General features: G+C 64.1%; 58 protein-coding genes and 1 pseudogene (1 of these 59 cut by a window edge). 36 read left to right on the top strand and 23 right to left on the bottom strand.

Annotation, left to right across the window (positions count from 1 at the left end):
- A protein-coding gene (gene urtB / locus ACFI9K_RS18345; RefSeq protein WP_222093926.1) for an urea ABC transporter permease subunit UrtB crosses the window boundary here: on the bottom strand, window positions 1-722 show its 5' portion. It extends 163 nt beyond the left edge of the window; only the first 722 of its 885 coding nucleotides appear in the window; the start codon lies at window positions 720-722; the stop codon falls past the left edge of the window.
- A gap of 75 nt (window positions 723-797) precedes the next feature.
- On the bottom strand, window positions 798-2,075 hold the full coding sequence (urtA, locus tag ACFI9K_RS18340) for an urea ABC transporter substrate-binding protein (protein WP_462664824.1): 1,278 nt from the start codon (window positions 2,073-2,075) through the stop codon (window positions 798-800).
- A gap of 207 nt (window positions 2,076-2,282) precedes the next feature.
- On the opposite strand from urtA, the gene ACFI9K_RS18335 reads away from it, so the two are divergent.
- The 4 genes from ACFI9K_RS18335 (at window position 2,283) to ACFI9K_RS18320 (ending at window position 4,726) form a co-directional block, all read left to right on the top strand.
- The gene (locus ACFI9K_RS18335) at window positions 2,283-2,804 is read left to right on the top strand and encodes a hypothetical protein (RefSeq protein WP_462664823.1); all 522 of its coding nucleotides are present in this window, start codon (window positions 2,283-2,285) and stop codon (window positions 2,802-2,804) included.
- A gap of 334 nt (window positions 2,805-3,138) precedes the next feature.
- Complete coding sequence (locus ACFI9K_RS18330; RefSeq protein WP_222093923.1) at window positions 3,139-3,465, top strand: hypothetical protein; 327 nt, start codon at window positions 3,139-3,141, stop codon at window positions 3,463-3,465.
- A gap of 567 nt (window positions 3,466-4,032) precedes the next feature.
- Window positions 4,033-4,242 (top strand): helix-turn-helix transcriptional regulator, encoded by a 210-nt coding sequence (locus ACFI9K_RS18325; protein ID WP_222093922.1) that lies wholly within the window; start codon window positions 4,033-4,035, stop codon window positions 4,240-4,242.
- 1 nt (window position 4,243) lies between these two features.
- A complete protein-coding gene (locus ACFI9K_RS18320) occupies window positions 4,244-4,726 on the top strand; it encodes a DUF2029 domain-containing protein (RefSeq protein WP_462664822.1) in 483 nt (160 codons plus the stop codon).
- A gap of 91 nt (window positions 4,727-4,817) precedes the next feature.
- On the opposite strand, the gene ACFI9K_RS18315 is transcribed toward ACFI9K_RS18320, so the two are convergent.
- Both ACFI9K_RS18315 and ACFI9K_RS18310 read right to left on the bottom strand, forming a co-directional pair.
- Entirely contained in the window at window positions 4,818-6,755 is a 1,938-nt protein-coding gene (locus tag ACFI9K_RS18315) for a primary-amine oxidase (protein WP_462664821.1), read from the bottom strand.
- Window positions 6,752-8,191, bottom strand: coding sequence for a gamma-aminobutyraldehyde dehydrogenase (locus ACFI9K_RS18310; RefSeq protein ID WP_462664820.1), 1,440 nt, complete (start codon window positions 8,189-8,191; stop codon window positions 6,752-6,754). The genes ACFI9K_RS18315 and ACFI9K_RS18310 overlap by 4 nt, the downstream gene beginning before the upstream one ends.
- Before the next feature lie 251 nt (window positions 8,192-8,442).
- Here ACFI9K_RS18310 and ACFI9K_RS18305 point away from each other — a divergent pair, with 251 nt between their 5' ends.
- The 3 genes and pseudogenes from ACFI9K_RS18305 to ACFI9K_RS18295 all read left to right on the top strand — a co-directional run.
- A complete protein-coding gene (locus tag ACFI9K_RS18305) occupies window positions 8,443-9,438 on the top strand; it encodes an MBL fold metallo-hydrolase (RefSeq protein ID WP_462664819.1) in 996 nt (331 codons plus the stop codon).
- 62 nt (window positions 9,439-9,500) lie between these two features.
- Window positions 9,501-10,316 carry an NADPH-dependent oxidoreductase gene (locus tag ACFI9K_RS18300; RefSeq protein ID WP_462664818.1) on the top strand — a complete coding sequence of 272 codons (816 nt, stop codon included), beginning with the start codon at window positions 9,501-9,503 and terminating at the stop codon, window positions 10,314-10,316.
- A 48-nt stretch (window positions 10,317-10,364) separates the two neighbouring features.
- Window positions 10,365-10,574: pseudogene (locus ACFI9K_RS18295) on the top strand (LLM class flavin-dependent oxidoreductase); the annotation flags it as partial.
- Here ACFI9K_RS18295 and ACFI9K_RS18290 read toward each other — a convergent pair.
- Window positions 10,561-11,334: an LLM class flavin-dependent oxidoreductase gene (locus ACFI9K_RS18290; RefSeq protein ID WP_462664817.1), complete on the bottom strand. Its 774-nt coding sequence runs from the start codon at window positions 11,332-11,334 to the stop codon at window positions 10,561-10,563. The pseudogene ACFI9K_RS18295 and the gene ACFI9K_RS18290 sit on opposite strands and share 14 nt — an antisense overlap.
- A gap of 18 nt (window positions 11,335-11,352) precedes the next feature.
- On the bottom strand, window positions 11,353-12,765 hold the full coding sequence (ramB, locus tag ACFI9K_RS18285; RefSeq protein WP_462664816.1) for an acetate metabolism transcriptional regulator RamB: 1,413 nt from the start codon (window positions 12,763-12,765) through the stop codon (window positions 11,353-11,355).
- A gap of 146 nt (window positions 12,766-12,911) precedes the next feature.
- Between ramB and ACFI9K_RS18280 the strand changes: the two genes are divergently transcribed.
- Complete coding sequence (locus ACFI9K_RS18280) at window positions 12,912-13,313, top strand: SPW repeat domain-containing protein (protein WP_462664815.1); 402 nt, start codon at window positions 12,912-12,914, stop codon at window positions 13,311-13,313.
- Between the two features lie 86 nt (window positions 13,314-13,399).
- Here ACFI9K_RS18280 and ACFI9K_RS18275 read toward each other — a convergent pair whose 3' ends face one another.
- Together ACFI9K_RS18275 and ACFI9K_RS18270 are read right to left on the bottom strand one after the other, a co-directional pair.
- A complete protein-coding gene (locus tag ACFI9K_RS18275) occupies window positions 13,400-13,747 on the bottom strand; it encodes an endonuclease domain-containing protein (RefSeq protein WP_462664814.1) in 348 nt (115 codons plus the stop codon).
- A gap of 39 nt (window positions 13,748-13,786) precedes the next feature.
- Complete coding sequence (locus tag ACFI9K_RS18270) at window positions 13,787-14,110, bottom strand: hypothetical protein (RefSeq protein WP_462664813.1); 324 nt, start codon at window positions 14,108-14,110, stop codon at window positions 13,787-13,789.
- 592 nt (window positions 14,111-14,702) lie between these two features.
- Between ACFI9K_RS18270 and aceA the strand changes: the two genes are divergently transcribed.
- From aceA to ACFI9K_RS18250, 4 genes are all read left to right on the top strand, one after another.
- On the top strand, window positions 14,703-15,992 hold the full coding sequence (aceA, locus tag ACFI9K_RS18265) for an isocitrate lyase (RefSeq protein WP_027498404.1): 1,290 nt from the start codon (window positions 14,703-14,705) through the stop codon (window positions 15,990-15,992).
- Between the two features lie 163 nt (window positions 15,993-16,155).
- Window positions 16,156-17,031, top strand: coding sequence for a 3-hydroxybutyryl-CoA dehydrogenase (locus ACFI9K_RS18260; RefSeq protein WP_462664812.1), 876 nt, complete (start codon window positions 16,156-16,158; stop codon window positions 17,029-17,031).
- A gap of 65 nt (window positions 17,032-17,096) precedes the next feature.
- A complete protein-coding gene (locus tag ACFI9K_RS18255) occupies window positions 17,097-17,372 on the top strand; it encodes a hypothetical protein (protein ID WP_462664811.1) in 276 nt (91 codons plus the stop codon).
- A 96-nt stretch (window positions 17,373-17,468) separates the two neighbouring features.
- The gene (locus tag ACFI9K_RS18250) at window positions 17,469-18,509 is read left to right on the top strand and encodes an NAD(P)-dependent alcohol dehydrogenase (RefSeq protein WP_462664810.1); all 1,041 of its coding nucleotides are present in this window, start codon (window positions 17,469-17,471) and stop codon (window positions 18,507-18,509) included.
- A gap of 58 nt (window positions 18,510-18,567) precedes the next feature.
- On the opposite strand, the gene ACFI9K_RS18245 is transcribed toward ACFI9K_RS18250, so the two are convergent.
- Window positions 18,568-19,425, bottom strand: coding sequence for a polyphosphate kinase 2 family protein (locus tag ACFI9K_RS18245; RefSeq protein ID WP_462664809.1), 858 nt, complete (start codon window positions 19,423-19,425; stop codon window positions 18,568-18,570).
- A gap of 32 nt (window positions 19,426-19,457) precedes the next feature.
- Here ACFI9K_RS18245 and ACFI9K_RS18240 point away from each other — a divergent pair, with 32 nt between their 5' ends.
- Window positions 19,458-19,919: a PPOX class F420-dependent oxidoreductase gene (locus ACFI9K_RS18240; RefSeq protein ID WP_462664808.1), complete on the top strand. Its 462-nt coding sequence runs from the start codon at window positions 19,458-19,460 to the stop codon at window positions 19,917-19,919.
- Window positions 19,920-19,966: 47 nt separating this feature from the next.
- On the opposite strand, the gene ACFI9K_RS18235 is transcribed toward ACFI9K_RS18240, so the two are convergent.
- Together ACFI9K_RS18235 and ACFI9K_RS18230 are read right to left on the bottom strand one after the other, a co-directional pair.
- Window positions 19,967-20,950 carry an iron-siderophore ABC transporter substrate-binding protein gene (locus ACFI9K_RS18235; RefSeq protein WP_462664807.1) on the bottom strand — a complete coding sequence of 328 codons (984 nt, stop codon included), beginning with the start codon at window positions 20,948-20,950 and terminating at the stop codon, window positions 19,967-19,969.
- 16 nt (window positions 20,951-20,966) lie between these two features.
- Window positions 20,967-21,512, bottom strand: coding sequence for a type 1 glutamine amidotransferase domain-containing protein (locus ACFI9K_RS18230; protein ID WP_462664806.1), 546 nt, complete (start codon window positions 21,510-21,512; stop codon window positions 20,967-20,969).
- Window positions 21,513-21,583: 71 nt separating this feature from the next.
- Here ACFI9K_RS18230 and ACFI9K_RS18225 point away from each other — a divergent pair, with 71 nt between their 5' ends.
- Window positions 21,584-21,757: a hypothetical protein gene (locus tag ACFI9K_RS18225; RefSeq protein WP_462664805.1), complete on the top strand. Its 174-nt coding sequence runs from the start codon at window positions 21,584-21,586 to the stop codon at window positions 21,755-21,757.
- Here the strand turns inward: ACFI9K_RS18225 and ACFI9K_RS18220 are convergent.
- Window positions 21,754-22,494, bottom strand: coding sequence for a TetR/AcrR family transcriptional regulator (locus ACFI9K_RS18220; protein ID WP_462664804.1), 741 nt, complete (start codon window positions 22,492-22,494; stop codon window positions 21,754-21,756). The two genes, ACFI9K_RS18225 and ACFI9K_RS18220, sit on opposite strands and share 4 nt — an antisense overlap.
- 73 nt (window positions 22,495-22,567) lie before the next feature.
- Here ACFI9K_RS18220 and ACFI9K_RS18215 point away from each other — a divergent pair, with 73 nt between their 5' ends.
- The 5 genes from ACFI9K_RS18215 to ACFI9K_RS18195 all read left to right on the top strand — a co-directional run bounded on the left by ACFI9K_RS18215 (window position 22,568) and on the right by ACFI9K_RS18195 (window position 26,630).
- The gene (locus tag ACFI9K_RS18215; protein WP_462664803.1) at window positions 22,568-23,842 is read left to right on the top strand and encodes a DUF445 domain-containing protein; all 1,275 of its coding nucleotides are present in this window, start codon (window positions 22,568-22,570) and stop codon (window positions 23,840-23,842) included.
- Between the two features lie 74 nt (window positions 23,843-23,916).
- Window positions 23,917-24,384 (top strand): helix-turn-helix domain-containing protein, encoded by a 468-nt coding sequence (locus ACFI9K_RS18210; protein ID WP_462664802.1) that lies wholly within the window; start codon window positions 23,917-23,919, stop codon window positions 24,382-24,384.
- Window positions 24,377-25,165, top strand: a complete 789-nt coding sequence (locus ACFI9K_RS18205) for a heparin-binding hemagglutinin (RefSeq protein ID WP_462664801.1) — start codon at window positions 24,377-24,379, stop codon at window positions 25,163-25,165. The genes ACFI9K_RS18210 and ACFI9K_RS18205 overlap by 8 nt, the downstream gene beginning before the upstream one ends.
- A gap of 67 nt (window positions 25,166-25,232) precedes the next feature.
- Complete coding sequence (locus ACFI9K_RS18200; RefSeq protein ID WP_462664800.1) at window positions 25,233-25,523, top strand: DUF2516 family protein; 291 nt, start codon at window positions 25,233-25,235, stop codon at window positions 25,521-25,523.
- Between the two features lie 81 nt (window positions 25,524-25,604).
- Entirely contained in the window at window positions 25,605-26,630 is a 1,026-nt protein-coding gene (locus tag ACFI9K_RS18195; RefSeq protein WP_462664799.1) for an alpha/beta fold hydrolase, read from the top strand.
- A 1-nt stretch (window position 26,631) separates the two neighbouring features.
- Here the strand turns inward: ACFI9K_RS18195 and purU are convergent, their stop codons facing one another.
- Window positions 26,632-27,516: a formyltetrahydrofolate deformylase gene (gene purU, locus ACFI9K_RS18190; protein ID WP_462664798.1), complete on the bottom strand. Its 885-nt coding sequence runs from the start codon at window positions 27,514-27,516 to the stop codon at window positions 26,632-26,634.
- Between the two features lie 13 nt (window positions 27,517-27,529).
- Window positions 27,530-28,372, bottom strand: a complete 843-nt coding sequence (locus ACFI9K_RS18185; protein ID WP_462664797.1) for a class I SAM-dependent methyltransferase — start codon at window positions 28,370-28,372, stop codon at window positions 27,530-27,532.
- 59 nt (window positions 28,373-28,431) lie between these two features.
- On the opposite strand from ACFI9K_RS18185, the gene deoC reads away from it, so the two are divergent.
- On the top strand, window positions 28,432-29,082 hold the full coding sequence (gene deoC / locus ACFI9K_RS18180; protein WP_462664796.1) for a deoxyribose-phosphate aldolase: 651 nt from the start codon (window positions 28,432-28,434) through the stop codon (window positions 29,080-29,082).
- A gap of 13 nt (window positions 29,083-29,095) precedes the next feature.
- Here the strand turns inward: deoC and ACFI9K_RS18175 are convergent, their stop codons facing one another.
- Window positions 29,096-29,842 carry an LmeA family phospholipid-binding protein gene (locus ACFI9K_RS18175; RefSeq protein ID WP_462664795.1) on the bottom strand — a complete coding sequence of 249 codons (747 nt, stop codon included), beginning with the start codon at window positions 29,840-29,842 and terminating at the stop codon, window positions 29,096-29,098.
- A gap of 110 nt (window positions 29,843-29,952) precedes the next feature.
- Between ACFI9K_RS18175 and ACFI9K_RS18170 the strand changes: the two genes are divergently transcribed.
- A complete protein-coding gene (locus ACFI9K_RS18170; protein ID WP_222093898.1) occupies window positions 29,953-30,540 on the top strand; it encodes a hypothetical protein in 588 nt (195 codons plus the stop codon).
- Window positions 30,541-30,543: 3 nt separating this feature from the next.
- Here ACFI9K_RS18170 and ACFI9K_RS18165 read toward each other — a convergent pair whose 3' ends face one another.
- From ACFI9K_RS18165 to ACFI9K_RS18145, 5 genes are all read right to left on the bottom strand, one after another.
- Entirely contained in the window at window positions 30,544-31,362 is an 819-nt protein-coding gene (locus ACFI9K_RS18165) for a GNAT family N-acetyltransferase (protein ID WP_462664794.1), read from the bottom strand.
- Between the two features lie 125 nt (window positions 31,363-31,487).
- Complete coding sequence (locus tag ACFI9K_RS18160) at window positions 31,488-31,949, bottom strand: HIT family protein (protein ID WP_462664793.1); 462 nt, start codon at window positions 31,947-31,949, stop codon at window positions 31,488-31,490.
- Window positions 31,950-31,988: 39 nt separating this feature from the next.
- Window positions 31,989-32,684 carry a class I SAM-dependent methyltransferase gene (locus tag ACFI9K_RS18155; RefSeq protein ID WP_462664792.1) on the bottom strand — a complete coding sequence of 232 codons (696 nt, stop codon included), beginning with the start codon at window positions 32,682-32,684 and terminating at the stop codon, window positions 31,989-31,991.
- Window positions 32,685-32,773: 89 nt separating this feature from the next.
- Window positions 32,774-33,277 (bottom strand): DUF2505 domain-containing protein, encoded by a 504-nt coding sequence (locus ACFI9K_RS18150; RefSeq protein ID WP_057475124.1) that lies wholly within the window; start codon window positions 33,275-33,277, stop codon window positions 32,774-32,776.
- Between the two features lie 45 nt (window positions 33,278-33,322).
- The gene (locus tag ACFI9K_RS18145; protein ID WP_462664791.1) at window positions 33,323-33,832 is read right to left on the bottom strand and encodes a DUF2505 domain-containing protein; all 510 of its coding nucleotides are present in this window, start codon (window positions 33,830-33,832) and stop codon (window positions 33,323-33,325) included.
- Window positions 33,833-33,890: 58 nt separating this feature from the next.
- On the opposite strand from ACFI9K_RS18145, the gene ACFI9K_RS18140 reads away from it, so the two are divergent.
- From ACFI9K_RS18140 to ACFI9K_RS18130, 3 genes are all read left to right on the top strand, one after another.
- Window positions 33,891-34,907: a UDP-N-acetylmuramate dehydrogenase gene (locus tag ACFI9K_RS18140; RefSeq protein ID WP_462664790.1), complete on the top strand. Its 1,017-nt coding sequence runs from the start codon at window positions 33,891-33,893 to the stop codon at window positions 34,905-34,907.
- A 62-nt stretch (window positions 34,908-34,969) separates the two neighbouring features.
- Window positions 34,970-36,520: a Rieske 2Fe-2S domain-containing protein gene (locus ACFI9K_RS18135; protein WP_462664789.1), complete on the top strand. Its 1,551-nt coding sequence runs from the start codon at window positions 34,970-34,972 to the stop codon at window positions 36,518-36,520.
- Window positions 36,521-36,582: 62 nt separating this feature from the next.
- Entirely contained in the window at window positions 36,583-37,857 is a 1,275-nt protein-coding gene (locus ACFI9K_RS18130; protein ID WP_462664788.1) for a L,D-transpeptidase, read from the top strand.
- Between the two features lie 93 nt (window positions 37,858-37,950).
- Here ACFI9K_RS18130 and ACFI9K_RS18125 read toward each other — a convergent pair whose 3' ends face one another.
- Window positions 37,951-38,706: an SDR family oxidoreductase gene (locus ACFI9K_RS18125; RefSeq protein ID WP_222093892.1), complete on the bottom strand. Its 756-nt coding sequence runs from the start codon at window positions 38,704-38,706 to the stop codon at window positions 37,951-37,953.
- A gap of 331 nt (window positions 38,707-39,037) precedes the next feature.
- Between ACFI9K_RS18125 and ACFI9K_RS18120 the strand changes: the two genes are divergently transcribed.
- From ACFI9K_RS18120 to ACFI9K_RS18075, 10 genes are all read left to right on the top strand, one after another.
- A complete protein-coding gene (locus ACFI9K_RS18120) occupies window positions 39,038-40,318 on the top strand; it encodes an ROK family protein (RefSeq protein WP_462664787.1) in 1,281 nt (426 codons plus the stop codon).
- Between the two features lie 11 nt (window positions 40,319-40,329).
- Window positions 40,330-41,178 carry an alpha/beta fold hydrolase gene (locus ACFI9K_RS18115; protein ID WP_462664786.1) on the top strand — a complete coding sequence of 283 codons (849 nt, stop codon included), beginning with the start codon at window positions 40,330-40,332 and terminating at the stop codon, window positions 41,176-41,178.
- 78 nt (window positions 41,179-41,256) lie between these two features.
- Window positions 41,257-42,585 carry a D-inositol-3-phosphate glycosyltransferase gene (gene mshA, locus ACFI9K_RS18110; protein WP_462664785.1) on the top strand — a complete coding sequence of 443 codons (1,329 nt, stop codon included), beginning with the start codon at window positions 41,257-41,259 and terminating at the stop codon, window positions 42,583-42,585.
- The gene (locus ACFI9K_RS18105) at window positions 42,582-43,079 is read left to right on the top strand and encodes a type III secretion system chaperone family protein (protein WP_222093889.1); all 498 of its coding nucleotides are present in this window, start codon (window positions 42,582-42,584) and stop codon (window positions 43,077-43,079) included. The genes mshA and ACFI9K_RS18105 overlap by 4 nt, the downstream gene beginning before the upstream one ends.
- Window positions 43,080-43,136: 57 nt before the next feature.
- A complete protein-coding gene (locus tag ACFI9K_RS18100) occupies window positions 43,137-44,567 on the top strand; it encodes a nucleobase:cation symporter-2 family protein (protein WP_462664784.1) in 1,431 nt (476 codons plus the stop codon).
- Between the two features lie 75 nt (window positions 44,568-44,642).
- A complete protein-coding gene (locus ACFI9K_RS18095) occupies window positions 44,643-45,734 on the top strand; it encodes a BMP family lipoprotein (RefSeq protein ID WP_462664783.1) in 1,092 nt (363 codons plus the stop codon).
- An 18-nt stretch (window positions 45,735-45,752) separates the two neighbouring features.
- A complete protein-coding gene (locus ACFI9K_RS18090) occupies window positions 45,753-47,255 on the top strand; it encodes an ABC transporter ATP-binding protein (RefSeq protein ID WP_462664782.1) in 1,503 nt (500 codons plus the stop codon).
- A 25-nt stretch (window positions 47,256-47,280) separates the two neighbouring features.
- Entirely contained in the window at window positions 47,281-48,468 is a 1,188-nt protein-coding gene (locus ACFI9K_RS18085; RefSeq protein ID WP_462664781.1) for an ABC transporter permease, read from the top strand.
- Window positions 48,465-49,733 (top strand): ABC transporter permease, encoded by a 1,269-nt coding sequence (locus ACFI9K_RS18080; RefSeq protein ID WP_462664780.1) that lies wholly within the window; start codon window positions 48,465-48,467, stop codon window positions 49,731-49,733. Before ACFI9K_RS18085 ends, ACFI9K_RS18080 begins: the two co-directional genes overlap by 4 nt.
- Window positions 49,734-49,834: 101 nt before the next feature.
- A complete protein-coding gene (locus tag ACFI9K_RS18075) occupies window positions 49,835-51,424 on the top strand; it encodes a 4-coumarate--CoA ligase family protein (protein WP_462664779.1) in 1,590 nt (529 codons plus the stop codon).
- A gap of 169 nt (window positions 51,425-51,593) precedes the next feature.
- On the opposite strand, the gene ACFI9K_RS18070 is transcribed toward ACFI9K_RS18075, so the two are convergent.
- Both ACFI9K_RS18070 and ACFI9K_RS18065 read right to left on the bottom strand, forming a co-directional pair.
- Window positions 51,594-52,556 (bottom strand): glucosyl-3-phosphoglycerate synthase, encoded by a 963-nt coding sequence (locus tag ACFI9K_RS18070; RefSeq protein WP_462664778.1) that lies wholly within the window; start codon window positions 52,554-52,556, stop codon window positions 51,594-51,596.
- Window positions 52,557-52,592: 36 nt separating this feature from the next.
- Window positions 52,593-53,612, bottom strand: coding sequence for an alpha/beta hydrolase (locus ACFI9K_RS18065; RefSeq protein ID WP_462664777.1), 1,020 nt, complete (start codon window positions 53,610-53,612; stop codon window positions 52,593-52,595).
- 262 nt (window positions 53,613-53,874) lie between these two features.
- On the opposite strand from ACFI9K_RS18065, the gene ACFI9K_RS18060 reads away from it, so the two are divergent.
- Both ACFI9K_RS18060 and ACFI9K_RS18055 read left to right on the top strand, forming a co-directional pair.
- Entirely contained in the window at window positions 53,875-55,329 is a 1,455-nt protein-coding gene (locus ACFI9K_RS18060; RefSeq protein ID WP_462664776.1) for a condensation domain-containing protein, read from the top strand.
- Window positions 55,326-56,416 (top strand): MFS transporter (locus tag ACFI9K_RS18055; protein WP_462664775.1); only part of this gene is annotated, 1,091 nt, incomplete at its 3' end. The genes ACFI9K_RS18060 and ACFI9K_RS18055, both read left to right, overlap by 4 nt.

The following is a 56,416-nucleotide window of genomic DNA, read 5'->3' as shown; positions in this document are numbered from 1 at the left end:
TTGATCTGGCCGAGTCCGCCGACGACGACCACTAGGAAGGCGTCGATCAGATAGCTCTGTCCCACAGTCGAACTGGTGGAGCCGATCAACGTCAGTGCCACACCCGCGACGCCGGCCAGGCCCGAACCGAGGAAGAACGTCGAGATGTCGGTCTTGCGGCTCGAGATGCCCGAGGTCTCCGCGAGGTCGCGGTTCTGCACCACCGCGCGGATGCGTCGACCCATTGCGGTCTTCTTCAGTGCGATCGACAGCGCGACGACGGCGACGACGGCGAGAACGAGTATGAAGATTCGGGTCTTGGGGACCACGGCACCGAGGATGTCGACACCGCCGCTCAGCCATGCCGGCGAGACGACGTTGACCGCCGGAGCGCCGAAGATGTCGCGGGCGAGCTGCTGCAGGATGAGCCCGACGCCGAACGTGACGAGCAGGGTGTCCAGCGGACGGTGGTACATGCGCTGAATCAGCGTCACCTCCAACAGCACACCCATCGCGCCGCCGACGAGGAAGCCGACGATCAGCGAGATGAACAGTGACGCGCCGCCGGTCGAGACGATCTGCTGCACCACGTAGGCCGTGTACGAGCCGGCCATGATGAACTCGCCGTGGGCCATGTTGATGACGCCCATCTGACCGAACGTCAGGGAGAGCCCGAGGGCGGCGAGCAAAAGAATGGATCCGATCGACAGGCCGGTGAACAACTGTCCGATCACGACGTCCATGGGGGAGCTCCTTCGGAGCATGTGAGTGGAACTTCGTAGCACGCTACGAAGTTCCACTCACATGGGTGGTGGTGGTCAGTTGAGGTCGGAGGCCCAGTCGTAGGTCTCGAGGAACGGGTCGGGTGCGATGGCCTCGGGGGACTCCCACACCGTGTAGATCAAGCCGTCGGGGCGGATCTCGCCGATGCGGGCCGTCTTGGAGATGTGGTGATTGTCGCCGTCGATGACGACCTCGCCCTCGGGAGCGGCGAAGCTGACGCCGTCCGCCGCGGCCTGAATGTCGGCCACCGCGAAGGAATCTGCCTTCTCGACGGTGTTCTTCCAGAGGTAGACCGAGGTATACGCGGCTTCCATGGGATCCGAGGTGGGCTTGTCGGCACCGTACTTCGCCTTGTAGTCGGCGACGAACGTGGTGTTCTCCGGGCTGTCGACGGTCTGGTAGTAGTTCCAGGCAGTCAGCTGGCCCTCGATGTTCGCGGCTCCGATGCCCGCCACCTCTTCTTCGGCGATGGATACCGAGATGACCGGCATGTCAGCAGCTTTGAGGCCGGCATTGGTGTACTCGCGGAAGAATGCGACGTTGGAATCTCCGTTGAGCGTGTTGAACACGGCATCGGCGTCGGCGGAGCGCACCTTGTTGACGATGGTGGAGAAGTCCGTCGAACCGAGCGGCGTGTAGTCCTCGCCCTTGATCTCGATTCCGTTGGCGGCCGCGTATGCCTTGATCTCGCGGTTGGCGGTCTGCGGGAACACGTAGTCGCTGCCCACCAGGTAAAGGGACTTGACGCCCTTCTCCTTCAGGTAGTCCAGGGCCGGGATGATTTGCTGATTGGTGGTGGCACCGGTGTAGAAGATGTTTCTCGATGCTTCGAGGCCCTCGTACTGCACGGGGTAGTAGAGGAGCGCGTCGTTGTCCTCGAAGACCGGCAGCATGGCCTTGCGCGACGACGACGTCCAGCCACCGAAAACCGCTGCGACACAGTCGCTGCTGATCAGCTTCTCCGCCTTCTCAGCGAAGACCGTCGGCTCGGATGCGCCGTCCTCCGCGACGACCTCGATCTGCTTACCGTTGACGCCACCTGCCGCGTTGATCTGTTCGACGGCCAGCGCGATTGAATCACGCACTGTCACTTCACTGATCGCCATCGTGCCGGACAGGGAGTTCAGCGATCCGACCTTGATGGTGTCACCGGAGGTATCCACACACGAGGTGGCAGTGCTGCCGCCGCCGTCGGCAGAGGCGGTGTCGGTCGCCTTGCTGCCGCAGGCGGTGGCGACCAGGCTCAAGGCAGCCAGAGCTGCGGGAACGACCATGACGCGCTTGATGGACACGCGCTTCGAGACAGCAGGCATCTACGGCCCTTTCGGAGTTTGTATACAGAGGTGTATTCGCGATTGCGAACAGTAAAGGGAAGTTATTGCGCCGGTATGTTGCGCGGTGACGAGTCTGTTTCCCGGGTTACGACGACGTAAATGCAGTCGAATGACAATGATCCTTGACATTTTCTGACAAGCAGAGTTGACTTTTCCTTTGTCCGTATCCCACAGGAAGGGTCGATCATGAGTGCGTTCGTCACAGCAGCCCGATTCGTCGGAGACCTCGATGGCGAGTTCTATGCCGACGAACTCAGGCGCGATGTCTGGAACGAGGCCTCGGCCGTCGGATTTCAGTCGTTCCTGTGGATCGGGTCGATCGCCGGGGCGGTTCTCCCGTTCGCGGCCGGCGTCCCCGGGGCTTGGGTGGCACTCGGGCTGTTCCTCGTGCTGACCACCGTGTCGTCCGTGGTGTTGGGATACGCCAAGGTGCGGGGGATCGATATGTATGCCTCGCAGAAACTGCAACGCGTACGGCTGATGCTCGCCGGACTGCTTCTCTTCATCGCCGGCGCGGGAGCGGCGCTTCGCCTACTCGCGCATTACGGCGGCGGCAATCCCGGACCGATGCTGATCGGCGCGGCGATCGCAGCACCGGTGGGCTTCGCGGCGGGAGTGATCGGTGTCAAGAATCGGCAGCGTCGAGTGCACGAGGCCGAGCGCGCTGCCGAGGAGGCCGAACTGCTCGGGTTCGACCCAAACAAATGACGGGCGTCCTGTGGATCGTTCCAGACCTGGTGTTTACAGGACGTAAAGATGCGTAAAGGTGCCAGTTTCGATCAGTCCGTTCGCAGATCTGCCGTCCGAGAGGTATGTTCTGTCCGATGACATCACGATTGTCCGGTGTCAGCGGCTGTTGCAGGGCTGGTCGGGCGCGGGTCGGTAACGCGGTCGGGCGTGCGCCCGATGACAAGAGAGGCTCGGTTCGAGGCCGATGACGATGTGCACTACCAATCCGCCCTTCGTCGCGCCACGAAGTACCAACGAGACCACATCGGACGTTCACCTCACGGTGGAGCACGCTAACAGGGAAGTCGAGGCCGTGCGCAGAGACAAGAGCTACCTCAGACTCGTTGGATCGAGCACGCCGGAACCCACCATCGAGGTTCTCGGCGGAGCCAAGACCATCACCGTCCACGTCGACAACGTGCTGCCAGGGCAGATGTGCGAAATCCTGCACAACGGCATGCTGTCGCTGAGCCACCGCGTCACCGTCGGTGACAACCTCTCCAGCATCGACATCACCACGTTCGCTCTCAAGCCGGGCGAGTACAACGTCTCCCTGCGTCTCGACGGACGCGTGGAGTGCGTCACCGAGGCTCAGACCGTCGTCGTCGGCGAGCACCTGGAAGTTCGCCGCAGCTCCTGACGTGCCCAGTCGGCCGAGATCGCGCGCCGACGGGCGTTCGACGGTTGATGCAATGGATGCCGCCCTCGAACGGGGGACCCGCGTCCACGCTCACCGCCCCGGGTAGGTGTCCCGCTGCATGTTCGCTGCCTGGGCGTCGCTGTTGCGGTCTGACATATCGTTCTCGACGCCAAGATCGTCTACGTTTCTGTCCTTCGCACCGATGCGCGGGGTGCCGAAGGCGAGTGTGCCGACCTCATCGTAGAAGTGAGTCCTGTCACGTGTCGCTGCGTTTCGACGTGACCCGAGGGTGACGCCGTTGCGGAAGATCTCAGTGCTCTGCGCTCGGCCGGAGCGGCGACGGTTGTCGATCGGTCACCACTAGGGCTTACCGCGGTCGCCGAGGGGGGTCGTCGCCGTCTCGTGCAGAGCTGCCAATCATGTTGCGCCTGTGGTCATTTCATACTCGCCGAGTAAGTCGATCCGCGGTGACGGAAGTCGGCGTTTCGAGACAAGCGGACTGGACTCGCGGCGCGACTCATGACAAGAGGGGTTGACATTTTCTGACAAGTCGGCTTGACTTTTGTCATGAACAACGCGCTGAGGACCAATGCGGTGCGTGAACATCGAAAGGCTGCGCGGCTTACCCAGGCCGAGCTCGGAAAGGCCTGCGGGGTGTCCCGGCAGAGCATCGTCTCCGTCGAAGGCGGCGACTACGCCCCGAGCGTCTACCTGGCGCTGAAGCTGGCCAGAGCGTTGGACACCACTGTCGAAACATTGTTCGGAGACGAGGAGTGACATGAGCGCATTCACCAAGACCATGCGGTTCGTCGGCGATCTGGACGACGAATTCTACGACGACGAACGCCAGCGGGATGTGTGGAACGAAGCCTCCGCCGTCGGCTTTCAGATGTTCTACTGGGCGGCGATCATCGGCGCTGCGATTCTGGCGTGGGTGGGGAACACGACCGGGGTGTGGATCGCGCTGGGGATTCTTCTCGTGGCCACACTCATCAGCTACGCAACCCTCGGATACTCGGCTGCACGTGGGGTGAACATGTACACCGCAGCCAAGCTCGGGCGGGTCAGAGGCGTCGTTGTGGCTGCCCTCATCGTGGTCGGCTTCTTCGGGGTCCTGATCAGACTGCAGCCGGACGTCTACTCGCAGGCGAGCTCGTGGGCAGGCGCGGTCGTGGGTGTGATCGCCGGGTGTGGCGTTGTCGCACTGATCATCTGGCAGATGCGCAAGCGCAACGCCCGCTTCGAGGCCGAGGAGATCTGAGCGGCCCTGGACGGCCTCGTACGCTCCCGAAGCGGAACCAGGCAGATGTCCAGCGGACGCATCGCTGGACATCTGCCTGGAGTCCTGCTGGCTAGTGGCAGGCGCTGCCCGGATCGGTGTGGCAATGCTTCGGCTCCGATGCCGCAACGTCCAGTGAAGGGTTGCGGTCGAAGAAGCCGAAAGGCTTGAGCCAGAACGAGACCGTGTCGGACGGCATCACCGGCCAGTCCTCGGGCCGGGTGATGTGATGGATGCCGAAGGTGTACCAGACCACCACATCGGTGTTCTCGATCGATCGGTTCTGCTCGGTCCACTCCGGCAGGCCATGATCGACGCCGCTCTGGTTGACGAATTCGCCACTGGGCCAACGCTCGTCGGGTGAATTGGGGGTTACCCACACGGTATGGCCGATCACCTGGGAACGCTGGAATATGGGCGACGCGGGATCGAACATCGCCGGAATCGCCGAGCCGGGAACCAGCTTGTACGCCGGCCGGGTACCGAGACCGTTGGTGACGTTGTCGTTCACCACCTTCCACGCCTTCTGCGTGTTCCAGTCGTAATCCTGCTTACCCTCGGACTCGGTGGTGAGCGGAGTGTTGACCTGCGTCAGGGCCAGGCCGTACGGATTGTCCGGCCCCATCGGAACCATCTGCGTCTGGCTGGAATAAACGGTGTTCTCGGTGCCGTCGATGTCCAGATCGAGCCGGGCGACGAGGAAGTGCTGGTGGTACGGCGCATAGGTACGGTTGTCGATCAACGTGCCGGACGGATGCGTGTCACCTTCGTCGAAATGCGTGACGACCATGATGCCCGTCGCGCGGACCTCGCATTCGATGTTGCCGTCCTGATAGAAGCGCCAGTAGACCAGGTATTCGTAATTGGCGACGGTCGCGTGGAAGCTGACGGTGAGACGGCGCATCCGGCGTACCTCGGCACCGGCGTCGTGATCGACGTGCTTCCACAGCACCGCGTTGTCTTCCTCGTGAATACAGATCGCATTGGTGATCGTGTACGGCTCGCCCTTGCTGTTGTGCAGCACGGCGTCGAGGTACCGGATCTCACCGAGGCAGTCGCAGCCGAGTTCGAGCGAGGTGGTCATGAAGCCCAGGCCCCACTCGCCGATGTCGAACGCGGTACGTCGGTAATGGTCCTCGGTGTGGTCACGATACGGAACGATCATTTCCGCGAACGACATTCGGTTCGCAACGGACCGAACATTTCCGTTGTCGTTGTAGCTGACCGCGTGCAGCGTCATGCCCTCGCGGTAGTTGAACCCCACTCGAAGCGACCAGTTCTGCCAGGTGAGCTTGTTACCGTCCAGCTCGAACGACGGGCCGTCGGGCTGGGTGATCTCCAGCGGCTTCAGCGGCGGACGCGTGCTGGCGTTCCTGATTCGCTCCGGGATATGGCGAGGGACGTACTCGCCCATGATCTCGGGGCGCTCGACGCGGTAGGTGTCCTCGATCTCGAGCAGTTCCATCGTGTTGACGTCGATGACGCAGTGGAAGCCGCCCACCGGCCCCGCGTACGGATTGGCACCCTCTGCGGCCTTGACCCACGTATCGGACCAGCCCAGGCGTCGACCCTTGTACTTCTCGGGCGTCACCGCCTCGCCGTACGTCCAGGTGTCCATGAACACCAGATCGAGGTCGGTGATCCCGCGATCGGCAAGTGCGGCAATCACATCGGGGTGCGCACGCAGCGCCGCGTCGGCCTCTTCCCACTCGTCGACGGTAAAGTTGGGCTGGACGTCCGGAATGTGTGTCCAGGATTCGGTGCTCCCGTCGTCCAACGACACCACGGCTTTGAACGTGGTGTTTTCGGTGCGGTTGAGCACCACCGAGACTGCTCGACGGGCCGGAACGGTACCCGACGCGTCGAACGCGGCGACCTCGGACTTGGTGGGTTCGATCATCTCGATCGAGGCGAATCGCCACCCGTCGCCGACGCCGTGATTACGGCCGAGAACCTCGGCGACGGTGGTGAATTCGTCGCTGGAGAGTGGGTCGAGGGGATGAAATGTCATGCGATGGTCTCGGTCGAGCTCATGACGTGCTTGATGCGGGTGTAGTCGTCCACGCCGTAGGCCGAGAGATCTTTGCCGTACCCGGAGTACTTGAAACCGCCGTGCGGCATTTCCGCCACCAGTGGGATGTGGCAGTTGACCCACACGGCACCGAAGTCCAGGGCTGCCGAGATGCGAAGCGTCCGTGCGTGATCGGAGGTCCAGACACTCGACGCGAGACCGAAATCGACATCGTTGGCAAGCTCGATCGCCTCTGCCTCGTCGGAGAACTTCTGCACCGTCAGGACCGGGCCGAACGTCTCCTCCTGCACGATGGGATCGGACTGCCGGACACCCGTGATGATCGTGGGCTCGTAGTAGAAGCCCTTGTCGCCGAGACGCTTTCCTCCGGTGACGATGGTGGCATGTGCGCCGATACCGTCGACCTTGGAGCTCACCTGGCCGAAATGGTTGACGTTGTTCAGCGGCCCGAGGAACGTGTCAGGGTCGTCGGGGAGGCCGACTTTGAGAGTCTTCGCCTTGGCCACGAGAGCGTCGACGAGGGTGTCGTGTACCGACTCGTGCACCAGAACGCGGGTGACGGCGGTGCAGTCCTGACCGGCGTTGAAGAATGCGGCCTCGGCGATACCGTCCGCCGCTTTGCTGATGTCGACGTCGTCGAACACGATGGCCGGTGCCTTGCCGCCCAGTTCGAGGTGCGCCCGCTTGAGCTGCTTGGCGGCGGCCACGGCGACGGCGATGCCGGCACGGACGGATCCGGTGATCGAGACCAGGCCGGGTGTCTTGTGCTCGACGATGGCTGCGCCGGTGCCGCCGTTGCCGAGAACGATGTTCAGGACCCCGTCCGGGACGATGCCCTTGGACAGTTTCGCCAGTACCAGGGTGCTCTCGGGGGTGGTGTCACTCGGCTTGAGGACGACGGTGTTACCGGCCGCCAGCGCGGGTCCGATCTTCCAGATCGCCATCATGAACGGGTAGTTCCACGGTGTCACCTGACCGACCACGCCGATCGGCTCGCGGCGAACGTACGAGGTGAAGCCGTCCATGTACTCGCCGGCCGACTTGCCTTCGAGCATCCGCGCGGCACCCGCGAAGAACCGAATCTGATCCGCTCCGACGGTGACTTCCTCGGCGGCGATGGTGGCCTTCGGCTGACCGGTGTTGCGGCTCTGCGCTTCGACGATCTCGTCGCTGTGGGCCTCGATCGCGTCGGCGAGCTTCAGCAGAACCTTCTGCCGTTCGCTGGGGGTCGTCTTGCCCCAGGTCTCGAATGCCTTGGTCGCGGCGGTCATTGCGGCATCGACATCGGCAGCATCGGAAATCGGGGCGTGAGCCACCACCGACTCGTCCACGGGAGAAACTACATCGAGCATCTCGGTACCCGACGGCGTCACGAAAGCCCCGTCGATGTAGTTCTGCAGGACAGGTACCGTCATCACAACCCCTAGCGTCGACTACTTCGGTTCTGCAAAGCCTGCACCCACGCGCGAGACTTTGCCACCCGACAAGATGTACACGACGCGACGAGAAATCAGGACGAAACGTCGGTCCGATCGGCCAGGTGCCTGACACCGGCAATGAAGGTGTCCAGACCGAGCTTCTCGAGCGACGCCCGCGCGCTGGCGTCGCTCAGATACGAGGCTGGGACTCGCGCCTGCACGAGTGGCTCAGCGGCTAGCCTGAGGCAGTGACGGACACAGCGACGGGATACCGGCAGATTGCCGACGGCACCTGGGCTTTCATGCGGCCGCCGGGTAGTTGGGGAGAGACGAACACCGGACTTCTCGTCGGGCCCGGTGGCGCGTCGATGCTGATCGACACCGTCTGGGACACCACGTGGGCGGCGCGCGTCGCCGCCGACACCGCCGAACTGATCGCCGATGCGCCGATCACCGAAGTGCTCAACACCCATTCCGATGGCGATCACTGGTGGGGAAACGACTCCGTTCCTGCCTCGGCCCGCATCACCACCAGTGCCGCCTCACTGCACGCGATGAAGGAGGAGACACCACCGAAAGGGGTGGACGCGTTCGCCTCCTTCGGCAGCAAGGTTGGGTGGGTGCCCGGGCCGCTCGGCGCAATGGGCTCCTACATGAATCGAATCCGCGGAGGTGCCACCTTCCCCCGTAAGGTGCCGCGGCTGCCCGACCACACGTTCGAGACCGCCGAAACCATCGATTTAGCAGGCAGATCCGTCCATCTGCGCTACCTCGGGCCGGCGCACACCGAAGGCGATCTCATTGCACACCTACCCGACGCTGGAGTGGTGTTCGCAGGCGACCTGCTGTTCATCGACGCCACCCCGGTGCTCTGGCACGGGCCGCTGGAGAACTGGATCGACGCCCTCGACCATCTGCTCGAGCTCGACGCAAACCTCTACGTTCCCGGTCACGGCCCGCTGTGCGGAGCCGAGGAAATTCGCGCCGTCCGCAGTTACTGGACCTGGGTGGCGGAGGCCGGCCGCAACTGCTTCGATGCCGGCCTCGGATCGACCGAGGCCGCCCTGAACGTAATGAAATCAGGCGAATTCGGGCAGTACGCCCACTGGGACTCACCGGAACGACTCATCCTGAGCATGAGCACCCTCTACCGCCTGTGGCGAGGCGAGCCGCCCGCGCCACCCACGCTGACGCGTCGAGCACGGGCGTTCGCGGATGCGGGACGGTTCCTGCGAGAGCAGTAGCTTTCGGATCATGCCGAGCGCAACTGTGGCGCGTTGGCGAGGACACGGGCACTCTGGAGTCCGTGACCTCCTCTTCGGACTCGTGGGTTCAGCAGCGCTACCGCGATCCTGCTCTGACTGCGTTGGCGCACACGAACGAGACCATCGACGTTCTGCTGTCGCATCATTCGGTGCGGATATTCACCGAGGATCCGATCGACAACGCGACGATCGAGACGATCGTCGCTGCAGCCCAATCCGCGCCGACGTCGTCGAACCTGCAGGCCTGGAGCGTGATCGCAGTACAGGACCCGGCGCGCAAGAAGCGCCTTGCGGCGCTGGCGGCGAATCAGGCGTTCATCGCCGATGCGGCGGTGTTCCTGGTGTTCGTGGCCGATCTCGGTCGTGCCCGACGCCTCGCCGCCGGGCACGACGCCGAACTCGGTGGTGCCGACTACTTCGACAGTACAATTCTCGGTGCCATCGATGCTGCACTCGCCGCGCAGAACGCCGTCGTCGCCGCGGAGTCGCTCGGATGGGGCACCGTGTACGTCGGGGCGGTGCGCAATGCACCCGACGAGATTGCTGCTGAGTTGGGGCTGGCCGAACAGTCGATTCCCGTAGTGGGCTTGGCCATCGGCCGAGCGGGCGACGAGACTGCCGGGGTGAAGCCGCGGTTGCCGATCTCCTCGGTTCTCCACCACGAACAGTACGACGCCCCGACAGCGGACGCGGCCGTGCCCGTCTACGAGCAACGACTGGCGGAATACTATGCAACACAGGGCCGTACGGCATCCTGGACCACGTCGGTGTTGTCCCGCTTGCGGAGCGGCGAGGCGATCGGCCCGCGCGTGACACTCAGAAAGTCGTTCGAATCCCTCGGCTGGAAGTCTCGGTAGCACACTGCGCTTTCAGATTCCTCGACATCGTATTCACCCCTCCTCCCGCGGGTCGCAGCAAAGATCCTCGAATACCACAATGCGTACGGCCATGACCTGCAGTCGGTTTCGATCAACCACGTCCTGGACTTCGAGCGTCAGAAGGACGCGTTACGACAGTTCGCCGAGGAAGTGATTCCGTTGGTGCGGGCCGAGGTGACGTCCACGCTGTGGACAACCGAGGACAAGGACCGCGCCCGTGGATTCACTGCACGCTGAACCGCGACGTCGCGGACGCGGCGTGCGCGAACACAGCGGACAGATCCGTTGCGTCCGCCGAGGGTTCGAGTACGACGGTGGTAGCTCCCGCGTCGATCCAATGTTGGATGTCGCTCGGGGACGCCGCCGGATCGGAATCGAACGAGACGTACACGATCACGTCGTGGCCGGGCGCCCCGGCGATGTGCTCGATGGCCGAGCGAAGCTGTTCCGGTGATGTCTCGCTCGTCAGTATTGTTCCAGCACTGCAGCGGCCACTCAGGGCGAGTGTTTTCGGCCCAGTGGCACCGACGAGCAGTTGCGGTGGTTGCACCGGCGGCCAATTCAGCTTCACTGCGTCGAGCGTGACGTATCGCCCTTCCACGGTGACCATCTCGCCTGCCAGCAGACTCGTGAGCGCGGCCATCTGCTCGCTCAACAGAGTCAGCGGAGACTGCACTCGCGCGCCGATCTGGCCCATCCACGACTGAACGCCGTGACCGAGTCCAACGCGGAGTCGTCCCGGATGAACCCGGGCAACGGTAGCGATCTCCATGGCCGTCGCCGCCACGTTCCGCATCGGGGTGGGCAACACTCCGATGCCGACGTTCACATGCTCCGTACTCGCGAGGATCAGTGCAGCAGTCGAAATTCCACCCGAGAAGAAGCAGTCTTCCCACAGCCACACCTCGTCAACGCCTGCGGCGTCGGCCGCGCGCGCCGCGTCGACGATTGCTTCCGGGGCGAGCTCGGGCCTGAGTACGACGCCTATTCGGGTCATGCTGGGCAATCCTCCCTGTCACCGAACGAGATACGGGGACACCGAACTTCGGTGCTCGTCTATGTCGAGATCCTTTCCCAAAGGAGGGAAGGCGCGTTGTGGGCAGTTCGAGCGTTCGCAGACCCGGCAACCGGCACCGATCGGCGTAGCAGCCGCCGAGCCCTGCACGTCCAGACCGTCGGCATACACCAACCTTCCGGCGTGGCGGAGCTCGCAACCGAGGCCGATGGCGAAGGTCTTGCCGGGCTGACCGTAGCGCGCCGCCCGACGCTCCACTGTGCGCGCGATCCACAGATAGCTACGGCCGTCGGGCATCTCGGCGATCTGCGTCATGATCTTGCCGGGATACGCGAACGTTTCGTACACATTCCACAGCGGGCACGTGCCGCCGCTCGAGGAGAAGTGAAAGCCGGTGGCGGACTGCCGTTTCGACATGTTTCCGGCTCGATCGACGCGGACGAAGGAGAACGGCACTCCTCGTAACTCGGGCCTCTGCAAGGTGGACAGTCGATGGCAGACGGTCTCGTAGCTGACCGAGAAGAAGGCCGAGAGCCGCTCGATGTCGTATCGGAAATCCTCGGCGACGTCGTGGAAATGGTGATACGGCAACACCGTCGCGGCAGCGAAGTAATTGGCGAAGCCGAGCACCGCCAGCTTCTTCGACGACTCGCTCGAGAAATTGCCTTCCTCGGCCATTTTGTTCAGTAAGTCTCCGCATTCGAGGTAGGCCAATTCGGCGGCGTACCGGAACACCTTCTGCCCGCCGGACAGATGCGGTGAAATCTCCAAGACCCGCGTCTGCGGGTCGAATCGGTGCAGTACGTTCTCGCCGAGATCGATGCGATTGACTATCTGTACGTCGTGCACCGTCCGGAGCCGTTTGGCGATCTCGCCGCCGACGTCGGCCCGATGGAATCGAATCCTCGACGTCAGTGCCTCCGCCGCAGTGTCCAAATCGTGCAGGTAGTTCTGCCGCTGATAGAAGTAGTCGCGCACTTCCTCGTGCGGCTTGCTGATCGACCCACTGCCACTGCCGTCGGAGAAGCGTTCCTCGGTGGCGGCCAATAGCTGAGCCGTCGTATTGCGGTATCGGCGGTGCATGTTGACCATTGCCCGCGCCAGCTGTGGGTGCGAGCTGACCATCTGGGCGATCTCGTGTGCATCGGCGTCGATTCCCATGTCCTGATCGAGCGCGACTTCACGGAGTTCGGCAACCAATCTGGTGTCGTCCTCGGAGGAGAAGAACGATGTGTCGACGCCGAACACCTCGGAAATGCGGAGCAGCACCGGCACCGTCAGCGGGCGCACATCGTGCTCGATCTGATTGAGGTAGCTCGCCGAGATGCCCAGCTTCTGCGCCAGCGACACCTGGCTCATGCTGCGTTCGCTGCGGAGCTGCCGTAGCCGCACGCCGACGAAAGTCTTGGACACATCGCCAGGCTACGCCTGCGAAGAATGGCGTTAACACTGTTCGCAACTGGCTGCTGGATCACAATTCGGTGTGGATCGGGAACATTAGCCGAAGTAAAGGCGTATACCGATATACGAGCCATTCACCACGCACCCGAGGAGCGGTCATGTCCAACCGTCAGCGCACATCGGAAATCATCAGGGACGTCGTCGTCTTCGTCACCGGAGCTGTTCTCGTCGCAGCCACGGTCTGGCTCCCGGTTCAGGGAGATCAAGAAGTCACCGGTGCCATTCTCGTACTCGGCATCCTCGCCGCGTCGTCAGCACTGTGGGCCATCGGATCTGCGTCGAGGCAGAGTCACTGGACCCACGTGGGCCTCGGTCTGCTGCTCGCGGTGTCTCCCGCATTGATGGTGTTCCCGTCCGGACTGTTGGCCGCGGACCTGTTCGCCATCGTCGGCGGACTCGTTATCGCCGCCATGGGTGCCCTCGGAGTAATTGCCTCGCGTCGTGCCCCCGTGTCCTCGCGTGTGGTGGCGTCCAGCGAGCGCCCTGGCGTTCGTATCTGACACCTGCCTACAACTGGTGCTCCACTCCCCGGGGCGTATGCGATGAAAGTCGTAGACAGCCCGGGGGAGTGGAGCACTGTGTGCTTTCAGCGGTTCGATCCCCGACGCCGCCTGACAACCGACGCGATTTCGGCAGCCACGACGTCCGGCGCGGCGAGCGCATCGAACGCCGAATAGCGCAGGACCAACCAGCCATCGAGCACGATGGCATTCTGTCTACGCCGATCTTTGCTGAACACTTCTGCTGCGCAGTGGAATTCGCGGCCGTCCACTTCGATGATGGTTCGGCTGCGGCGGTCGACGAGGTCGCAGACGTAAGGACCGACCGCCGCGTTCATCTCGAGGCGCAGTCCTGGTCGATGCAGCGCCCGGCCCAACGCCCGCTCAGGTTCCGAGGCGAATCTGGTTACTGCGAGCCGAACCTGACGAGCCAACTCTGCATTGCTGCGTCGACCCGGGAATCGCTCGAGCAGTCAGGTGAGAGACGCAGGGTCGAGACCGAACTTCAGGCGTTCGTCGATCAACAATTCGGCCTCCGGTCGGGGGAGTACCGCCAGGCAATCGAGCATTGTCTGCGCAGGAGTGGTGCAGGGCAGGGACTCGACCCCGTCGACCAGTCGGGAATCCAGGGCGCGGCGGTGCAGCCGAAGCCATGGTGGTGGCCGCAACCGGGCGGTGCGGGAGACCGTCGCGTCGAGCGTGGTCGGCTCGGTTGTCCAACCGCGTATGTAAGCGGCAGACCTGTGGCTGAGCACTGCGTCGGCTCGCCACAGGGTGATGGCCTGACACCGATCCATGGTGGACGGTTGCCCAGCGATGTAGACCTCCGGGAGAACGCGGGTGAAGTGTCGCGAGATAGTGCTCGGATGCAGTCCGGAGGCGAGAAGCTCCCGAAGATGGGTGGGAGTGGAGCCTGCGGAATGACTTGTTTGGGTGGGAGTGGAGCCAGTGCAACTTCTGCTCCACTCGGTGGCGTCGGTCGGGGGATTTCGGCGAGCGTGGTGTCGAGTGAAGCGACCAGTTCGGGTTCACATCGTGAGATAAGATGACTGTGATGTCGATCACATCATCCAAGATTTCTGACTCGATTCAGACGCCGTCGCCAAACCGTACGAGCGTCCTGTATGAGTTTTTGTTCATTCCGTTCATCAACTGGGGATTCGTCGCTACCGGCGAGTAACACGCCCGTCCGATCGGCGAGGTTTGTGGCACTCCAAAATTTGCAAACTTAGCAATGGTGCCGGGAAAGCTAGCCAAGATTGGCACTAACAACTGGTAGACGGCTGTTTTCGGTTGTGCCATTGTTTTGGAGTACACCAGAAGGGCCTGGCAACGATGTGAAGATTCGTCTCGAGGCAGGCCGAGAAGCAGAAGAGACTGGAGCTGAAGATGTCGACCACCGGCACCCCGAAGACCACCGCCGAGATCCAGCAGGATTGGGACACCAACCCCCGCTGGAAGGGCGTCACCCGTAACTTCACCGCGCAGCAGGTTTCCGACCTCCAGGGCACCGTCGTCGAAGAAGCGACACTCGCTCGCCGCGGCAGCGAAATCCTGTGGGACCTCGTGAACAACGAGGACTACATCAACTCGCTCGGTGCCCTCACCGGCAACCAGGCCGTGCAGCAGATCCGCGCCGGCCTCCAGGCGATCTACCTCTCGGGCTGGCAGGTCGCCGGCGACGCGAACCTCTCGGGCCACACCTACCCGGACCAGAGCCTCTACCCGGCCAACTCGGTGCCGTCGGTGGTTCGTCGTATCAACAACGCACTGCTGCGCGCCGACGAGATCGCCAAGATCGAGGGCGACACGTCCGTCAAGAACTGGGTTGCACCCATCGTGGCCGACGCCGAAGCCGGCTTCGGTGGCGCACTGAACGCCTACGAGCTGCAGAAGGCCATGATCGTGGCCGGCGCCGCAGGCGTGCACTGGGAAGATCAGCTCGCTTCGGAGAAGAAGTGCGGCCACCTCGGCGGCAAGGTGCTCATCCCCACCCAGCAGCACATCCGCACGCTGACCTCCGCACGTCTGGCCTCGGACGTCGCCGACGTGCCCTCGGTCATCATCGCCCGCACCGACGCCGAGGCAGCCACGCTGATCACCTCCGACGTCGACGAGCGCGACCGTGAGTTCCTCGACGGAACCCGCACCGCAGAAGGCTTCTTCGGCGTCAAGAACGGCATCGAGCCCTGCATCGCTCGCGCCAAGGCCTACGCACCGTACGCAGACCTCATCTGGATGGAGACCGGCGTGCCGGACCTCGAGGTCGCCAAGAAGTTCTCCGAGTCGGTTCGCAGCGAATTCCCGGACCAGCTCCTGGCCTACAACTGCTCGCCTTCGTTCAACTGGAAGGCGCACCTGGACGACGCCACCATCGCGAAGTTCCAGAAGGAACTCGGCGCCATGGGCTTCAAGTTCCAGTTCATCACCCTCGCAGGCTTCCACTCGCTCAACTACGGCATGTTCGACCTGGCACACGGCTACGCCCGCGAAGGCATGACCGCGTTCGTCGACCTGCAGGAGCGCGAGTTCAAGGCTGCCGAAGAGCGCGGCTTCACCGCCATCAAGCACCAGCGTGAGGTGGGCGCGGGCTACTTCGACCGCATCGCCACCACCGTCGACCCCAACACCTCGACGGCTGCACTGAAGGGCTCCACCGAAGAAGGCCAGTTCCACTGAGCTAGCCCGCCACTCCTCACCTTCAGCGCACTAGTCAGGCGGCCCCAGCGTTTCGTTGCGGGCCGCCTGACTCGTATCTGAGCACGTTTGCTGGTACCCCAGCAGAGTTACCCCCACCTCGCCTTTAGTTGTTGTTGTGCAATGCATTTCGAAGGAGTGTGCCTTGACGGTCGAGAGGGTGGGGATCGTCGGAGCCGGACAGATGGGTGCCGGAATCGCAGAGGTCTGCGCTCGCGCCCATGTCGACGTGTTGGTCTACGAACAGACTCGCGAACTGGCGACCGCCGGCCGCAGCCGCATCCTGCAATCGCTGGACCGCGGTGTCAGTAGCGGCAAGATCACCGAACGTGAGCGTGAGCAGGCAGCGTGCAAGCTGCGTTTCTCCTCCGATCTCGCCGACTTCGCCGATCGTCAGCTCGTCGTCGAGGCAGTGATCGAGGACGAGAAGATGAAGGCCGATATCTTCGCCGAGCTCGACGCCGTCGTGGTCGACCCCGGTGCCGTGCTCGCCTCGAACACCTCCTCCATCCCCATCACGACACTCGGATCTGCCACGACGGCCCCGAACCGAGTGGTGGGACTGCATTTCTTCAACCCGGTACCTGTGCTGCCACTCGTCGAGCTCGTCATCACCGATGCGACCTCCGAGGCGGTTGCCGATCGCGCCGAGAAATTCGCAGGCGACGTTCTCGGCAAGCAGGTGGTGCGCTCGGCCGACCGCTCGGGCTTTGTCGTCAATGCACTGCTCGTGCCGTATCTGCTGTCGGCCATTCGCATGGTCGAATCCGGATTCGCCACCAAGGAAGACGTCGACAAAGCAACCGTGTTAGGGCTGGCGCATCCGATGGGCCCGCTGGCGCTGGCCGATCTGATCGGCCTCGACACCGTCAAAGCCATTGCAGATTCCATGTACTCGGAGTTCGCGGAACCGTTGTTCGCCGCGCCCGCGCTGCTGCTGCGCATGGTCGATGCCGGGCAGGTGGGCAAGAAGACCGGAGCCGGGTTCTATCGCTACGAAAACGGCCGGGTCGCAAAGTAATCAACGTCTCGTAGCGCTATTGTCGTTTAGCCAGTTCCACCACGTCGATCGCAGGGAGCGCGTCAGTGAGCAAGTCCAAGAAGTCGAACGGTCTGGTCGCCAAGGGATTCGGAATCGGTTTGGCCGCCACCGGCGTCGCCCACTTCGTGGTCCCCGAGGCTTTCGAGGGAATTACCAAGCTCCCGTTCCCCAAGGACACGCGAACCTGGATCAGTCGCAACGGTGCCACCGAGTTGGCAGTCGGCGTGGCGATCGCGTACCCCAAGACCCGTAAGATCGGACTGGTCGGTCTGGTGGCGTATGTTGGGTGGTTGGGCGTCAACATCGCCAAGAACAGCTGACCTTACTGTTGCGAATGACTCGTTTAGAGCAGGAATAGCCTGGTCGAGGCGGTAGCTGTGTTGCGCTTACACAGATGCGTAGGTAGCAATGTAGTTATGACTTCAGCTACCGCTTACCAGGCCACCGCTCCGGACGCCCCGCTCGAGAAGGCGACGATCGAGCGACGCCCCGTCGGCCCTCACGACATTCTCATCGACGTCAAGTTCGCGGGCATCTGCCACTCCGACATTCACACCGCTCGAAACGAATGGGGCGGCACCACGTACCCCGTCGTTCCCGGACACGAGATCGCGGGCATCGTTGCCGAGGTCGGCTCCGAGGTGACCACCCGCAAGGTGGGCGACCGTGTGGGCGTCGGCTGCTTCGTCGACTCCTGTGGCAAGTGCGAGGCGTGCCTCGACGGCGACGAGCAGTACTGCACCAAGGGCGTCGTCCAGACGTACAACTCGACGACCTACGAGGGTGAGTTCACCAACGGCGGCTACTCCACTCAGATCGTCGTCACGGAGAAGTTCGTACTCGGGATCCCCGAGGGCGTCGAGCTCGACGTGGCCGCGCCGCTGCTGTGCGCAGGCATCACGCTGTACTCGCCGCTCAAGCACTGGGGAGCCGGCCCGGACAAGAAGGTCGCCATCATCGGTATGGGCGGCCTCGGCCACATCGGCGTCAAGATCGCTCACGCCATGGGCGCGCACGTCACCGTGCTGAGCCAGACGGACGCCAAGGAAGCCGACGGCAAGGCATACGGTGCCGACGAGTACTACGCCACCAAGGACACCACCGCCCTCAAGGATCTGCAGGGCAAGTTCGACCTGATCCTCAACACCGTTTCGGCCAACCTGCCCATGGGCAAGTACTTGGGACTGTTGGCACGCAACGGCACCCTGGTCGAGCTCGGCGTTCCCGAGAAGCCCCTCGAGGTGCCGGCGTTCAACCTGCTGGCCAACCGTCGTTCGTTCGCGGGCTCGATGGTCGGCGGCATCGCCGAGACCCAGGAAATGCTGGACTTCTGCGCCGAGCACCACATCGGTGCCGAGATCGAGGTCATCCCGGCCGAGAAGATCAACGAGGCATACGACCGCGTCGTCAAGTCCGACGTGCGCTACCGCTTCGTGATCGACGCAGCAACACTGTGATGTACAGCTGACAGACTCGAGGGGCCCGCGACACACCGTCGCGGGCCCTTAAAGTCTGTCAGCTTTCGGCAAGACGTTCCTTCTCGTGTTCTACATCGAAATCGGCTGCAGGCCAATCGAGATCGAGCTTTTCCAGCGCGTCGATCAGAATTTCTGTGACAGCCAATCTGCTGTACCACTTGCGGTCGGCAGGAATGACGAACCAGGGCGCATTGTCGACATCCGTGCGATCGAGAACCCGCTGGTATGCCGCGCGATACTGCGGCAGGAAACCCCGCTCGGTGACGTCACCCGGGTTGTACTTCCAATGTTTGTCCGGCCGATCGAGCCGTTCCTGAAGTCGCTTCTTCTGTTCCTCGGGCGAGACGAACAGAGCCACCTTCACTACTACCGTGCCGGAGTCGACCAGTTCCTTCTCGAAGGCATTGATCTCGTCGAATCGCTTCTCCCACACCTCCCGCGGCACCAGCTCGTGGACGGCGACGACGAGAACGTCCTCGTAGTGGGAACGATCGAAGACGCCGATCCGTCCGGCTCGCGGAAGTGCGTTGCGGATCCGCCACAGGTAATGGTGTTGCTTCTCTTCCTGGTTCGGAACGCCGAACGACGCCAGATCGACCCCCTGGGGATCGACCAACCCGATGACGTGTTTGACCATCCCGCCTTTGCCCGCGGTATCCATGCCCTGCAGCACCAGCAGAACCGATCTGCTGCCGCCGGTTCGGCCGTGGGCGTACAACTTCTCCTGCAGGGCGGCAAGGACTTCACCGCGCTCTTCGAGCAGCGCCTTGCCGTCGGATTTTCCGCCGTCGAAGCCCGGGGTGGCCGTGAAGTCGATGTCCTCCACTCGAGGTGAGGCACCGGCGCGCAGTACATCGACGGGAGACTGAGTCCACAGTTTCGAGTTGTCGGCCATGCGCGTCAGACTACGTCTCTACCATGGGGTTCATGGCCCCTACCATTGCAAAAGCCGAAACCGTGTCGCGTGAGCAACTGCTGGATTTCGTCCGTCCGCGTCACCACCACACGTTGATCACCCGCAAGCGCGACGACGGCCTTCAGGTCTCACCGGTCTCGGCCGGCGTGGACTCCGAGGGGCGAATCGTCATCGCCACCTACCCCGAGCGCGCGAAAGTGCTGAACATCCGCCGCAATTCGGCCGTCACGGTGCTGGTGCACAGTGACGATTGGAACGGCGACTACGTGCAGGTCGACGGCACCGCCGAAATCATCGATCTGCCCGACGCCGTCGAGCCTCTGGTCGAGTACTTCCGCAGCATCGCCGGCGAGCACTCGGACTGGGACGAGTACCGCGCGGCGATGGTGAAGCAGGGAAAGTCGTTGATACGCATCGTGATCGACACCTGGGGCCCGATCGCCGCGGGTGGATTTCCACCAGGAAGAGTGTGACAAGCCCGCCGGGAAGGGTGTGACAAGCCCGCCCGGGAGGGTGTGATTTAACCCTTCAGTGGTGCTGCGAACAGCGGCACTGCGTTCTCGAGTGCGTATCGGGTGCCGGCGACCGAGGCGGCCGAGAATGCGTTGGACAGGTTCAGGTCGCCGAGTACGACGAGGCGTCCGTCACGTGCCGACGGCAGCCCCTGGATCGACGGGTTGTCGGTGATGACCTCGGGTCCGCTGCCGATGGGGAACATGACCGTCAGGTCGGCGTCGAGTGCGGAGAGGTTCTCCTCGGACAGATCGATGCTGAACTTGCCGGGTTCGGCTCGGTCCTGGACGGCGGGGGTGTTCGTCATTCCGAGTGCTTCGAGGAAGTCGACGCGGGTGTCGCCTCGTACGTAGGCTCCGGCCTGCCCGCTGTAGAGCGTGCCGACGGCGACGGTCTTGCCTGCGAATTCCGGATTGGCGGCGACGGTTTCGGTGAATTGTGCCTCGGTGTCGTCGACGAGCTTCTTGCCCTCGTCGACTTTGCCGAGAGCCTGCGCCACGAGCTCGGTCTGTGCGTCCCACGTGGTGCCGTAGGCGATGTCGGTTCCCGGTGGGGCCGCGACGGTGGGTGCGATGTCGGACAGCTGGTCGTACACGGCCTTGTCGTTGGTGCTGCGAGTCCACAGAATCAGGTCCGGGGCCAGAGCCGCGACCGATTCCATGTCGACGTCGAAGGTGCCGACGATAGTGGGGTCGGTGTCGTAAGTTTCGTCGACCCACGGGCCGAGTCCGTTTCCGCCGACGCCGAGCCAGTCACTGGCACCGACGGGTTGAACGCCCAGAGCCAGTGCTGTTTCGGCATCGGACCAACCGAGTGCCACCACGCGCTGAGGATTTGCCGGTACTTCGACGTCGCCGAACATGTCGGTGACGACGACGCCACCGGCCTCGGAAGAATCGGCACCGTCACCGGCGTCGGAGCTGCATGCGGTCAGGGTCAAAGCGAAGGCGAGGGCTGCCGCAGGCAGAGCCAACGAACGGGAAATGCGCATAGGGCACGCTAACCTATCAAGCGGCGAAATGCTCCACGATCTTCGCGCAGAAGGCCGGCAAGTCGTCGGGATTTCGGCTCGACACCAGGTTGTTGTCCACCACGACCTCCTCGTCGACCACGGTGGCTCCGGCGTTGCGGAGGTCGGTCCGGATGCTCGGGTAGGACGTCAGTGTTCGGCCCTTCAGGACGTCCGCTTCTGCGAGTGTCCACGCGCCATGGCAGATGACGCCGATCGGTTTACGCGAATGCACGAACGCTCGGACGAACTCCACGGCGTCCGCGTCGACGCGAAGATGGTCTGGATTGGTGGTTCCACCGGGCAGGATCAGCGCATCGAAATCGTCCACCGAGACCTCACCGGCGATGCGGTCTACCGCGAAGGTGTCGGCGGCGTTCACATCACTGTTCATGGCTTGGATCTCGCCGTGATCGAGTGAGACCAATGTGACTGTGCCCCCGGCATTCTCGACGGCTTTACGTGGCTCGACCAGTTCGACCTGCTCGACGCCGTCGGCAGCGAGAATGGCGATGCGACGTCCGGACAATGTTTGTGTAGTCATACTTTTCGGATTACCGGCCCATTCGACTTTCAAACGAGAATCGGGTGCGCGGCGGTGGTACGAATGGACACATGAGCGAATCACCCATCGAATCCCCGACCGCGGATCGCGTCGAGCAAAACCAGCCGATCACCGACGAACCCGACGACATCGATGCGGGCGATCTACCCACCGAGGCGGATGCCCGGGACGTCATCGACCAACGCACCGAGGTTCCCCTCGACGACGAGTACGACGAGCGCTAGGACCGACCCGGCTCGCCGTCGACCAACGGATGCGGTTGCGACTTGAACTTGGCCGGTGAGCCGTCGGCCATCGCGACACCGTGGATTCCGCCCCACATCATCATGCACAGGTAATCGATCAGGTCGTCTGCCGACATGGATTTGTTGGAGATCCACCAGTGGGTGGCCAATTGGACCGCGCCCACGATGGCGAAGGCCCACGGCACCGATCCGCCGGAATCCATCTCGCGTTGACGGAGGCGCTCACCGAGGACGGTCGAGAGCAACTCGGCAATCATCCGCTCGGACTCGGCGACGACATCGCGGTTGTTGCCCGCGTTGTTCGCCATGACGTAGAGGTAGACCTCTGGATCGGTCGCAACGGTCTCGACGTAGGCGGTCACCACCACACGGGTGAGCTCGTACTCGTCGAGTTCGTGTGAGATGGCGGAGTAGATCCGCGGGGCAAGTGTCGTTTCGACATACCGCGACATGGTGGCGCTGGTCAGATCGTTCTTGTCGGTGAAGTACCGGTAGAGCACCGTCTTCGAGATACCGATCTCCGACGCGATCTCGTCCATTCCGATCTCGCGGCCACGCAACCGAATCGCGGCCAACGTGCCGTCGACCAGTTCCTCGCGTCGAGCGATCTTGTGCTCGCGCCACCGACGTTTGCGGCCGTCCGGCTTCTCGGCCTTGGGCTTGTCCTCGCTCGGCTCGGACTCGTCCAGCTTTGCCTCCGTCGTATTTCTCGCCACATCTCCACCCTATGCGCCTGCTCCGACACCATTGCAGGCTGCGTCCGGTTGATCCGTCACATTTCTGGGCACAATGTCGGTTGTGCAGCTCATGAACTTCGACGACGACACCAAGCGTCGCGACCTCCGCAAGATGAAAACGGTCGCGACGGGCTTCCTCGTCTTCGCATCGGTCGTCTACCTGTTCTGTCGGTGGCAGGAGTCGACCGGTGCGGGGGCCTGGGTGGGCTACGTACGCGCCGCGTCGGAGGCGGGCATGGTCGGCGCGCTCGCGGACTGGTTCGCGGTGACCGCGCTGTTCAAGCATCCGCTGGGTATTCCCATTCCGCACACGGCGCTGATCAAGAAGAAGAAGGACCAGCTGGGCGCAAGCCTGAGCTCGTTCGTCGGCAGTAACTTCCTCGCTCCCGAGGTGGTCTCGGACAAGGTCCGATCTGCGCAGGTTCCGTTGCGGTTGGGTACCTGGCTCGCCCAGCCCGAGAACGCCGAACGCGTTGCAGCCGAGGCCGCGACCGTGTTGCACGGTGTGGTCGATGTGCTCAACGACGAGGACATCACCGCGGTGATCGACAGCACCATCGTGCGTCGACTCGCCGATCCGCAGTGGGGGCCGCCCATCGGCCGGATCCTGGACGAGTTGCTCCGTGAGAACCGTCAACTGCCGCTCATCGACATGCTGGCCGAGCGGGCTCATCAGTGGGCGTTGGGTAGCCAGGAAATGATCGATCGGGTCGTGGCCCGCGACTCTCCGAATTGGTCGCCGAAATTCGTGGACACCTTGTTGGGCGAGAAGGTCTACAAGGAGCTCGTCGAGTTCACCTGGAAGATCAGGTCCAACCCCGAGCACGACGTACGGCTCGCCGCCAACAAATTTCTGATCGACTACGCCAACGATCTGCAGCACGATCCCACCACCATCGAGAAGGCCGAGAAGCTCAAGGCGCAGATCATGGGACGCGAGGAGATCACGGGCCTGGCTGCGGCCACCTGGAAGGTCGCCAAGCGTCTGATCACCGAATCGGTCGACGATCCGACGAGCACGCTGCGCACCAAGATCAAGGAGAACGCCGCCAACCTCGGGGTGCGGCTTCGCGACGACGAGGAACTGCGCGGCAAAGTGGACGGCTGGCTGCTCGGCGGAGCGACCTATATCGCTGCGAACTACGCCGACGAGATCACCACGATCATCGGCGACACCGTCGCTCGATGGGATGCCGAGGAAGCGAGCAAGAAGATCGAACTGCAGGTCGGACGGGATCTGCAGTTCATTCGAATCAATGGAACCGTCGTCGGTTCCATCGCCGGCCTGGCTATCTACACGGTCTCGGATCTGATCTTCGGGCACTAGTGCTAGCAGAGTGCTTGCAATAGTTAGCACCCACGGGTACCGTCGTTCTCGAACACCGAATCCAGGAGGCCGAGATGGCCGAGAACGAGGGAGATCTGGTCGCCAAAGCGACCGAAGCGACGCACGTCGTCGCCGAGGCAAGCGACATAGTCGCCGCAGTGGTGACAACGGCAGCCCAGGACATCGGAAGCTACATCCGGTCACAGCGAGAAGCCGCTCAGGTATCGATGCGGCAACTTGCGAGCCGTGCCGGCGTGAGCAACCCGTACCTGAGTCAGATCGAACGCGGACTGCGCAACCCGTCCGCAGAAGTACTAGCGCAGATTGCCAAGGGTCTGCGCGTGTCCTCCGAGGTGCTGTACGTCCGGGCCGGGATCTTGGAAGCGCGTCCCCACGGTCCGGTGCGCGAAGCTCTGCTCGGCGATGAGCACATCACCGAACGGCAGAAGCAAGTGCTGATCGAGATCTACGACTCGTTCTGTCGTGAGAACGAGTCGACGCAAGAGCCCGAACCCGACGAACAGGAGACACCCGATGTCTGATTCCAAGAACTTCGAAAACGTCAAGACCCCCATCTTCGCAGCCGTCGGTGCCGGCGACGCCGTAGTCCAGGCCGTTGCGGACGTCGTCGCTCAGGTGCGCTCGCGCGCCGAGAGCCGCACCAGCGAGGTCAACGCTCGCCTGGCCGACATCTCCGAAGAGGTCACCGAGGGCGTGGAGAACCTGCGCGAGCGCCTCGCCGCTCTGCCCGCAGAACTCCCCGACGAGATCGCCGAACTGCGTGAGCGTTTCACCCCCGAGGAGCTGCGCAAGGTGGCCGAGGCGTACCTCAAGGTTGCCTCCGACCTCTACACTTCCCTCGCCGAGCGCGGCGAAGAGGCCGTGGAGCGCATCCGCCGCACACCCGCGGTCGAAGAAGGCCTCGACCGCGCCAACTCCGCAGCCAACGACGTCGTCGACCTCACCGAGCAGGCCCTCGGAACCGTCGCTTCGCAGACTCGCGCCGTCGGCGAGCGCGCCGCAGCTCTCGCCGGCATCGCGTCGGACAAGGTTCGTGAGGGTGCCGAGGAGATCTCGGACGCAGCCGACGAGCTCGCCGAGAACATCGACGAGGCAGGCGACGAGGCCAAGGACAAGGCCGTCGAGGCTTCCGACAAGGTGAGCGGCGTGGCCGGCAAGGTCGAGTCCAAGACCCGTAGCAGCGCCAACTCGCCGATCAAGAAGACCCCGGCACCGGCGAAGAAGACCGCTCCGGCACCGGCTGCGAAGAAGACCGCACCGGCACCGGCCAAGAAGGCTCCGGCGAAGAAGACCACTCGCTAAAGCATTCGTAAAGAAAACGACCCCTGCGCCGCGCGGTGCGGGGGTCGTTTCTCGTACACTGGCGGGCGTGATTGCGAGCAGCTTCTCCCAGACGATCTTCTTGATCCTGCAAGTCATTTCGGTTGCCGGAGCGGCCTACGCAATTTTTCACGCGCTGCGCCAACGGCCGGACGCGTTTCCCGCGGCCGGCAAACTGACCAAGAATGCCTGGTTGGGCATCCTGGCGGTGGGACTGCTGCTGACGCTGATCGGACCGAACGTCATCATGTTCTGGATCATCGGCATCGTCGGAATTGCGGTGTACCTCGTCGACGTCCGACCCAAGATCGACAGCATTCAGCGCGGACCCCGCTGGTAGGCAGGCGCAGCGACGCTCACGAAAATCGTGGGCGTACCGTCTACCGCACCCGCCAGGGGGTCGAGGTAGAGGGGATTTTCTGTGGTTTCACGCAAGGTAGTCGAACGTGTGCTGTTCGGAATCGGCAGCGCGGCCGCGGCGGCATCGGTCGGTGCCTTCGTCGTTCGGCGTCGTCGCCTGCATTCGTTCACCAAGACGACGGACGTCCGGCCCGACGAGCTTCTGCAGCGCCCCGCGATCGAGCCTGTCGTCACCGAGGTGGTCACCGACGACGGAGCTCACCTGCACGTCCGTAGCTACGGAGATGCAGATGCCGAACCGATCGTCTTCAGCCACGGGTGGACCTGCTCGGCCGACTATTGGTTCCCGCAGATCAACGCCCTCGCCGACCGCTATCGCGTCATCACCTACGACCAGCGCGGCCACGGCCGCAGCGACGTCGGAACGCGGCCACTGAGCCCCGACGTGCTGGCCGACGACCTCGCTGCAGTGCTCGCCTCGACTGTCGTCGAGGACAACAAGGCCGTCCTGGTGGGGCACAGCATGGGCGGTATGTCCATCATGGCGTGGGCCGGAAGCTACCCCGAACAGGTCGATCGACTCGTCAGTGCCGTGCTCCTGGCCAGCACCGCGACCGACTCTCTCGTCCGCGAGACCACCGTCATCCCGCTGCCGCAGCGCTTCCCGCGCGTTCCGGCCCCGGTCGGTCGAGCCGTACTGAGCTCGGCGCTACCGCTGCGGCCGTCACCGGTGACGCGTCAAGCCATCAAGTACATCTCGATGGCTCCCGGCGCCACTCCAGCCGAGGTGGCCTTCTGCGAGAAGATCGTGCTCGAATGCGCCCCGCGCACCCGCGGCATCTGGGGCGCGGCCATCAGCGATCTCGACATCCGCGAGGCGCTGGCGAACATGTCCGTTCCCACCAGCGTCCTCGTCGGATCTGCCGACCGACTGACCCCGCCGGTGCACGCCCGCAAACTCGCCCGCGCCCTGGACGATCACGATCATCTGAGCCGATTGATCGTGATCCCCGGCATCGGTCACATGAGCTCGGTGGAAGCAATCGACGAATTCAACACAGAAGTGGTCCGTCTGCGAAATCTCTGAATCAGCTGAACACCACGGTCTTGCGGCCGTGGACCAGCACTCGATCTTCCAGGTGCCAGCGCAGGCCACGGGAGAGCACCAGCTTCTCGATGTCGCGGCCCTGGCGCACCATGTCGGTGATCTCGTCGGAATGGTCGACACGGATGACGTCCTGCTCGATGATCGGACCGGCGTCGAGCTCGGCAGTGACGTAGTGACAGGTTGCGCCGATCAGTTTGACGCCCCGCGCGAAGGCCTGGTGGTACGGGCGGGCACCGACGAACGACGGCAGGAAGCTGTGGTGAATGTTGATCGCCCGGCCCGCCCAGTGAGTGCACAGCGATTCCGGCAGAACCTGCATGAAGCGCGCCAGGACGACGGCGTGGGGGTCGTAGGAATCGACCAGCGAACGCACCTTCTCGAAGGCAGGCCCCCGCTCGGCCGGATCCTTCGCGAATTCGACGTGATGGAACGGTGTGCCGTGCGCGGCAGCGATCGGCTCGAGGGACGCGTGGTTACCGATCACCGCAGAAATCTGTGCGGGCAGTTCGCCGCCCGCGGCCCGTCCCAGCAGATCGTGCAGGCAGTGCGCTTCCTTGCTGACGAGCAGTACCACGCGCTTGGGTTCGCCCGAATCATGCAGTGCCCATTCGGTTTCCGGACCGAGCTCGGCCGCCACCTCGGCGAACCGGGCACGTAGGTCCTCGACGCTCATGCTGACCGACGACGCCCGAACGGCCTGCCGGGTGAAGAACCAACCGGTGTCGGGATCGGCGTGGTACGCAGCCTCGACGATCCATCCGCCGACCTCGGCGAGAAACGTGGAGATACGGGCGACGATGCCCGTCTTGTCGGGGCAACCGAGAGACAGAACGTAGCGGCGGTCCTCGGACACGGAAGAACTCATGGCAACGATTCTCTCAGGGCGTGCGGACCCCGGTTGCCACCAGTGTCCCGAGATCGATCGAATCGATCCCGCGTTCGGTCAGCAGAGCCGAGAACTCGGCTCGAATCTGCGCGCGAGTGGCGTCGTCGAACGGAGAGAGTGCACCGCGCAGGGCGCTGCCCAGTACGAAATCCCAGACGAACGACTGCGTCGCCGGAACATGATTGGAGAGCTCGACGACCCGGACGTCAAACGTACCGGCGTCGGTGAGCCAGGGGCCGAGCAGATCCGCTGTCTCCATTCTGCGGATCGGGTGATCGGCGGCACCGGCCGTCGGATCGGGCGCTGGGCCCGCGCTCGCCGGCCAATGACCGGCGATCACGTCGAAGAATGCGCCCGAGAAATCCCGGACCGACCCCTCGCGCCACACCGTCACTCCGACGCGCCCGCCCGGTCGCACCAACGAGACGAGTCGCGCGAAATCCTGCTCCGGGCGGGGAAGGAAGAAGATGCCGTACGAGCATGCCAGAGCGTCGTACCCGGCATCGGGAACGGTCGACGGCGGTTCCCACTCGGTGGCGTCGGCGACGACGAAGTCGATATTGCGCAGAGCCCGATCGGTGGCCTTCGTGCGGCCCACCTCCAACAGGTCGTCGGCGAGGTCGATGGCATGCACGATGCCGTCGGGTCCGACGGCGGCTGCCGCAGGAATCGCAGATGCCCCGGTGCCCGAACACACATCCAGGACGGCGTCGCCGGTTGCCAACCCGAGGGCGAAGGCGAGCGACTGCCCGGCCGGTCCCCAGACCTGCGGCGTCACCGCGTCGAACTCCCTGCTGGTGGCATTGAAGGTGGCGGCGAGCGAAGCTGCGGTCATGACCGAAAATCGTAGACCGACAGGGCTGCGAACGGCAGAGCTGTGAAAAGCTGGGCCGCATGACACTCACCCGCGCTGCCCTCGCCGGCATGGTCGACCACACTCTGCTCAAGCCCGAGGCCACCGCCGCCGACGTGGAAGCCCTCATCGCAGAAGGGCGCGAGCTGGGAGTGCTCGCAGTGTGCGTCTCGCCGTCGATGTTGCCGATCCGCGCCGAGGGAATGCTGACCGCCGTCGTCGCCGGATTCCCGTCGGGCAAGCATCATTCGTTGATCAAGGGATCCGAGGCGCGCCTCGCGGTGCAGCAGGGTGCCGACGAGATCGACATGGTGATCGACGTCGGAGCGGCCATCGCCGGTGACTACAACGCAGTGCTGGCTGACATCGTGACCGTCCGCGAAGGAATCGGCAACGCGGTACTCAAGGTGATCATCGAGTCCGCAGCGCTGTCCGACGAAGCGATCGTCGAAGTGTGCCGCGCCGCAGAAACCGCGGGCGCGAACTTCGTCAAAACGTCCACCGGGTTCCATCCCGCCGGCGGTGCGAGCGTCGAGGCGGTGCGATTGATGGCAGAGACCGTCGGCGGACGACTGGGCGTCAAGGCCAGCGGTGGCATCCGCACCACGGAGGCCGCCCTGGCGATGATCGACGCGGGTGCAACACGATTGGGGCTGTCGGGTACCCGCGCGGTGCTCGACGGATTGAGCTAGAGCGCCACATGGGCTAGGCGACCAGCGAGCAACCCTCGGGGGTCTGCTGATTCTGGTTCTGCTGGGTCGCGGGAATCGTGTACTGCCCGCCTTCGAGGGTGAGCTCGATGCCGGAGTCGGTGACGGTCAACGACGTCGGAGCCATGTCCAACGGGTAGGCCTGCAGGCTGTCGGTCAGCACTCCGACTACGGAATCGACCAGATCGGTGGGGATGCCCAGACCCAGGATCGACGCGTCGACGGTTTGGACATCGACCTTGCCACCGGTGACCTGTGGCTTCACGGTCAGTTTCGCGAGCGCGCCCACGGCGAACTCCAAGGTGCCTGCCGATGCGTCCGAGGTGACGCCCGAGACGATCGCACCGATGCCTTGGCTCTGCAGAGTGCGAGTGATGCCGTCGGTGGACCACGCGATGTCGGCACTCGAGCTGCCGATGGTGCCGCCGGAATCCGTGGTCTGGGTGAGGTTCAGATCCCGCGCCTCGGCGTGCACGACCATGCCCTCGGCCGGCCCGAATCGCGCGTCGTCGCTGTCGACGGTGACGGACGAGACCTTCTTGTCCACCAAGGAGAGCAGTACCGGCTTGAGGCCCAGACCGACCTCGACCTGGCTACCGAGCTCGGATTCGAGCTGCCCGGCAAGGCACGACTTGATCTGTTGACGCACGAAGAGCTCGCCACCGATGACGGCTACGAGAAGAACAACGACGACGGAGACGGCAATCAAGGGCACGCTGCTGCGCTTGGTTGAGGATGACATTCCCGGCAGTCTTCCCGATGATTCTGAGCAAGCTCTGTGAAACTCGCCGAACAGATGTATCCGATACCAAAGTTTGTGATCTGTAACACATTTTGACGTACGCTTGCGCCATGGGTACGACAGGACCGAGTGTGCAGGAACTGCACTCGCTCGCCACTCGTCAGGACGGCTATTTCACCGCCGAGCAAGCCGGGGAGCTCGGCTTCGATTCGGCAATGGTGCGAGTCAACCTGGCCACCAACACGTGGACCCGCGTCGAGCGCAATCTGTTCCGACTGGGCCAATGGCCGCACAGCGAGCTCGAGGTGTTCGCGATGTGGTGCGCCTGGTTCGGCGGCGAGGCAGTGATCTCTCACCAGAGCGCCGCCGAGTTGCACGGATTCGGGCATCTGCACCCGCAATTCGTGCACCTGTGTGCCTTCGGTGACCTACGCCTGAGCGACACCCGACTTGCCGTTCACCGGCTACGGCTCGAGCCCCGCGACGTCGAATCGGCCGGCACGTTCAACATCACCACGCCGGTGCGCACCGTGCTCGACCTCGCCGCCGGCGGAATCTCGCAACTGACCCTCGACGAAGTGGTGTGCGACGCAGTAGCGATCGGCCGTGTCGACGCGCAGGCGTTGTACTCCGAGGCCGGAAGCAGCACCGATCGAGTGGCCGAGCGCGTCGAACTGGCGCTGTCTGCCTGTTCGTGAGCGTTAGCCCGCGTGCACTGTCCGGGTACGAGTGACGGTAAATCCTGCGCGCTCGAAGGCGGCTTTCATGGGCAGGTTCGTCGAGTCGGTGGTACCCACGATCCTCTGTTCACCGGCCTCGTGATGGACCAGGACCATCTGTGCGAGTAGATCGTGGACGTAGCCGTGGCCTCGGTGTTCGGGAACCACACCGAGATAGCTGATGGCCGCGTCGTAGGCATTTCTCGTCGGCACGATGAACCCCACCGTGCCGCCGAGGCGCGTCGCAATCTGCCAGGCATCCCGTTGCCCCGGGAGGGAACTGTAAAAAGCGAGGTCGTCCGCAGCGAGTGCTGCGACTCCGTGTTCGGCGACCATGGCTTGGGTGTGGGAGTCGAGGCTGCCGGCTGCGACGGCCTCGAACACCTCGAGGAACTGTGCATCGGTGCCCGCTGAGAATTGCAGACGAGTGGACGCCTCGGGCATCGGATCGTGAGCGGTTCGAGCGAAAGAGACACGTTCGGTCGTGCGAGTGAAACCGCCCCGATGCGCGGCCGATTCACGCCACGCCAATGCGCGCGATAGGGAGTCGTCCATCGAGTTTCCCACCGGCACATCGACATTGAACTCGAGTGCTGCGCTGTGATCGAAGGCCGCACGAGCGGCACCGATCAAGGCGGCACCGACATCGTCCGGGCGCTTCTCGGCGGGCACGACCGACAAACAGTCGAGGGTGACGGGGCTGGTTGCGTCCGGACGGCCCCACCACACAGCACGCCCGACCGGACGCCCCGCGCGTTCGGCCAACCAAGTCCACTCGTAGCGGTAATTTCCTGACGCCATTTCCTCACGAAACCGAGTTCGATCGACCCAGGCAACGGGATCTGCAGTCGACCACCGTTCGAGCGTCGGCAGGTCCGCGGGCACGCACGGTCGAATCGTGAGAGGCCCAGCAATCCACGATCGCGTCATTCGGCGGCACGTTCGAGAGCCTCGAGTTGACGCTGTAACTCGGCTCGGTCGATCTCGGTCTCCACCAGTGGTAGTAGTGGTGCGCCCGGATTCGGATCGTCGAGATAACGCGGCACGACGTAGGTGTGGATGTGGGGAACACTGTTGCCGAAGGTGAGGTAGTTGATCTGGCACGGCTCGAACACCGTGTTGAGCAGCCGTGCAGCCCTGCGGAGGTCGTTCATGTACCCCGCTGCTTCTTCGTCGCTGAGATCTATCAGGTCGGATGCATGCCGACCTCGCCAGATGACCATCGATTGCCCCGGAAGGTGGGCACGTTTCCGAAGGTAGGCATCGGCGAATTCACCGGAATAGAAGCGAACTCCGCCCGCAGTCTCGACCGGGCGGCCCTGCGCACATATGTGGCACCCGACGCCTGCTTTGCGGTCGAACCAGTCCGCCGGCCACGTGTGCGTCATGATCCTTTGGTACCGCAGACTTCGGCATCGAGCAATCGTTCACCTCGGTGCAACTGCCGACCAGGGCACCGTGAGCACGTTGTCTCGCATGCGGCGGCGGGGGAGTGTAACCGGAAGACCCTGCTCAGCAAGGGTTTTCAGTGCCGCACGCCAGCGCAGTCGGGGGCCGTATGGGGCCAGTGGTGCCGAAACCGACCACGCCCGATCGGCGCGCCGCAGTAGGTCGTGCACAAGCTCGCCCTCGATGTTGCGGTGTATCAACACTTTCGGAAGTCGCTCGGCGATGTCCGAGGGCGTCTCGACATCGAACGGATCCCAGGCAAGAGTGAGCGACCGCGGCCCGTCGGCGTCGAGCAACACCCAGGCGCAGCGTCGGCCGAGTTCGTCGCAGGTCCCGTCCACCAGCAGGCCGCCGGGTGCCAGGCCGGACAGGATCCGTTGCCAGGCACCGGGTACCGCATCCTCGGGGTACTGACGCAACACGTTGAAGGCGCGCACCAGATTCGGTCGCAGTCCAGCCAACTCGAAGCCGCCGCGGGCGAATTCGACGCCGTCGCTGCCCTGGACCACGCGTGCGGGATCGATCTCGAGTCCGGTGACGCGGAGGTCCGGTCGAATCGTGCGCAGGCGTCCGGCGAGCTCCAGAGTGGTGTTCGGCATCGCCCCGTAGCCGAGGTCGACGACGAGGGGATCCGGTGACTCGAGCAGGACCTGTCGAACATCGGGATCGTGCATCAGCCACCGGTCACTGCGACGCAACCGGTTGATGCCGGTGGTGCCGCGGGTGATGACGCCTTCAGGCTTGTTCAGCGCCTTGTTCAGAGCTAAGCGTTCTTTTCGAGCCAGTCGGCGGTCACTTCGCCCTCACCGCGCCACAGGTCGATGAGGTTGACGAGCATGAGCTGTTCGAGCTTGCCGCCGATGAAGGGCAGGAACACCTTCGCCTCGGAGGAGGTGCGCAAGGTCGATCCGCCGTTGGTGGGGAACAGCGACGTGGTGCCCTTGAGTGAGCCGGGTCCGGCCGGAATCGACGCGTCGTAGTGGCCCGCGGTGGTTTCGCCGTACGCGTCGAAATGCACGTTGCGGGTGATGACCATGTCTTTCTTCATCACCGTCTGTGCGATGTCGGGCAACTCGGTACGGGGAATGACGTGATGCATCACGATGTCGATTCCGGCGTCGGACACCTCGAAGCTCTTCAGTTCATTCTCCGAGTACTTCCGCATCTCCTCGATGCGGGCGTCCCAGTGATCGCGACTGGACAACGCCGCATAGACCTGCTGCGTCGAGTGGGTGAACCGGGCGGAGTAGTTCATGCGGCGAGCCATAGTGCGCCAGGCTACCCAGGAGCGGAGCCTGCGGAGCGACCAGGCTCAGCTGTTCGCCTGTGCGGCGATCCAGTTGCCGGTGAAGTCCTGCTCGTTGTCGATGAGGGTGAGGACCTGCTCGCTGATCATCGATTCGATCTTTCCACCGAAGATGGGGACCTTGACCTCGGTGGTGCCGGCGAGTGCGACGGTCGTGACGTCGCCTGTGGCGTCGAGCGTGGTGGTGCCGGTGATGCGCGCGGGTGCCCCTTCGACGGTGGCTCCGAAGGTGCCGGCGGCGTGCTTGCCGTCGAACGGTCCCCAGCTTTCGGTGCGTTCGATGATGAGGTCGCCCTTCTTGAAGGCGGTCACCGCGGACGGCAGCTCTTCTTCCGGAACGGACTGGGTCAGCACGACGTCGATGGTGCCGTCGCCGACGGTGATGCTCTTCACGCTGGCGCCGGGACCGCCGATCTGTTCTATGCGGTCCTTCCAGTACTGCTCGGACGTCAGCGCTGCGTGGACCTTGTCGGCGGAGGCGGGCACAGTCGAGCTGTGCTCAATGGGGCGAGGCATCCACGCAGGTTACCGGGTGACTCTTCACGCTCGTGCGCGACCGGTAGCGTGGGATTCCGTGCCTACTGCAATTTCCGATCTCACCACCATTCGGGTGGGTGGCCCGGCCCGTGAATTCGGTGTCGCGACCAACGGCGACGAGTTGGTCTCTGCCGTGCGCGACGCGGACCGGTCCGGAACCGATGTGCTGGTCGTGGGCGGGGGATCGAACCTGGTCGTGGGCGACGAGGGCTTCGACGGCCGGGTGATTCAGGTGACCGGTTCTCGGCTGGACATCGACGGCGAGATGGTCACCGTGGACGCGGGTGTCGAGTGGGACGCCGTAGTGCAGGCGACGATCGATGCAGGTCTGTCCGGGATGGAAGCGCTCTCGGGGATTCCGGGCACCACCGGGGCGACGCCGATTCAGAACGTCGGGGCCTACGGTGCGTCGACGTCGGAGTTGCTGCACAGTCTCACCGTCTACGACCGGGAGACCCAGGAGACGGCGGTGTGGACGCCGGAGCAGTGCGGTTTCGGTACACACCGGTCGTCGGTGTTCAAACGATCCTCGCGGTACGTGATTCTGGACGTCACGTTCGCGCTGAAGAAGACGACGCAGTCGCTGCCCGTGCGCTATGCCGCGTTGTCGGAGCGACTGGACGTGCAGATCGGCGATGTCGTTCCGGTGCCGGATGTGCGCGCGGCAGTGCTGGCTCTGCGCGGTGAGCGCGGGATGGTGCTCGACGCAGCCGATCACGACACCTGGAGTGTGGGGTCCTTCTTCCTCAATCCGGTGTTGTCGAACGTGCCGGAGCAGGCCACCCATGCACCGAGCTTCCCCGACCCCGCCGGAACGAAGATCCCGGCCGCCTGGCTCATTCAGAACTCGGGATTTCCGCGCGGCTACGGCACCGAGTTCGGCCGCGGCACTGCGTCGCTGTCCACCAAGCATGTACTGGCCGTCACCAACCGGGGCGGGGCGACGGCGTCGGACATCCTGGCGCTCGCTGCGCACGTCCGCGACGGTGTTCAGGAGAAGTTCGGAGTCACGCTGACGCCCGAGTGTGACCTCGTCAACTGCGCGCTGGGTTAGAGCCGCTCGAAACGGCGCATACGATGGAGCTTTGCAAGTAGAAGCTCGTAGGAGGTAAATCAGTGCAGGTCACCAGCGTGGGGCATGCGGGATTCCATATCGATACCGACGCCGGAAGCATCCTGTGCGACCCGTGGGTGAATCCGTCGTTCTACGCATCGTGGTTCCCGTTCCCGGACAACTCGGGCCTGGACTGGGACGCACTCGGCGACTGTGACTACCTCTACGTCTCGCACCTGCACAAGGACCATTTCGACCCGAAGAACCTGGCCGAGCACGTCAACAAGGACGCCACGGTGCTGCTGCCGGACTACCCGGTGCTCGACTTGAAGCAGGAGCTCGAGAAGCTCGGTTTCCACAAGTTCTACGAGACGACGGACTCGGTCAAGCACACGATCTCCGGGCCCAAGGGTGATCTGGACATCATGATCATCGCGTTGCGAGCGCCTGCAGACGGTCCCATCGGAGATTCGGGCTTGGTCGTCTCCGACGGAAAGACCGTGGCGTTCAACATGAACGACGCGAGGCCGGTGGACCTGGACGTGATGACCGAGAATTTCGGTCCCGTCGACGTGCACATGCTGCAGTACTCGGGCGCGATCTGGTATCCGATGGTCTACGACATGGTCTCGCGGGCCAAGAAGAACTTCGGAATCCAGAAGCGGCAGCGCCAGATGGATCGAGCGCGTCAGTACATCGAACAGGTCGGGTCCACCTGGGTCGTTCCGTCGGCCGGCCCGCCGTGTTTCCTCGACGACGAGCTACGCACCCTCAACGACGTGTACGGCGACCCGGCCAACGTCTTCCCGGACCAGATGGTGTTTCTCGAGCAGATGCGCCTGCACGGGCACGACAAGGGTCTGTTGATGATGCCGGGGACCGCCGCGACATTCGACGGTTCCGAACTGCTCTCGCACGAGCACCCCATTGCCACCGCTGAAGCGGAGGCCATCTTCACCACCGGCAAGGCCGAGTACATCGAGGCGTACGCCCAGCGTCAGGCATCGGTCATCGCGGCGGAGAAAGCCCGCTGGGCTCCGGCCGAGGGCGAGCCGCTGCTCGAGCCGCTCCGGGGTCTGTTCGAGCCGATCATGGCGCAAACGGACCTGATCTGCGACGGCATCGGCTATCCCGTCGGTATCACGATGGGTGCCGAAACCGTAGTGCTGGACTTCCCGAAAAAAATTGTGCGAGAGCCGATCTCGGACGAGAAGTTCCGTTACAGCTTCACGATTCCGCCGGAACTGGTACGAACCGCAGTGCGAGATCAGGAACCCGACTGGGTGAACTCGATCTTCCTGTCCACCCGTTTCCGGGCCCGCCGCGTCGGCGGATACAACGAGTTCCTGTACACGTTCTTCAAGTGCCTCACCGACGAACGCATCGCCTACGCCGACGGCTGGTTCTCCGAGGCGCACGACGACACCGCCACGATCACGATGGGCGGCTACGAGATCCAACGCCGCTGCCCGCACCTCAAAGCGGACCTCACGAAGTTCGGCATCGTCGAGGGCAAGAAGCTCACCTGCAACCTGCACGGGTGGGATTGGAACCTCGACACCGGCCGCTGCCTGACGTCCAAGGGCCACGAGCTGCGCACGCGCAAGCTGTGAGACTGCCCCCAAAAAGTTCCGGGAAAGTGGGGTATCTCCACGACACAGGTACGTTGGATAACGTGCATGAGCAGGTAGAACAGACAAATCGGACGCGCACGGTGTGGTTTATCGCCGTGCTCGTCGCCTTGGTGGCGTTGGTGGCTGGTTGCACCGTCGGATCCGGCGACGGAGGTTCGGGAGCTGCTGCCCCCACTACCGAGGCCGCGCCCGTCGCGAAGGTCACCGCGAACCCGGCCGACGGCGCAGTCGACATCAGCCCCGTCGCGCCCATCTCGGTCTCGGTGGCCGATGGAACGCTCACCGAGGTTGCGCTGACGAACCCCGAGGGCAAGGTCGTTCAGGGTGCGCTCTCACCCGACAAGACGTCCTACGCAGTCACCGAGCCACTGGGCTACGGCGTCGAGTACACGTGGTCCGGCGCGGCTGTCGGCAGCGACAACAAGACCGTGCCCATCGAGGGTGCGTTCACCACTGTCGAACCGGACAGCCGGACCTCGGTCAGCACCAACATCGGCGACGGCCAGGAAGTGGGCATCGCCGCGCCGATCATCCTGCAGTTCGACTCGGCGATCGAGGACAAGGCAGCCGTCGAGAAAGCGTTGACGGTGACCACCAACCCGCCGACGCCCGGCGCCTGGGCCTGGTTCCCCGACGACAACGGCTCCCGCGTCCACTGGCGTCCTACCAACTACTGGGCTCCCGGTACGACGGTGTCGGTGGTCGCGAAGCTCTACGGCGTCGATTACGGCGACGGCGCGTACGGGGCCGACGACGTCACCCTGAACTTCAGCATCGGACGTAGCCAGGTCGTCGTCGCCGACGCGACCAGTCACCGCATGCAGGTGGTGCGCGACGGCGCGACGATCATGGACATCCCCGTCAGCTACGGCGAGGGCAACGAGGACCGCAACGTCACCCGTAGCGGCATCCACGTCGTCACCGAAAAGCACGAGGACTTCCTGATGTCCAACCCGCCGTTCTACGAGAACGTGCGTGAGCGATGGGCGGTGCGCATCTCCAACAACGGCGAGTTCATCCACGCCAACCCGCTGACCACCGGCGTGCAGGGCGCGTCCAACGTCACCAACGGGTGTATCAATCTCTCCACCGAGGACGCGCAGCAGTACTTCGGTACGGCGATGTACGGCGACCCGGTGGAGGTCACCGGCACCCGCATCGATCTCTCCGCAGCAGACGGCGACCTGTACGACTGGGCAATCGACTGGCCGACGTGGGAATCGATGTCGGAACTGCCTGCCGGCGGTGCAGCTGCGACGACGACACCCGCAACGACGGCACCTGCGACGACGACAGCACCAGCGCCCGTCGGGTAGAGCGGATGCGCCGCATGTGAGTGGAACCTCGTAGCCCACTACGAGGTTCCACTCACAAGGGTCGTTCCGCAGGCTCCACTCCCGCCACCTGGACTACTTACGGGAGAAGCGTCCCGCACCGGCCTGATCGCGCGGCCTGATGATGATCTGATCGAGGTTGACGTGCGACGGGCGTGACGCCACGAAGCCGATCACCTCGGCGATGTCGCTTGCCACCAACGGCGTGATGCCCTGATAGACCGCGTCGGCCTTGGCGGCGTCACCGTCGAAGCGCACGAGCGAGAACTCGGTCTCCACGGCACCCGGTGCCACCTCGGTCAACCGCACCGGCTTGCCCAGCAGCTCGCCGCGCAACGTCCGATGCAGCACGGCCTGAGCGTGTTTGGCCGAGGTGTAGCCCGAGCCGTTGTCGTAAGCCTCGAACGCCGCAACCGAGGTGATCGTGACGATCAGGCCGTCACCGGACTCGATCAGCTTGGGTAGTAACGACTTCGTCACCCGGAGCGTGCCGAGAACGTTGGTCTCCCACATCCACCGCCAGTCGTCGAGGTCGGCGTCGATCACCGGAGCCAATCCCTTTGCGCCGCCGGCATTGTTGATCAGAACGTCGACGCGGGGGATCACTGCGGTGAAGGCGGCCACCGAATCCTCGTCCGTGACATCGAGTTCCAACGCGGTGCCACCGATGTCCGATGCCAACTCCTCGAGCCGGTCGAGTCGGCGGGCACCGATGACGACGTGGAATCCGTCGGCGGCGAGTTGGCGGGCGGTGGCCGCGCCGATGCCGGAACTCGCTCCGGTGACGACGGCGATGCGGGTATCGGGTGCGATGTGTTCGGGCGAGGTCATGGGGAAATTCTAGGGCGGTCCGATAGGCGCGTGGGGACGGGCCCGATTGGACATTCGGGCGTCGAGTGCTAATTTTGGGTTCATGTCCGCCAGTGAGACCACCGCGATGCGGGTCACGTATGTGACCGCGTCCCTCGGTGCTCGCTTGCCGCGTCCTCGGGAACTGTGTTGTCTCGGCCAAGGAACCTGTCTCTAGCCTCTTCGAGCTACGGACAGTCGGTTCGCGTGTCGTGGTCTTCTCCGACCACTGCGCCCGCCCTTGACCTGCATCACTTCGCACCGCTCGTTTTCGATGACGACGACGGTTTCCACTGCTGAGGATTCACGACGGATGTCCGTAACCACACTGCACCACCACGCTCGTCCCGCTCTGCGCTCGCCCGGACGAATCGCCGCGTCCGCATCGCGCGTCCAGCTCGTCGCACCCGATCTGAGGGTGGTCGACAGTCCGATCGCGTCGGTGCTGCGGGTGGCTTGCGTCGAAGGTCCCATTTCACGCGACAGTGCCGCCCGCGCAACGGGATTGAGCATCGCGACGGTCAATCGTCAGGTATCGGCTCTGCTCGGAGTCGGGCTGTTGCGGGAGCGTGCGGACCTGACGGCATCGGGAGCGATCGGGCGACCCCGCGTGCCGTTCGAGGTCAACCACGAACCGTTCTCGACGATCGGCATTCACATCGGTGCCGTCGTCACCGGTATCACCGTCAGTGATGTGCGTGGACGAATCCTCGGTGCTGTCGAAATCCCCACGCCCGGTGGATCCTCCGACGTCGCGCTGGCTGCCGTCACGCGCAGTGCCGGTGCCTTCGCCGCACGCTGGCATCGCCGCACACCGCTGTGGGTCGGGGTGGCGATCGGCGGCCGCGTCGACACCGCGAACGGCACCGTGGACCACCCTCGACTGGGATGGGACAACGGACGCGTCGCCGGCATCATCGGCGGTGGGCTCGGACTTCCCATCTCGGTCTCCGGGCACGTCGAGGCGATGGCGGCCTCGGAATTGTTGCTCGCACCTCGACTGTCCGACGGCACGGCCGCGCCGAGTACGAGCGGCACCTCCCTCTACTTCTACGCTCGCGAGACCGCAGGCATGGCGCTGACGATCGACGGCCGCGTCCACACGCCGGCGAGCGGGCCCGGGTCCATCGCACATCTGCCCACCGGATCGTCGGCGGTGTGCGGATGCGGCAATCGAGGTTGCCTCGAGGCCTCGGTAAGTGACCGAGCGGTTCTCGCTGCGGCCGTCGACCGCAGAATCGTTGCGCCGCAACCGCGTCCGAGTATCGCCTCGGTCTACCAGGCGGCACAGGGAGGTTCGGAGGCAGCGCGCGAACTGTTGGCCGAACGCGCGCGGATACTGGGCCGGACGGTGGCCCTTCTGCGTGACATGTTCAATCCGGATCGCGTCGTACTCGGGGGTCAGGCGTTCACTGCATACCCGGCCGGAATCCCGCACGTGGGGGAGGCGTTCACCGCGAGTTCGACGCTGGAGCGCCGGGATATCCGTGTCACCGGATTCGGTGACCGGGTGCAGGAATACGCCGCGACGGTGGTTTCTCTGAGCTCCCTGTACTCCGATCCGCTCGCGTCGATGCGCCGGGCTGCCGCGTAAATTGACTGCCCATGAGCACCCCTGCAGCAGGACCGGTTCGCCAGGCCACCGGGATCGACGGAGCCAATATCGTCTACCGCGTCAGCGGTGACCCCGAGGCGAGACCACTGATTCTGCTGCACGGGTGGGCGCAGAGTTCGGCGTGCTGGGGCGAGGGATTGTTGGCGAATCTCGCCGATCGATACCGCGTCGTCGCCGTCGACCTGCGCGGTCACGGTTACTCCGACGCCCCGGCGGCGGGGTACGACGACTCGAAGATCTGGGCCGGGGACGTCGAGGCGGTGCTGGCGGCGGAGGGCATCACCGCCGATGCGGTGCTGCTCGGCTGGTCGTACGGCGGGCTGGTGATCTGTGACTACCTCGCAGAACACGGGTCCGGTGCGGTCGCCGGCATCGTGCTCGTCGGCGCGATCACCAGTATCGGCAGGGGAGAAGCGGGCGGACGCGTGGGAACAGCGATGCGGGCAGCGATTCCCGGGGCCATGGCCGAGGAGCCCCGCGTTGCCATCAAGGCGCTGGGCAGCTTCGGCCATGCGTTGACCGGGCCGACAGAAGGCAAGGGCACCGAGGCGCAGGCGTTGTTCGGACTCACGCTGTCCACGAGGCCACGGGTTCGCGCTGCACTGTTCGATCGTGCCGTCGGTCACGACGACCTGCTCCGCAGCCTCGAGATTCGCGCGTTGGTGCTGCACGGCACCGAAGACACCGTCGTCGATGTCTCCGCCGGCCGGCACGCCGCGGAGCTGATACCCGGGGCCACCGCGTCCTACTGGGAGGGCGTGGATCACGGGCCGTTCGTCGCCGATCCCGAGCGGTTCTTCGCCGAGGTGAGCGAGTTCGTCGACACCCTGCGGGTGTGATGACGTCGGCCACTCTGGTCCTCGTCGACGGACGGGGTAGTTATCGAGACGTAATGTGGAGGCGTGCACACTGAGGGAGTGACTGGACACCAGCTGAGCAGGGTCGCTGTGTTGTCCTTGCATACCTCCCCGCTGGCGCAGCCCGGAACGGGCGACGCCGGTGGCATGAACGTCTACGTGTTGCAGAGCGCGAAAGAGCTGGCCAAGCGGGGTGTGGAGGTCGAGATCTTCACCCGCGCGACGGCGTCGACCGACGCGCCCGTAGTCGAGGCCGCACCCGGCGTGCTGGTTCGCAACATCGTCGCAGGTCCGTTCGAGGGCCTCGACAAACACGACCTGCCCACTCAGTTGTGTGCCTTCGCAGCCGGGGTGTTGCGCGAGGAAGCTCGGCACGAACCCGGTTACTACGACTTGGTGCACTCGCACTACTGGCTTTCGGGGCAGGTGGGTTGGCTCGCGCGCGATCGCTGGGGAGTGCCGCTGGTACACACCGCGCACACTCTCGCCGCCGTCAAGAATGCGTCCCTGGCGCAGGGGGACGCACCCGAGCCCGCGGCGCGCCAGATCGGTGAACAGCAAGTGGTGGCCGAGGCGGATCGGCTGATCGCCAACACCACCGAAGAAGCGAAGTCACTCGTCGAGATCTACGGGGCTTCGCAGGACTCGATCGACGTGGTTGCGCCGGGAGCCGATCTGGCGCAATACAATCCGGGAGACAAGCTGGCGGCTCGCGCCGAGCTGGGTCTGAATCCCGACGAGTCGATCGTCGCATTCGTCGGACGCATCCAACCGCTCAAGGCACCCGACGTACTCGTTGCCGCGGCCGCCGAAGTGCTGCAACGAGATCCGACGTCGTCGCTCCGGGTGCTCATCGTCGGCGGGCCGTCGGGCAGTGGGTTGGATCGCCCGGACAGCCTCATCGATCTGGCCGAGAGCCTCGGGATCACCCCGCGGGTGACGTTCATGCCGCCGCAACCGTCGTCGCGGCTGGCCCAGATCTACCGCGCCGCCGATGTCGTTGCCGTACCGAGTTACAACGAATCGTTCGGCCTGGTCGCGATCGAGGCCCAGGCCTGCGGAACGCCGGTATTGGCAGCCGATGTCGGCGGTCTCGGCGTGGCCGTTCGATCCGGAGAGACCGGTCGGCTGGTACAGGGGCATCGCACCGAGGATTGGGCCGACGCGCTCGCGTCCATGCTCTCGGATCGAGCTGCCCTGGCAGCCATGGCGCATGCCGCGCCGCTGCACGCTCGCAATTTCTCGTGGGAGCACACCGCGGACGGTCTCATCGAGAGTTACCGTCAGGCCAAATTCCATTTCGACCGAGGCGAGGCACCGAGTGAGTTCTCGCCGCGCCGCGTCCGAGGATTGTCGAAACTACGCAGATCGGGAGCTGTGACTGCATGAGCGAGACCGCCGAACTGATCGACCAGGTCCTGAAGGATCGCGAACTGGACTACACGCGGCGGGGCGAGGTGTTCACCGTCGAACTGCCCGGAGAGCGCAAGCTGAAGACGACGACGATGCTGACCGTCGGAAACCACGGGGTGCGCATCGAGGCGTTCGTCTGCCGCAAGCCCGACGAGAACTTCGAAGGCGTCTACAAGTACCTGCTGCGTCGCAACCGTCGGCTGTACGGGGTGCATTACACGATCGACAAGGTCGGCGACATCTATCTCGTGGGCCGAATGTCGTTGCGCGCTGTCGACGGTGACGAACTCGATCGCATCTTCGGTCAGACCCTCGAGGCCGCCGACGGAGACTTCAACGTATTGCTCGAACTGGGATTCGCCGAGTCGATCAAGCGCGAATGGGCCTGGCGCGTCTCGCGGGGTGAATCGCTGGCGAATCTGAAGGCCTTCGAGCATCTGGTCGCAACAGACAAGGCCGAGCAAGCGTAACCCGCCGGAAACGGCTGGGTATTGCCCTCGGTAACGTCCGGTTCATAGCCTGAGGTCATGACCAGGCCCGAGGACTCTCGCCCACCGGTGCTGCAGATGTTCGGTTACGGCATGCAGCACATCCTGTCCATGTTCGGCGGTGTCATCGCCGTCCCGATCATCGTGGGCGGAGCCGCGGGTCTGTCCGGGGCCGATCAAGCGTTGCTCATCTCGTGCGCACTGTTCGTCAGTGGCGTGGCCACGGTGCTGCAGACCATCGGTGTTCCGTTCTTCGGCTCGCAACTGCCGCTGGTACAGGGCATTTCGTTCGCGTCGGTTTCGACGGTGCTGACCATTATCGGCAGCGCGGAGGACGGCCGAACCGGCTTGCGCACGGTCCTCGGCGCCGTACTGGTCGCCGCGCTGATCGGCTTGGCCATCGCGCCGTTCTTCTCGAAAATCATTCGCTTCTTTCCGCCGCTGGTGACCGGCAGCATCATCACCGTCATCGGCCTGTCGCTGATGCCGGTGGCCGCGCGCTGGATCACCGGCCAGGAGATGGTGGGCGGTGCGCCGAACCCCGATTACCTCGACCAGGGCAACATCGGGCTGGCGATGTTCACCCTGCTCGCGGTGCTGGTGATGACCAAGATCCCGGTGCTCTCGCGCCTGTCCATCCTGCTCGGTCTGGTCGTCGGCACCATCGCTGCACTGATCGTCGGCAAGACCGACTTCGACGGGGTCGGTGACGCGTCCGTGGTGGCCGTGCCGACGCCCTTCGCTTTCGGGTCACCGATCTTCGCCGTCGGCGCGATCGTGTCGATGACGATCGTGATCCTGGTGGTGATGGTCGAGACCACAGCCGACATCCTGGCGGTGGGCGAGGTCGTGGGAACCGACGTCGACTCCAGACGTGTCGGCGACGGCTTGCGCGCAGACATGGTGTCCTCCGCCGTCGCCCCCATCTTCAACACGTTCCCGGCGACGGCGTTCGCGCAGAACGTGGGTCTGGTGGCGATGACCGGTATCAAGAGCCGCTTCGTCGTGGCCCTGGGCGGCGGGGTGCTTGCGCTGCTGGGCCTTTCGCCGATTCTCGCGGCGGTCGTCGGTGTCGTGCCGATGCCGGTACTCGGAGGTGCCGGCATCGCGTTGTTCGGAACGGTTGCCGCCAGTGGAATCCGCACTCTCGGCAAGGTGAACTACGACAACAACTCCAACGTGGTGATCGTGGCGGTGACCTTGGCGTTCGGCCTGATTCCCGTTGTTGCGAGCGATTTCTGGGACGAATTCCCGGACTGGTTCGTCACCGTGTTCCACTCCGGAATCAGTGCCGCAAGCATTGTGGCAGTGGTGCTCAACGTATTCTTCAACGTATTCAAGCCCGGTACGCCGTCGAATCCATCGGTGGTGGCAGCGGGCCCAGCAGTGATGGTGCGCGAGGACGAGGCCCGGGTACTCGGCGACGGTGGGACCTTGCCCGGCAAGGCCGTGCCCGACGAGAACACCTGAGTGAAATCCTGCGCACCCAGGTTCGCGCGAGTACCGTCCCGAAACAGACGAAACACATCGATATTGGAGGACATCTTGTCATTCGTTACCCGCACGAGTACGCGGAAGGCAGCACTCGGCGGCGTCGCGTCGCTCGGTGCCATCGCCCTCATCGCAGGCTGTGGATCCGCACCCGAGAACGAAGGATCGGGCGGGAGCGGCTCGAGTGACTTCCTGCCCTGCATGGTCTCCGACAGTGGCGGATTCGACGACAAATCCTTCAACCAGCTCGGATTCGAGGGACTGACCGAGGCCGCAAGCGAGCTCGGCGTCGAGCCGCGCACCGTCGAGTCCGCGTCGCCCACCGACTACGCCCCCAACATCAACAATCTCGTCGATCAGGGCTGCAATCTGATCGTCACCGTCGGATTCGACCTCGCCGACGCCACCAAGGTCGCGGCCGAGGCCAACTCCGACATCGATTTCGCGATCATCGACGACTCCACGATCGACCTCCCGAACGTCAAGCCGCTGACCTACGACGCGTCGCAGTCGGCATTCTTGGCCGGCTACGCCGCCGCCAGCTACAGCAAGACCGGAGTGGTCGGCACCTTCGGCGGCTCACAACTGCCGACCGTCACCATCTTCATGGACGGTTTCGCCGACGGCGTGAACTACTTCAACGAGCAGAAGGGCAAGGCGGTCCGGGTCATCGGCTGGGACGTGCCGTCCCAGAACGGCTCGTTCACCGGTGGATTCACCGCCAACGAGGTCGCCAAGAACACCGCCCAGGGCCTGATCGACCAAAATGCAGACGTTATCTTCCCGGTCGGTGGACCCATCTACCAGAGTGCGGCACAGGCCATTCGGGATTCCTCGCGTCCGGTGGCACTCATCGGTGCCGACGCGGACGTGTTCGAGTCGGACCCGTCGGTCGGCGACCTGCTGCTCACCTCGGTGACCAAGGGCCTCAAGACCAGTGTCGACGAGGTAGTGGCCAACTCCGGTGCGGACAAGTTCGACAACAGCCCGTACGTGGGCACCCTCGAGAACGACGGCGTCGGCATCGCACCTTTCCACGACTTCGAGTCCAAGGTCGACCCCGCGCTGCAGGGCGAGCTGGACACGATCAAGGCCGGCATCGTCGACGGGTCCATCACCGTCGAATCGCCGTCGGCACCCAAGTAACCCCGGTCGTAAAGGGATATGAAGCTCGAACTTCGCGGTATAACCAAACGATTCGGCTCGTTGGTCGCCAACGACCACATCGATCTGAGCGTCGAATCCGGCGAGATCCACTGTCTCCTCGGCGAGAACGGTGCAGGCAAGTCCACGTTGATGAACGTGCTCAGCGGCCTGTATCGCGCCGAGGAGGGTCAGATCCTGCTCGACGACGTCGAGCAGGAGTTCGCCGGACCGGGCGAGGCCATGACTGCAGGAATCGGCATGGTGCATCAGCACTTCATGCTGATTCCGGTGTTCACCGTGGCCGAGAACATCGTGCTCGGCAACGAGACCACCTCGCTCGGTGGACGACTCGACCTCGTGGCAGCGCGCAAGCTGGTACGAGAGATCTCCGCGAGGTTCGGCTTCGATCTCGACCCCGATGCTCTCGTCGACGATCTTCCTGTCGGCGTGCAGCAGCGGGTCGAGATCGTCAAGGCGCTCTCCCGCGAAGCCAAGGTGCTCGTGTTCGACGAGCCGACGGCCGTCCTGACGCCGCAGGAAACCGACGATCTGATGCGGATCATGCGGGAACTTGCGGCGTCGGGCACCACCATCGTGTTCATCACGCACAAGCTCCGGGAAGTGCGCGAAGTAGCAGACAAGATCACCGTCATCCGGCTCGGCAAGGTCGTCGGTGAAGCGGAGCCGACGGCCAGTAACACCGAACTCGCCGCGTTGATGGTGGGACGCGATGTGCAGCTGACGGTGTCGAAGGAACCGGCCGAGCCCGGTGCCGCAGCACTGGTCGTCGAGAATCTGTCGGTGTTCGATGCCCAGGGCAACAAGACCGTCGACGACATCAGCCTCGAAGTCGCCGCCGGAGAGATCCTCGCGATCGCCGGCGTGCAGGGCAACGGTCAGACCGAGTTCGTCGAAGCGCTACTCGGCTTGCAGGACAACGTATCCGGACAGATCAGTCTCGACGGCCGCTCCCTCGTCGGTTCGACGGTTGCGCAGGTGCTCGAAGCAGGTGTCGGGTTCGTGCCCGAGGACCGGACCGTCGACGGCCTGGTGGGGGAGTTCTCGATCGCCGAGAACCTGATGCTCGATCGCTCCGACGGTGAGCCGTTCGTGCGGCGCGGAGCCGTGCAGCGGGAGTACCTGGACGCGTTCGCGTCGGAAAAACTTTCCGAATTCGACGTCCGCGCACCGGGTATCGGAACCGCAGTCGGGCGTCTGTCCGGTGGCAACCAGCAAAAGGTGGTCCTGGCCCGCGAGTTGAGCCGCGATCTGCGACTGTTCGTCGCAGCGCAGCCCACTCGCGGAATCGACGTGGGGTCCATCGAATTCGTCCACAAGCGCATCGTCGCCACCCGGGATTCGGGGATCCCGGTCATCGTGGTGTCGAGCGAACTGGACGAGGTCGCCGCACTGGCCGACCGAATAGCCGTCATGTATCGAGGAGCAATCGTGGGAATCGTCCCCGGGGATACGTCCCGCGAAACACTCGGATTGATGATGGGCGGCGAGCGTGGTGAATAGTGCGGAGCAACCTTCGAAGTCGCACGTGGTGCTTCGGCAGATCTTCACCGGGAATGCCATCATCTCGGTCTTGGCAGTACTGCTTGCCTTGATCGTCGGAGCGGTGCTGATCGCCGTCACCAATTCCGGCGTCCAGGACTCGGCAGGCTACTTCTTCTCCCGTCCCTCGGACATGCTGACGGCGATCTGGGATTCGGTCTCCGGGGCGTATTCGTCGCTCTTCCAGGGGTCGGTGTACAACTTCCGTCGCCCCGGGTTCGAGAACGGCATTCGGCCGTTGACCGAGACGTTGACCTTCGCGACACCGCTCATCGTCGCCGGACTCGGTGTGGCCCTTGCCTTTCGCGTCGGCATGTTCAACATCGGTGGCCGGGGGCAGATGCTCATCGCCGCCGCGTGCGCGGGCTGGGTCGGTTTCGGGGTGAGCCTGCCCGCCGGTCTTCACCTGCTGGTCGCCGTCGTCGCGGGTGTTGTCGGCGGCGCGGTGTGGGGCGGCATCGCTGGGTTCCTCAAGGCTCGCACCGGTGCCCACGAGGTGATCGTCACGATCATGCTCAATTACGTTGCGTTCTATCTCATCTCGTACCTCCTCCGTACCCCCGGTGCCCTGCAGGCACCGGGATCGAACAACCCCAAGACGGCCCCCATCGAATCGACCGCCGTGTTCCCGAAACTGTTCGGCGACAAGTACAACCTGCATCTCGGGTTCGTGCTGGTGATCTTCGTGACGGTCGCGGTGTGGTGGCTGCTCGAACGATCGAGCCTCGGGTTCCGATTCCGCGCCGTCGGGGAGAACCCGAACGCCTCGCGGGTCGCCGGAATGAACGTCAACCGCATCTACCTCTACGCAATGATCCTGTCCGGGGCGCTCGTCGGCCTGGCCGGCGTGGCTCAGGTTCTCGGTACGGTCACCACCGGCTTCAGTGCCGACATCGACGCCGGCATCGGATTCGATGCCATCACCGTGGCCCTGCTCGGACGGTCCAAGCCATGGGGCGTCTTCTTCGCGGGAATCCTGTTCGGCGCGTTCAAGGCCGGTGGGTTCGCCATGCAGGCGGCCGAGGGCGTACCCATCGACATCGTGCTCGTCGTGCAGTCGGTGATCGTGCTGTTCATCGCCGCACCGCCGTTGGTGCGAGCAGTGTTCCGATTGCCCAAACCAGGCGAAGAGAAACTCGCCAAAGCCGAGACCGCGAAGGTGGGTGCACTGTGACCGCCACCGTCGATTCACCCGCAGAGGCGGTCCTCGGACGTAGCTGGAAGGTGCCCACCATCCTCGGGGTCGTGACCCTGCTGGCTCTGCTGCTCTTCGTGATCCGAAAAGGTTCGGGCACAAGCACATTCGCGCTGGCCTCGGAGAACGATTTCTTTGCACTGCCCGCCGTCGGCGTACCGTCGTACGGCACCGGCCTGGTGGTGGTCGTACTGCTGGCCGTCATCACCGGCTACGCGGCGCTGCTGGCGTCGCGTTATCGGTCGACTCCGCTGTGGCTGCTCGCTGTGTTCGCGGTGCTGTTCGTGTTCGGATTCCTCGCGTGGGCCGCGGACGGCGAAACCATCCCCGTACCCGGATTGCTCATCGGCGCAGTCGCATTGAGCACACCGCTGATCTTCGGTGCGATGGGCGGAGTGATCTCCGAGCGCGTCGGGGTCATCAACATCGCCATCGAAGGACAGTTGCTGGCCGGGGCTTTCGTCAGCGCCGTCGTCGCGTCGATCACCGGCTCGACCTACGTGGCGTTGCTCGCCGCTCTGGTCGCCGGCGCACTGACCGCATCCTTGTTGGCAGTGTTCTCGATTCGCTACTTCGTCAATCAGGTCATCGTCGGTGTGGTGCTCAACGTCCTCGTCGTCGGTTTGACCAGCTTCCTGTACTCGGTGGTGCTCACCAAGAACGCCGAAACGCTCAACTCGCCGCCGCGCTTCGCCCGCATCGACATTCCGGTGCTGTCTCAGATTCCGATCCTCGGACCGGTGCTCTTTCGGCAGACACTCATCGTGTACCTGATGTACATCGCTGTGGCCCTGGTGTTCTTCGGGCTGTTCCGCACCAAATGGGGTCTGCGACTGCGCGCGGTCGGCGAGCACCCACAGGCCGCCGACACCGTCGGAATCAACGTGGCTCGAACCCGATTCTGGAACGTCTGCCTCGCCGGTGCCATCGCCGGGCTCGGAGGTGCGTACTTCACCCTCGGTTCCGTCGGAGCATTCGGCAAAGAGATGACCGCAGGTGCCGGCTACATCGCCCTCGCCGCGGTGATCTTCGGCCGATGGGATCCGGTGCGGGCCACCCTGGCCGCATTGCTGTTCGGATTCGCGTCGAATCTGCAGAACGTACTGGGCATCATCGGGTCACCGGTGCCCAGCGAATTCATGCTGATGCTGCCGTACGTCGTCACCATCTTCGCTGTCGCCGGCCTGGTGGGCCACGTTCGGGGACCGGCCGCGGCAGGCAAGCCGTACGCGTCCAGAAGTTGACGTTTTCGGCACCTGACTTATCGGTAGGGTCGTAAGTCCGATGTGACCGCTTTCACTGTAGGGTTCGATCATTGTTGCCGCAGTCTTTTCGAAGGAGAGCCATGAGCTTCCGCAGTCCCTTTCCCGACGTCGAGATCCCGAATCTGAGCGTCTACGACTTCCTGTTCGGGTCCATCGCCGAGTCCGATCTGGACAAGCCTGCGCTCATCGACGGCACGTCGGGTGACGTCACCACCTACAAGACCCTGATCGGCCAGGTCGACGCGATCGCCGGTGCGCTCGCCGCCCGCGGGCTCGAGGTCGGCGACGTCGTCGGACTGCATTCGCCGAACGTCCCCGCATTCGCATCGGTGCTGCACGGCATTCTGCGTGCGGGCGGAACTGCCACGACGATCAACGCGCTGTACACCGCCGAGGACATCGCCAAGCAGCTCACCGGCTCCGGCGCGAAGTTCTTGTTCACCGTCTCGCCGTTGTACCCGCAGGCCAAGGCCGCCGCGGACAAGGTGGGCATCGACGCCGATCACGTCATCGTGCTCGACGGTGCCGAGGGCCACCCGAACCTGCGCGATCTGCTGACCCAGGGGGCACCTGCTCCCGAGGTCTCGTTCGATCCGGCGACGCACGTTGCGGTGCTGCCGTATTCGTCCGGTACGACGGGTGTGCCGAAGGGCGTCATCCTCACCCACCGCAACCTCGTGGCGAACGTGGCCCAGATGGAACCGCGCGTGGGCATCGACAGCGACGACGCGATTCTGGCGCTGCTGCCGTTCTTCCACATCTACGGACTGACGGTGCTGCTCAACATCGCGCTCAAGTTGCGTGCGCATCTGGTGACGATGCCGAAGTTCGACCTCGTCGAGTTCCTGCGCATCATTCAGGACCAGAAGCTGACCTACCTGTTCATCGCACCGCCGGTGGCCGTCGCGCTCGCCAAGCATCCGATGATCGATCAGTACGACCTCTCCAGCGTGCACACCATCTTCTCGGGTGCGGCACCGCTGGACGAGGAGCTCGGTAAGGCCGTCGCCAAGCGTTTGAACACGCGCGTGCGTCAGGGCTACGGCATGAGCGAGCTCAGCCCGGTCAGTCACGCGATCCCCTTCGACCGCGACGACATGCCGCTGAGCTCGGTGGGTCAGCCACTGGCCAACACCGAGAACAAGCTCGTCGACCCGGGCACCGGCAACGAGATCGAGCTTCCCACAGAGGGATTGAGCGAGCCCGGTGAGCTGTGGGTCAAGGGACCGAACGTGATGGCGGGGTACCTCAACAATCCCTCGGCCACCGCGGAGACCCTCGACTCCGACGGGTACCTGCACACCGGCGACATCGCCGTCGTCGACCACGAGGGCGTCGTCTACATCGTCGACCGCCTCAAGGAACTGATCAAGTACAAGGGCTACCAGGTTCCTCCGGCCGAGCTCGAGGCGCTGTTGCTCACCCATGAGGAAATCGCCGACGCGGCCGTCATCGGCGTCCTCGACGACGAGGGCGAGGAAATCCCCAAGGCGTTCGTCGTCCGCCAGCAGGGTGCCACGATCGACGAAGAAGGCGTCATCGCTTTCGTCTCCGAGCGGGTATCGCCGCACAAGAAGGTACGACGTGTCGAGTTCATCGATACCGTTCCGAAGTCCGCTGCAGGCAAGATTCTTCGCAAGGACCTACGGGCAGCGGAGTCCGGTAAATAAGTCGTTACAACCACAACACCCCGTCCCACACTGTGTGGGGCGGGGTGTTTGTCGTTGTGGCGCAGGGTTTTGCGGGACCTCACACCCTTTTTCGCGACCGCGCGTCCCTGCTATCACCTGAACCTCGGCGCTCGGTCGGCAAAAAGGGTGTGAGGTGTGCCCTGCCGGGTCAGGCGGGTGCGCTCATCGCCGGGCAGCGGGTGAGACGGTTGTATTCGTCCAGGGTGATCAAGGGCGGGCGGTCGACGAGGGACAACGGCGCGACGCTCGACGACAGCCGGTCGCCGTCGGAGGCGAACGTGGTGAAACCGGCACCGGAATCGCTCAGTCCCAATCGCGAGAACATCGTCGCGATGATCTGGCGACTCATGACCGCCAACTCCGAGGTCGGCCGGTTTCGATGCCGCCGGGTACCGAGTCCGACCTGGCCGATCGCATCCGCACCCGATCGGTGGTACGTATCGAGCAGTAGCCCGATCTCGACACCGTAGCCAGGGGCGAAGGGCAGAGTTTCGAGCAGTTGCCGAGTGGCGGCGTACTCGCCGCCCAGCGGCTGGAAGACGCCGGCCAGATCGGGACGAAGTGCCGTCAGCAGAGGCCGAACCGTCAGCTGCGTGACGCGGCCGCCTCCGTCTTCGTCCGTGCTGTCGCCGATCGTCAGGGGCCGACGATAGAAGCCCTTGACCAGTTCGACGTCGTGCATGAGCAGCGGACCCACGAGCGACGGCACGAAGTGTGAACCCGGATCGACCAGATCGGAGTCGACGAACACCACGATGTCGCCCGAGGTCGCGGCCACACCACGCCACAGGACCTCGCCTTTGCCGCGTACGACGGGTATGCCAGGAAGGGCCTCTTCCCTGGCCACGACCGTCGCCCCGGCAGCATGCGCCCGAGCCGCCGTGCGGTCGGTCGATCCCGAATCCAGCACGACCACTTCGTCGACGAGACTTCCCAGGTGTGGCATCACGGAGGCGATCACTCCGGCGACGGTGTCCTCTTCGTCGAGAGCGGGGAGCACCACCGAGATCGTCCGACCGCGTTTGGCCGCGATGATATCGGCGAGCGGCCACGGCGAGCGTGCCCAGGTGGCGGTAAGAGCAGGAGTGCCCATGGCGTCGGTTCGGCTCATCGAAATTCCTTCGTCATCGCTGAAAATCATGGGTCGTCAGGTGCCCGTCGGAAGTCCCAACGACGGCGCTATCACCGACCACGAGTCGTGCAGGTCTTGTTGCCAGTAGGCCCACGAATGAGTTCCGTTGGGCCGGAAGTGGTAGGTGGCCGGGATGTTCAACTTTTCCAGGCGCTGCTGCATCTGGTGCGAGCAGGAATCGGTGGTGGCCTCGATGACCGCGCCGACGGCGAGCTGCTGGGCGAGCTTGCCGTAGTCGCTACCGATACCCGGTGCCCCGGGCACGTCGAACGAGCCGGGCGCTCCCGTTCCGCTCGAGATGTAGACGGCGACACCGCGCAGGCCCTCCGCATTGACGTAGGGGTCGTTGGCAATCCAGTCGGGACTGCCGGGAGGGCCCCACATGTTCGCGGTGGACCCGCCGCCACGAGCTTCGACCACGGACCGCACGTACATCGAGCCCACCGGGTCGCTGGTTCGCGCACATCCGCTGTACGAGGCCACGGATCGATAGACGCCCGGATGGGCGATGGCCAGCTGTAGAACGGACGTGCCCGCCATCGAGATGCCGGCGACCGAGTTGATCCCGTTCCCGCCGAGCAGGTTGTCCATCAACGGGGGCAGTTCGCGGCCGAGGAAGGTGGACCACATGTTTCGTCCCAGCACCGGGTCGTCGTGCAACCAGTCGGTGTAGTAGCTCGCGGCACCACCCCGCGGCACCACCACGTTGACGTTCTTGTCGCCGAAGTAACCGGGGATATCGGTCTGATCGAACCAGCTGCTGCCGCCGTCTCCACCGGCCGCCCCGTTCAGCAGGTAGAGAGTGGGCGCATCGGGTGCCCCCGCCCGAAAGATGTCGACGACGATATCGCGGTCCATGGCTGCTGAATGCACCTGAACGACGTCGCGGCGATCTCCGACGCTCTCGACTCCCACGACCGACGATGCCGGCTCGGCACTTGCCACTGACGCTGTGCCCGACGTGAGAACAACGACGGTCGCGAGCACACTGAGGGCCGAAACGGTCGCATCACGCAGGCGGTATCGGTCGATCATCTACCGTTCCTGACATTGTGGGGGCAGCGCGGAGCCTGAGTACCGGTCAGCGCGATGAGGGTCCGACGTTAGAGCCATTCACTGGCCGTCACCACAATCTTGACGATCCTTCAGTTCTGACACAGATATCCCGCGCATATTTGTCGATTTTCCAAAATGCCGGTCTGCAGGGTGTTTTCCGTCTCGTCCGAATGATGCACTGGCCCCTCCGACGCACCTCCCTGTGTTGCGTCGTTATCTCTCCCTCTCGAAAGGTTGTGTCGTGGTTGCATTCGGACTCATAGACGAGTGGAAGCCTGCTCCAGGACCTCTCACCACGTGGTCGCCCACCGACGCTTCACGCAGCGCCGCCGCAGCAGCACCCGTCCATCCGGCACGTCCCTCGCACATCCAGCAGGCGTACCTCGAGGCCGCGTACCGCAACCGAGGATCGTCCTTCCGCTTCTCGAGGCTGTGCCTCGTCACCTTCCGCATCCAAGGAAAATTGGACAGCGCGGCCATGGGCGAGGCGTTCAACACGTTCGTCAAGCGCCATGATTCGTTCTCGAGCTGGTTCGAGACCAACTCGGTCGAATCGGTGCGCCATGTGGTCGACGTCGACGACATCGTGCTCGAGCCGACTTCCTACGGTGTCCCCTCGGATTCGGCCGACATCCGCAAGCACGTCCAGGACACCACGCCGGGACCCGAGAGCTGGGACTGCTTCTCCTTCGGGACAATCGAGCACGACGACCACTTCGTGGTGTACGCGGCGGTCGATCACCTCGACACCGACGGTATCTCGCAGGCGCTGACGTACTACGAGCTGGGACAGCTCTACCGCAACGCATTGACGGGGAATTCCGACGGCCTGTTCACCCCGGGCAGCTACATCGAATACTGCCGGCGTGAGCGTCTCGAGAGCGACACCACCACTCTGGAGTCTCCTGCGGTCCAGACCTGGATCGAATTGGTGACGGACAACGGCGGTGATCTGCCGACATTCCCACTTCCGTTGGGACGCAACAGTGTCGACTACACCAGGACGTCGCACAATTCGTTCCCGCTGTTCGACGGCGCAAAGGCGCGGGCCGTCGACGACGCATGTGCCGGAGTGGGAGCCAAATTCATCGGAGGCATCTTCGCCGCGGCAGCCTTGGCCGAATACGAACTGGCCGGCCGCAGCAGCTACCTGGGCCTGACGCCCAAGAGCACCCGATCGTTGCCGGGCGAATTCGCCTCGGTCGGTTGGTTTTCCAGCCTCGTTCCCGTGCAGTTCGAGGTGGGCACGCAGCCGACCTTCCTCGAGTTGGCAGTGCGTGCACAGCACGCATTCGATGCCGGGAAGCTGTTGGCCAACACCTCGTACCACCGAGTACTCGAGCTGGTCGGTCCGGAGCACGGCATCACTACTCAACCGGGTTGGACTGCCCCGATGATCTCGTACGTCGACGTCCGCAAGCTGCCCGGTGAAGCCGAGCTCGACGCCGCCGGGGCCGGGCTGTACGGGAACCGCGGAAGCTCCGAAGAGGTCTTCATGTGGATCAACCGCTTCGAGGATCACACCGGAGTGGAATTCCTGTACCCGGGAACGGACGAGGCCGACCGTTCGATCGATCTCTACTTCGCCAAGATCTTCGAAATCTTCGCCGCGGTGGTCGAATCGGGCGACTACACACCACAGCCGCGTGAGGTTCACGCCTTCGCTGACGAGCTTCCGGACGTCAGCAGGGTATGACGCATCGACGCAGCGGCTCGTGGTTGACGCTCTGCGCCTGTTTGTCGGCAGTCACGATGCAGATGCTCGACGTCACCGCCGTCACCGTTGCGCTGCCCACGATCGCCGAGGACCTCGACGGGACAGGTGCGCAGCAGGTCTGGGTACCCGCGGCTTATCTCCTGTCGTTCGCGTGCGCGCTCCTGACGATGGCGCGTACGGGTGAGGTCTTCGGGCGCAGAAACACGTTCGTCGTCGGCACTGCGTCGTTCGCCGCGACATCGGTCATGTGCGCGTATGCGCCCACCATCGAGGTGCTGATCCTCGCTCGGGTTCTGCAGGGGATTGCGGGCGCTGCGATGTCGGCCCAGACCGTGGCCATCGTGACCGATACCTACTCGGGGTCGCGGCGGACCACGGCGTTCGCGCTGTACGGCGGGACAGCAGGGCTGGCCGGTCTGGCCGGTCCGTCCGTCGGGGCAGTTCTGCTTCACCTCGACGTCCTCGGAACAGGTTGGCGGGCAATATTTCTGATCAACGTACCGATCGGAGCACTTGCGATAGTTCTCGCCCGGCGGTACGTCAGCGATGGTTCGGGGCGCGCACTGTCCGGCGGCCTGTTCGATCCGATCGGGGTCGCACTCTGGTCCATCGGCGCAGTGCTGATCGTGTACCCCATCATGACGAGTTCGAGTCTGCTGTCTGCGTTGCCCGCTCTCGGCGTCGGCCTGGTGTTACTGGCCGTGTTCGCGCGGTGGGAGAGGCGCAGGACCGCAGCAGGTGCACACGTGATGGTCGATACTCGCGTGTTCTCCGAGCCGGGGTTCACCTACGGCTGCGTCGTCTCGGCGCTGGTGTACGGAACCTTCACCGGATTCGTGCTGACGATGTCGGTGACGCTGCAAACGGGGCTGGGTGACAGCGCGTCGACAGTGGGAGTCATCACCATCCCCTTCGCGCTCGGAGCTGTTGCCACGTCCGTGGCCGCGCCGATCATGTTCCGCCGCTGGGACTCTCGCGTGGTGGCGGTGGGTGCCGCGACGATGGGGGCGTCCCTCTTCGTGGGGGGGGGGGGGGGGGGGGGGGGGGCGGGCCCCGGCCGCCCCCG

Source organism: Rhodococcus sp. PSi06 (assembly GCF_054960675.1).
The sequence above is the reverse complement of the archived record's forward strand: the minus strand, read 5'-3'. Positions and strand labels throughout refer to the sequence as shown.

Coding starts and splice junctions, on each gene's coding strand:
- ACFI9K_RS18280 (WP_462664815.1), top strand. CDS start 12,912: ATGTCCAACCGTCAGCGCACATCGGAAATCATCAGGGACGTCGTCGTC.
- ACFI9K_RS18205 (WP_462664801.1), top strand. CDS start 24,377: ATGTCTGATTCCAAGAACTTCGAAAACGTCAAGACCCCCATCTTCGCA.
- ACFI9K_RS18165 (WP_462664794.1), bottom strand. CDS start 31,362: ATGGCGTCAGGAAATTACCGCTACGAGTGGACTTGGTTGGCCGAACGC.
- deoC (WP_462664796.1), top strand. CDS start 28,432: ATGACACTCACCCGCGCTGCCCTCGCCGGCATGGTCGACCACACTCTG.
- purU (WP_462664798.1), bottom strand. CDS start 27,516: ATGAGTTCTTCCGTGTCCGAGGACCGCCGCTACGTTCTGTCTCTCGGT.
- ACFI9K_RS18120 (WP_462664787.1), top strand. CDS start 39,038: ATGTCCGTAACCACACTGCACCACCACGCTCGTCCCGCTCTGCGCTCG.
- ACFI9K_RS18175 (WP_462664795.1), bottom strand. CDS start 29,842: ATGTCATCCTCAACCAAGCGCAGCAGCGTGCCCTTGATTGCCGTCTCC.
- ACFI9K_RS18210 (WP_462664802.1), top strand. CDS start 23,917: ATGGCCGAGAACGAGGGAGATCTGGTCGCCAAAGCGACCGAAGCGACG.
- ACFI9K_RS18315 (WP_462664821.1), bottom strand. CDS start 6,755: ATGACATTTCATCCCCTCGACCCACTCTCCAGCGACGAATTCACCACC.
- ACFI9K_RS18115 (WP_462664786.1), top strand. CDS start 40,330: ATGAGCACCCCTGCAGCAGGACCGGTTCGCCAGGCCACCGGGATCGAC.
- ACFI9K_RS18185 (WP_462664797.1), bottom strand. CDS start 28,372: ATGACCGCAGCTTCGCTCGCCGCCACCTTCAATGCCACCAGCAGGGAG.
- ACFI9K_RS18070 (WP_462664778.1), bottom strand. CDS start 52,556: ATGAGCCGAACCGACGCCATGGGCACTCCTGCTCTTACCGCCACCTGG.
- ACFI9K_RS18170 (WP_222093898.1), top strand. CDS start 29,953: ATGGGTACGACAGGACCGAGTGTGCAGGAACTGCACTCGCTCGCCACT.
- ACFI9K_RS18225 (WP_462664805.1), top strand. CDS start 21,584: ATGAGCGAATCACCCATCGAATCCCCGACCGCGGATCGCGTCGAGCAA.
- ACFI9K_RS18105 (WP_222093889.1), top strand. CDS start 42,582: ATGAGCGAGACCGCCGAACTGATCGACCAGGTCCTGAAGGATCGCGAA.
- ACFI9K_RS18125 (WP_222093892.1), bottom strand. CDS start 38,706: ATGACCTCGCCCGAACACATCGCACCCGATACCCGCATCGCCGTCGTC.
- ACFI9K_RS18065 (WP_462664777.1), bottom strand. CDS start 53,612: ATGATCGACCGATACCGCCTGCGTGATGCGACCGTTTCGGCCCTCAGT.
- ACFI9K_RS18325 (WP_222093922.1), top strand. CDS start 4,033: ATGAACAACGCGCTGAGGACCAATGCGGTGCGTGAACATCGAAAGGCT.
- ACFI9K_RS18310 (WP_462664820.1), bottom strand. CDS start 8,191: ATGACGGTACCTGTCCTGCAGAACTACATCGACGGGGCTTTCGTGACG.
- ACFI9K_RS18230 (WP_462664806.1), bottom strand. CDS start 21,512: ATGACTACACAAACATTGTCCGGACGTCGCATCGCCATTCTCGCTGCC.
- ACFI9K_RS18240 (WP_462664808.1), top strand. CDS start 19,458: ATGGCCCCTACCATTGCAAAAGCCGAAACCGTGTCGCGTGAGCAACTG.
- ACFI9K_RS18290 (WP_462664817.1), bottom strand. CDS start 11,334: ATGACCCGAATAGGCGTCGTACTCAGGCCCGAGCTCGCCCCGGAAGCA.
- ACFI9K_RS18250 (WP_462664810.1), top strand. CDS start 17,469: ATGACTTCAGCTACCGCTTACCAGGCCACCGCTCCGGACGCCCCGCTC.
- ACFI9K_RS18150 (WP_057475124.1), bottom strand. CDS start 33,277: ATGGCTCGCCGCATGAACTACTCCGCCCGGTTCACCCACTCGACGCAG.
- ACFI9K_RS18215 (WP_462664803.1), top strand. CDS start 22,568: ATGTCGGTTGTGCAGCTCATGAACTTCGACGACGACACCAAGCGTCGC.
- ACFI9K_RS18145 (WP_462664791.1), bottom strand. CDS start 33,832: ATGCCTCGCCCCATTGAGCACAGCTCGACTGTGCCCGCCTCCGCCGAC.
- ACFI9K_RS18245 (WP_462664809.1), bottom strand. CDS start 19,425: ATGGCCGACAACTCGAAACTGTGGACTCAGTCTCCCGTCGATGTACTG.
- ACFI9K_RS18075 (WP_462664779.1), top strand. CDS start 49,835: ATGAGCTTCCGCAGTCCCTTTCCCGACGTCGAGATCCCGAATCTGAGC.
- ACFI9K_RS18160 (WP_462664793.1), bottom strand. CDS start 31,949: ATGACGCACACGTGGCCGGCGGACTGGTTCGACCGCAAAGCAGGCGTC.
- aceA (WP_027498404.1), top strand. CDS start 14,703: ATGTCGACCACCGGCACCCCGAAGACCACCGCCGAGATCCAGCAGGAT.
- ACFI9K_RS18235 (WP_462664807.1), bottom strand. CDS start 20,950: ATGCGCATTTCCCGTTCGTTGGCTCTGCCTGCGGCAGCCCTCGCCTTC.
- ACFI9K_RS18090 (WP_462664782.1), top strand. CDS start 45,753: ATGAAGCTCGAACTTCGCGGTATAACCAAACGATTCGGCTCGTTGGTC.
- urtA (WP_462664824.1), bottom strand. CDS start 2,075: ATGCCTGCTGTCTCGAAGCGCGTGTCCATCAAGCGCGTCATGGTCGTT.
- ACFI9K_RS18155 (WP_462664792.1), bottom strand. CDS start 32,684: ATGCACGATCCCGATGTTCGACAGGTCCTGCTCGAGTCACCGGATCCC.
- ACFI9K_RS18270 (WP_462664813.1), bottom strand. CDS start 14,110: ATGGATCGGTGTCAGGCCATCACCCTGTGGCGAGCCGACGCAGTGCTC.
- ACFI9K_RS18100 (WP_462664784.1), top strand. CDS start 43,137: ATGACCAGGCCCGAGGACTCTCGCCCACCGGTGCTGCAGATGTTCGGT.
- ACFI9K_RS18335 (WP_462664823.1), top strand. CDS start 2,283: ATGAGTGCGTTCGTCACAGCAGCCCGATTCGTCGGAGACCTCGATGGC.
- ACFI9K_RS18320 (WP_462664822.1), top strand. CDS start 4,244: ATGAGCGCATTCACCAAGACCATGCGGTTCGTCGGCGATCTGGACGAC.